Here is a 41223-nt window from a genome sequence, read left to right as displayed (position 1 = left end):
TGCCGTGCCGTGCCGTGCCGTGCCGTGCCGTGCCGTGCCGTGCCGTGCCGTGCCGTGCCGTCGGCTGAGCCAAGTCAGGGCAGCTCGTTCCGTTCACGCCAATGAGCCCGCGGTGCTCGCCGCCGCCGACGAGCACTGCGTCAGCCCAAACCGTCCAAGGCGTCAACCCAACCCGTCAAACCGGCCGCGGCGCACCTCCTTTCCAGCCTTCCGGCCATCGTCATCCACGAACCCCCACACCTGTCAGTCAAAGAAACTCGGCACGTCCAACGCCCCTCCCGATGCCTCGAACTCGTCGTGCACGGCTTTGCGCAGCGCCGCGTCGGCGAGATAGTCGGCGGCTGTCAGAGCCAGCCCCAGCGCGCCGTCGATGACCGCCTGATCACCCGCCGGCGACCCAGCAGCCTCAGCGAATTCCTTGGTGTGCAAGGCGACCGTCGGCCCGGACACCGCGATCATCGGGTGCAGCGCGGGCATCCGGAAAGACAAATTCCCGAGGTCCGTGCTCCCGGTCAGGAACTCCGGCACGATGCCCGGCGGCAGCGGTTTCCGCCCCGTGCCCTGTTGATTGACCGACCACCGTCCGGCCAGTGTCGTGTTGAACCGGATCGGCAGATACGCCGGCTGCGCGTCCCAGCGCAATTCCACTCCGCAGCCCGTCATTTCGGCCGCGCCGTGGGCGATCGCGGTCATCCGGCTGGCCAAGTCGCGCAGCGTGTCGGGATTTGCCGACCGGAGGTAGAACAGGAGAGCCGCCCGGGCCGGGATCACGTTCGGCCGCGCGCCGCCGTCGGTGAAGATGCCGTGCACCCGGTCGCTCGACGGCAGCTGTTGTCGCAGCGCCGACACTCCTTGATAGGCCGCCACCGCCGCGTCGAGCGCGTTGCGCCCCATGAACGGCTGGGCCGAAGCATGCGCGCCGACGCCGTGGAACACCATCTCGAGCTGCCGCCTGCCGAGGAACGGGTGCAGCATGATCACCGCGTCGACATCGTCGAAGACCTCGGCTCGCGCGAGCGTCTCCTTGCCGCCACCGCCTTCCTCGGCAGGGGTGCCCACCAGGGACACACGTCCGCCGAGTCGTTCGGCCACTGCTGCCGCACCGAGGAATCCGCCTGCTCCGGCAGTGCAAATAACGTTGTGCCCGCAGCCGTGTCCCAATCCGGGCAGTGCGTCGTACTCGGACAGAACCGCGATGTGCGGCCCCTTGTTGTCCGGAGTTCCGGTGCGCAACGCGGTGTCCAGCCCGCCGAGGCCTACGGTGACTTCGTGCCCATGGGCGCGCAGCAAGTCGGCGAGCGCGCCGACTGACCGGTGTTCGGCGAACCCTTCTTCCGGATGCGCGTGCAGATCCTGGCTGAGCGCGACGAGTTCGCTCGCGCGGGAACGCACTTCTTCTTCAACCGCAGCACGGGTTTCCGCGTCGGCCCCGGCGTAGTCGGAGCTGAGCGGTTCGGCGGCGGCCACGGCATCGGCGGTGGCTTCGACTAGGGAACGGAGGTGGCTGTCGTCCGGCGGGACAGGTGCGGCGTGGGTCATGCGGGGAATGCTAACTCCGAACCCCGACAGAAATGGATCACCGCACGTCGGACAGCCGACCGGAGACGAGTTGGGCGACGCCGAAGTACTGCTCGCGCACCTCGTCGAAGCCACGCGCGCGCAAGCCGGCCGCGATCTCCCCTCGGTCGAACATGCGTTGCCCGCTGACGATTCCTCCTGCGGTGTCGGCGATCCGGGCCAGCCGGCAGTCTCGGCGGGCGCTCGTGAGCAGGACGATCCGGCCGCCGGGACGCAGAATCCGGGTGAACGAATCGAGCGCGCGTTCCGGCTCGGCGAACATGTGCAGGGCGGCGAAACAGCAGACAGCGTCCACAGTGGACGAAAGCAACGGCGGTTCGACCGCGTCGGCGCGGAGGTAAGCCACGTTCGGCGAGTCAGTTTCTTCGACCGCGCGCGAAAGCATGCTGCGTGCGCCGTCCAGGCCGATCGCGAGTCCGTCCGGTCCCACCGCGTCCCCGAACGCGCGCGTGAACCGGCCGGTTCCGCATGCGACGTCGAGCACGACTTGGCCCGGCTGTAGCCCGAGACGTTCAGAGGCCAGCGCGACCTCGTCGGCCATGCTCGGGCCGCTGGGGCCTTTGAGGACGCGGCCGAGCACGGGCCGCCAGTAGTGTTCGTATACCTGCGGCAGCAGCGTGGTGCGCATGAGCCGCTGGGTGAGCCCGGTGGGCGGGCCGGCCTGGGCCGCGTCGCCGAGGGTGTCGAAGAAACCGTCGGCTGTCGTGGCCGGTTCGCTGAGCAGATCGGTGAGCCGTTGCTGGGTGCTGTGGTGCGGCACGGAGGTCCTCTCGGTGGGATACCGGCAGTATGCGGCATCAGCTGCTCACTCGTTCGAGTGAAGATCTGCCCGATCAAGCGTTCGAGGCCCGGCATTGTCGGTGGCTGTTCCTAACGTCGTCCGCACGGTCTCCGACTCGCGGAGACCAGCGAGGAGGACTGACTGATGACCGCACCGATCCTGCGTCCGATCGACCTGCCCACCGGTGAAATCGCCGTGCATGGGGCCTTCGACCTGAGCGCCGCCTCGCGGTGGCTCGCCGGGGCGGGCCCGGCGGGGTCCTTCGCCGCCGAACCGGGCGTGCTGCGGATGGCGTTCCCGGTGGAGGGGGCCTGGACCCATGCCGGGGCCGCGATCCGGCAGAGATCCCCGGGCACGGTCGAAGTCGGGGTGGCGGCGCCGGTGGAGGTCGCCGCGCGGGTGGTCGCGCAGGTGAGCCGGATGCTTTCGCTTGATGTCGACGAATCGGGGTTCGCCGAGGCCGCAAGCCGGGACTCGGTGGTCCGGCGGCTGCACGCCCGTCACAGCGGAGCGCGCCCAGTGCTGTTTTCGTCGCCGTACGAAGCGGCTTGCTGGGCCGTGCTCACGCAAGGAATGCGGGTCCCGCAGGCGAGACGATTTCGCGAGCAGTTGACTGTGCGCCATGGCCGTCAGGTCGGCGAAGACGGGCTGTTTTCCTTTCCCTCGCCGCAGATTCTGGCCGAGCTGGGCGACGAACCGTCGGTGGGGCCATTCCGGCTCGCGCGCCTCCGAGCTGTCGCCCGGGCAGCTGTAGACGGTCGCCTGGACACCGAGGAGTTGCTGGCGCTGCCGATCCCCGAAGCGATGAGCCGCCTGTGTGCGATCCCGGGCATCGGAGCGTTCTCCGCCGAGCAGATCTTGCTGCACGGCGCGGGACATCCCGATCTCTTCCCCCGCCTGGACACCCAGCTCCACCAGATTCTGTGCGCGGAGTACGCGTTGCCTCCCGACACGCCGCCGGACGAGCTTGAGCCGTTGGCTGAGGATTGGCGTCCGTATCGGTCATGGGTTGCCCATCTATTCCGGTTTGATCGGCTGAAGGTGTCCGTGGAGGTCGCGGACTGAGCGGTACTTGAAGTCGCGGATCGGCAGGAGGGAGATGCCATGGAGTGAGGCCGCGGCCCATACCGAATCGCGGTCGACGGATGTTGCCTGGGCACTCACAGCAGCCAAATAGGGCCTGTGGTGAGGTGTCCGCGTGACTACGCCTGTACTCGCCGTCTCGACTGTGCTCAGTGCTCGACCGGGCACCGGAGAAGTCTCCGGTGCGGCCATGGCCGCGAGCACTGGGACAGTCAGCGCGGCGCTGGAACAGGCGAACACGCCGAGCGTCATCACGTTGGTCACCGGCGCGATCGCTTTGCTGGTCGTGCTGGCCGGCGGGACGCCGTGGCGGTTCGCCCGCAACGTCATCACGATCGTGCACGAGGCAGGCCATGCGCTGGCCGCGGTGACAGTCGGACGGCGGCTGCGGTCGATCCGGCTGCACTCGGACACCTCTGGGGTCACCGTGTCGCGCGGCAAGCCTGAGGGGCCCGGCATGGCGTTCACCGCTTTGGCCGGATACATCGCCCCGTCGGTCCTGGGACTGCTGTTCGCGAGCCTGGTCGGAGCCGACCTGATCACCGCGGTGCTCGTGCTGGTCGCGTTGCTGCTGCTGGGCGTGCTGATCATGGTGCGCAATGCCTACGGCGTGTTCACGGTGGTGGCAAGCGCTGTCGTGCTCGGGCTGGTGGCCTTGGTCGCGCCGAAGGTGGTGCAGGCGCCCTTCGTGTACCTGCTGACCTGGTTCCTGCTGTTCGGCGGGGTTCGGCCGGTGGTGGAGCTTCAGCTCAAGCGGCGGCGTGGCCAGGCGCGGGACTCCGACGCCGATCAGCTGAGCCGGCTGACCGCTGTGCCCGCGGTGTTGTGGGTGCTGGTGTTCGGCGTGCTCACGGCGAGTTGCGTGATCGCGGGCGGGTTGTGGCTGCTGCAACCGTTGGCGTTGTGATGCGGTCGCTGCGGTTGTCGGTTGCGGTGAGGTGACGCGGACTGGCGGCTCGGTGGCGTCGTGCGACGGCGCGCGGTCGCTGGGATGCGGCGGAAGCCCGTGGCGGTGCGGCGGCGACGTTCATGCACGCTCCGCGTGCGAGCGGACGGCGGCCGCGGCGGATTGGTCGAGCGCTGGCTGGGCGGCCGCGGCGGATTGGTCGAGCGCTGGCTGGGCGGCTCACGGATCGGTTGAGCGCTGGCTGGGCGGCTCACGGATCGGTTGAGCGTTGGCAGGGCGGCCCATGGATCGGTTGAGCATTGGCTGGGTTGCCGACGGATTGGTTGAGCGGCAAGCAGTTGAGTGGCAAGCAGTTGAGTGGCAAGCGGTAGGGTGGAACGGCCGGTTATGGGCGCACGCTGTCGTCGGCAATGCCGTGGCAAGCTGTCGCCGCGCTTGGCAGGGCGTGCGCGACACTGCACGTCCGAGTGCTTGGTGGCGTTCGCGCCTGACCCAGCTCTCCTGGGTGGTTGCGATCTCCAACCGCTGCGGGTGATCAGTCACGACGCCGCGGTGAGGGGTGCGGGAGCTGTTCGGCGTTGGTCACGCGTCGGATGTCATTTGCATGCCTTCGTCTGGTGCGCGCCGAACTTGGCCTGGGCACTGGTGAACTTCTCACCGTATTTCGAGGACAGTTGCTGGATCAGGCCGGTGCACGAGAACGAGGTGTAGTCCAGGTATGACTGCGCCGCCTTGGCTGCCTGTTCGTTCCAGTCGACGTCCAGGCTGTCCACCGCCTGGGTGGCGACGTTCTTCGGGTAGCTGTCGCCGTACTTGGAGGACAGCTGATCGATCAGGCCGTTTCGTGAGAAAGCGGTGTAGTTGAGATAGGACAGCGCGGAGTCGCGGGCCTGCTCGACCTGGGGCGGGTACTGCGGTGCCTCGCTCGCTGGGCTGGACTCGACCGGAGGAGGGGATTGCGGAGTCTCGGCGGGCGAACTCGTCAGGGCCTGGGGAGTCTCGCTGGTGGGGCTGGATTCGACCAGTTGCCCGTTGATGCATGACTGTCCGGCTTTGAGTGGAGGGCAGGACTCTTGCGGCGGGTAGCTGGGCGTCGAAGCTGAGGTGGGAGTCAAACCACTGGCGCCGAGACCGCTGGCGTTACCACCGGAGCAGGCGGTGAGGGTGACGGTCGCTGCGGCCGCTGCGGCGAAGATGGCGAGGCCCTTGATCATGCGGTGCTCCTTGGCCTGAGGTGGTTTGTAGTCGTGTGTGCTGCTCCGTTCGTTACGGCGGTGATGTCCACTTAGCTCAGGCGTCTGACTGTCGAACAGCACGTGTTCCGGCGGTCTGATCAGAAGGGCGCGCACTCGTTGCTTTCGAGCGACGTTGGGGTCTGGAAGCCTGTCGGATGCCAGCACGCGTCGCGCTTGGCCAGGAGCTGTGCGCGGGTGCTCCGGCCTTGGCGATCGCGACCTCGTCGCCCAACGGTCGCGGACGCTTTTCGTGCTGCCCGGGCTCAGGGGCGCGAGCAGTGCCACGCCTACGACCACGGCGGCAATCCCGGCTCCACGTCGGCAGAAGGTTGCTCGTTCGCTGGGCACGTCGCTGCCTTTGGTAGGTTTCCGGAACTCATGGGAAGCCTCTCGTGGTCGGTCGGTGCGTCCCGGCGTCTGGCCCGCGATGAGGGTCCCGATGCAGGTCAGAGGCGGGTGTCCGGCAGACTGGACGTCTGCTGAGCCGCCGGAGGGAGACAGGCGATGGACGAGGTCGCGAAGGCCGTCGAGGAGTGTGCGCGGGCGGCGAAGGCGGCTGCGCCGTCGTTGGCTGCCGCCGGGGACGAGGCGGTGGACGCGGCTCTCGTCGGGATGGCGGAGCGGCTCGTCGCGCACCGGGACGAGGTGCTTGAGGCCAACCGGGCCGATGTTGCCAAGGCTACGGCCGACGGGATGAGCGCTGGTCTGCTCGACCGGCTCACCATCACGCCCGAGCGGCTCGACGGGATGGCCGATCAGCTGCGTCTGCTGGCCGGCGCGCCGCACCAGGAGCGGGCCGTCGACGTGTCCACGCTGGACGGTGGGCTGCGGCTGGTCGAACGGCGGCGTCCGGTTGGCGTCATCGGCGCGAACTACGAGGCGCGGCCGAACGTGACGGTCGACGTGGCGTCGCAGCTGGTCAAGTCGCGCAACGGCGGCGTGCTGCGGACCGGGTCGGCGGCGCTTGGCTCGGCGCAGCGGTTGCGGGACGTCGTGATCGCGCCCGCGCTCGAGGCCGCTGGGATCAACCCGGACGTCGTGCAGTTGGTGCCGCGCGTGGAGCGGGAAGCCGCGTCAGCGCTGGTTCGGCTGCCTGGGCTTGTACCGCTGGTCATCCTGCGCGGCAGTGGCGACAGCACGCGCGCGCTGGCGACCGAGGCCGCGGTGCACGGGGTGCGCACGTTGGCGCACGCTGACGGCGGCGGTGTGCTGTACGTCGACGCCGCGGCGGATGCGGGCAAGGTTCGTGACCTCGTGTTCTCGAGCCTCGACCGGCTCGGCGTCTGCAACCGGCTGAACCTGCTGCTGATCCACGAGGACGTGCACGACACGGTGTGGCCGCAGATCGAGTCGGCGCTGGCCGAGCGCGGCGTCACGCCTTCGCTCGCGCCGCACGAGCATCCGATCGGCTACGAGTGGGCGCTGGACTCCGAGCGGGAGGCGACCGTCACCGTGGAGAAGGTCGGCGGGCTCGTCGACGCGGTCGAGATCGCGAACGAGCGCACGTCCGGGCTCGCCGCGGGGATCGCGACCGAGGACCCGGCGGCCGCGGAGCGGTTCTTCGACGGCTACACCGGCACGGGCGTGTTCTGGAACGCGCCGACCCGGCTGCTGGACGGCTTCAAGCTGCTCGCGGTGCCCGAAACCGGCATCAACCTCGACCGGGTGCCGGGGCCGCGCGGGCCGGTGACCTACACCGACCTGTACGTCCGCCAGTACGCCGTAGTGCCTGCCTGACCTGGCCGGAGCACGATGAGCGGATGGGCACGATGACCGGGCGGCCGCACGTCCTGCTGTCCGCGGCGCAATCGCTGGACGGCTACCTCGACGACGCCGGCGCCACCCGTCTGCTCCTGTCCAACGAGGACGACTTCGCGGAGGTCGACCGGCTCCGCGCCGAGGCCGACGCGATCCTCGTCGGCGCGGGCACGGTGCGGGCCGACAACCCGCGGCTCCTCGTGCGCTCCGCCGAACTCCGCCGTGAGCGGGTCTCGGCGGGGCGTCCGGAGCAACCGGTCAAGGTGACGGTCACCAGCAGCGGCAAGCTGGATCCGGCGGCGCGGTTCTTCACCGTCGGCGACACCGAGAAGCTCGTCTACGCGCCGCGAGGCAGTGCGGACAGCTTGAGTGCGGTCGCGACCGTCGTGGAGGTCGGCAGTCCGCCGCGGCTCGAGCACATCCTGGACGACCTCGGCGCGCGCGGGATCCGGACGCTGCTCGTCGAGGGCGGCGGGGCGGTGCACACCCAATTCCTCGACGCTGGGCTCGCCGACGAACTCCGGCTCGCGATCGCGCCGATCATGGTCGGCGACCCGCGAGCGCCGCGGTTTCTCGGGCCGGGCGCGTTTCCGCGACCGCTGGAACTGACGGAAGTGCGGCGGCTCGGAGAAGTCGCGGTGCTGCGGTACCGCGCCGCGGTCGAACCGTCGTCGCTCGATCTGCTGCGGTTGCGGCAGGCCATCGAGCTCGCCGACGAATGCCCGCCGAGTTCGACGTTTCGGGTCGGCGCGGTCGTCGGGCTGCCGGACGGGACGGTGCTCGCCACCGGGCATTCCGGCGAAGGCGATCCGCGCAATCATGCGGAAGAAGCCGCGCTGGCGAAGCTCGATCCGCACGACCCGCGACTCGCCGACGCGACCATGTACAGCTCGCTCGAACCGTGCAGCGATCGTGCGTCCCACCCCAAAAGCTGCACGCAGCTGATCCTCGAAACCGCCATTCCGCGAGTGGTGATGGCCTGGCGGGAACCGTCGTTGTTCGTCGAGGCCGAAGGGGTCGAGCGGCTTGTCGCGGCCGGACGACGGGTGATCGAGGTCCCGGCGCTGGCTTCGGAAGTCCGGCGGGCGAACACGCATCTGCCCGGCGTTCGTCCCTGAGCACCGGACGATCGGGCGCTGCGGCACGGAATCCGCGTCGCAGCACCCGATCGGGAAAACTAGCCGGTCAGCAGCCGCCGTTGTCGGTCCAGACGCCCCATTGGCCGGTCGTGCCGGGTTCCTCGCCCTGGGTCCACCATTTGGCGGTCCATTTGTGGCTGTTGTGCGAAACCACGGTGCCGCCGGTGTAAACCTGCGTTTTCTGCCATTCCGGTGCCGAGCAGGTTCCCGGAGGATTGCTGGTCGGACTGGTCGGGCTCGTCGGCGGAGTGGTCTGCGGCGGGGTCGCGCCGGCGAACCGGGTGGTGAACTTCGTGAAGTCCCAGTCGTTTTGCTGGACGTTCGAGCACACGCTGTTGTCGGTCGTCGTCGTGCATTGCCGGTCGCGGTTCACCGCCCAGAACGTGAACCGGCCGAGGTGGTGGCTCGTCGCGTAGTCGTACACGGTCTGGAAATCGGAAACGTTGAAGTATTCCGAACTGTCGGATTTCCCGTTCATTCCCGAGAAACCCTCGTGCGCGTACGCGGTGGCGCTGTCCCAGCCCAGGTGGCTTTGGAGCAAGCCGTGGAACGCCTCGAGCGCCGACACCTGCGACGCACCTCCGCCGCTGAAACCGCCGTCGAACGGCATGATCGAGAAGTTGTTGGGAGAGAAGCCGATCGACTTCGCCTGGTCCAGCAGCTGGGTGCCGAACCAGCCGGTGCCCGCGGCGGTTCCCGGCATGGTCACCGAGACGAAGAGACCGGGGTTGTCCGCCTGCAATTTCTTCGCGGCGCCGAGTTCGTTCGCGATGGCCGCGGTGTCTTCGTACTCGGGTTCTTCGAGGTCGAAGTCGATGGCTTTCAGGTTGTATTTCGCGACGACCTGCTGGTAGGCCGCGGCGGTCGCGTCGACGGTGCCGCAGGTCTGGCCCAGTTTCGTGCCGCCGTAGCCGCCGACCGAAACCGACACGTCGCCGCCGTTGCCGCGGATGCGGTTGATCGCGTCGCCGACGGTCGTGTCCGAGGAAACCGGCGAGGTGCCGTCCCAGGTGGGGCTGCATCCGCCGCCCTTCGGCGCGAGGATGAAGGCCAGCTGGAACGCTTTCTGCCCGGTCGCGTTCATGACGGTCACCGGGTCCGGCGGGTTGTTGCTCTGCGGCATGAGGTACGGCGCGGCGGCGTACCAGTTGTTGTCGAGGCCGGTCGACGCCCCGGTCTGCGCGTGGGCGGTCGCGGCCACGACGGCGGCCGCCCCGGCCACGGTAGCGGCGGCGACGAGTGTGGCGGCCAGTCTGCTTCGCTGCATCTGTCCTCCGGCGAGCATTCGGAAAATGAATGCGGTAAGCATTGGACTAGACCATTATGAAGTCAAGGTGCGGTCGGCTGCTCTTGTCCGGCGGGGGGCTGGTTCGGGAGGTATGCCGGAATCCGCTGCGGCGGGTTAGCCCTTGTGGCGCAACGGTTCCGCGCAAAAGGACGCGGACCGCCGGGGCGAGTGGTCCGCTGGGGAGAGGGGGAGACGGTGACGGTGCGGTTGGACTGGGCAGGCGCGAGCCGGGGGCGCCGGTCGGGGGTCGCGGTGGCTGACCGGCGGGGGCGGTGCGGCGAGTGGTGGCGTGAGCTGTGGTGGTGGCGTGGCTGGGCGGGGCGGGCTTGGCGGTAGGGCGAGGGTCAGGGGGCGGTTCGGCGAGTGGTGGCGCGAGCTGTGGTGGTGGAGTGGCTGGGCGGGGCGGGCTTGGCGGTAGAGCGAGGGTCAGGGGGCGGTTCGGCGAGTGGTGGCGCGAGCAGTGGCGGGGCGGGCTTGGCGATAGGGCGAGGGTCGGCGGGACTGTTCGGCGGACCTTCGCGGGGGTGGGCGGCTGGGGCCGCAGTTGGCCTAGCGGGTGCGGCCGAAAGGGCGTGTGCTGGCGACGGAAGAGGCGTGGGTCGGGGCGTCGAACGGCTGGCCAGTGGCATGGCGAAAGTGTTGAGCGACGGCTGGGGCGGGGAAAATGCCGTGGAGCTCATAGGAGAGCGCTGGTGGGCCCGCGTCGCGGCTGGAGAAGCGTTGGCGCCGGGTTGCGGATCGGCCCGCAACCCGGCACAGCGAAGGCTCAGTCGTTCTCCAGATCGCCTTCCAGCGTCAGGTAAACCTCGCGCATCTGGGCCATCAACTCCGGATCCGGCTCTTCCCACAGACCCCGATCCGCGGCTTCCGTAAGGCGTTCGATGATTCCCCGCAACGCCCATGGGTTCGCGTCGCGCAGGAACTGCTGGTTTTCCTCGTCCAGAACGTACGACTGGGACAGCTTCTCGTACATCCAGTCGCCCACCACGCCCGCGGTGGCGTCGAAGCCGAAGAGGTAATCGACGGTTGCCGCGAGTTCGAAGGCGCCCTTGTACCCGTGGCGGCGCATCGCGGACAGCCAGCGCGGGTTGACGACCCGGGCGCGGAAGACGCGGGCCGTTTCTTCGCCCAAAGTACGGGTGCGGACGGCGTCTGGGGTGGTGGAGTCGCCGACGTAGGACGCGGGTGCGGAGCCGGTCAGGGCGCGGACGGTGGCGATCATTCCGCCGTGGTACTGGAAATAGTCGTCCGAGTCGGCGATGTCGTGTTCGCGGGTGTCCGTATTCTTCGCGGCTACCACAATGCGTTTGTACGACGATTCCATGTCCTCGCGGGCGGGGCGGCCGTCCAGATCCCGGCCGTACGCGAAACCGCCCCAGACCGCATAGACTTCCGCTAAATCCTTGTCGTCGCGCCAGTTTCCGGAGTCCATCAACGGGAGCAGGCCGGCTCCGTAGGCGCCTGGTTTGGAGCCGAAGATGCGGGTCGTGGCGCGGCGGTCGTCGCCGTGGGCGGCCAGGTCTGCGTTGACGTGGGCGCGGACGTAGTTGTCGGCTTCGGGTTCGTCCAGGGAGGCGGCCAGGCGGACGGCGTCGTCCAGCAGGGTGATGACGTGCGGGAAGGCGTCGCGGAAGAAGCCGCTGATGCGGACTGTCACGTCGATCCGGGGGCGGCCCAGTTCGGACAGCGGGATGGGCTCGATGCCGGTCACCCGACGGGAAGCCTCGTCCCAGACCGGCTGGATGCCCAGCAGCGCCAGGACTTCCGCGGCGTCGTCGCCGGAGGTGCGCATCGCGGAGGTGCCCCACACCGAGAGGCCGACGGACCGCGGCCAGTCGCCGGTGTCTTCGCGGTAGCGGCGGAGCAGGGAGTCCGCCAGGGCCTGGCCGGTTTCCCACGCCAGGCGGCTGGGGATGGCCTTCGGGTCGACGGTGTAGAAGTTGCGGCCGGTCGGCAGGACGTTGACCAAGCCGCGCAACGGGGAACCGCTCGGGCCGGCGGGGATGTAGCCGCCGTCGAGGGCGTGCAGGACGGCGTCCACTTCGGACGAGGTGCCTGCCAGGCGGGGGACGATCTCGGTGGCGGCGAAGGTCAGGACGCGGGCGACTTCGTCATCAGAAGTGCCCAGGACTTCGCTCACCACTGAAGAAACCGAAGAAGGGGACCATGCGCGGGTCTCCATCAAAGAAACCAGCGCGTGCGCGGTCGCCTCGATAGCGTCTACTTCGGACAGCGGGGCGTCCGAGTTTTCCTTCAACCCCAATGCGGAACGCAGGCCGGGGACGGCGCCTTGCTTGCCGCCCCACATTTGCTGGGCTCGGAGCATCGCCAGCACCAGGTTGACCCGCGCCTCGCCGACCGGGGCCTCGCCCAGGATGTGCAGGCCGTCGCGGATCTGGGCGTCCTTGACCTCGCACAGCCAGCCGTCGATGTGCAGCAGGAAGTCGTCGAACTCGGCGTCGTGCGGGCGTTCCTCGACGCCGAGGTCGTGGTCGAGTTTCGCGGCCTGGATGAGGGTCCAGATCTGGGCGCGGATCGCCGGGAGCTTCGCCGGGTCCATCGCGGCGATGTTGGCGTGCTCGTCCAGCAACTGCTCGAGCCGGGCCAGGTCGCCGTAGGACTCGGCACGGGCCATCGGCGGGACCAGGTGGTCCACGATCGTCGCGTGCGCGCGGCGTTTCGCTTGCGCGCCTTCGCCGGGGTCGTTGATCAGGAACGGGTACACCAACGGCAGATTGCCCAGTACGGCGTCGGGGGCGCAGGCGGCGGAAAGGCCCGCGGTCTTGCCGGGCAGCCATTCCAGCGAACCGTGTTTGCCGAGGTGGACGACGGCGTGCGCGCCGAATTCCTCTTCCAGCCAGCGGTAGGCGGCGAGGTAATGGTGGCTCGGCGGCAGGTCCGGGTTGTGGTAGATCGCGACCGGGTTCTCGCCGAATCCGCGCGGCGGCTGGATCATCAGGATGACGTTGCCGGACTGCAGCGACGCCAGGACGATGTCGCCCTCGGGGTTTGCCGACGTGTCGACATACAGCGAACCCGGTGCGGGGCCCCAGTGTTCTTCCATCGCCTCTTGCAACTCGACCGGCAAGGCAGCGAACCAGGCGCGGTAGCGGGCGGCGGGGACGCGGATCGGGTTGCCGGAGAGCTGTTCTTCGGTGAGCCATTCGGGGTCCTGGCCGCCCGCGGCGATCAGGGCGTGGATCAACGCGTCGCCGTCCGGCTGGTCGGTGCCGGTCGGGTCGACGCCGGGGAAAGCCTCGGGGCCGAGGTCGTAGCCGCGTTCGCGCATGAGGCGCAGGAGTTTGATCGCCGACGCGGGGGTGTCGAGGCCGACGGCGTTGCCGACGCGCGAATGCTTCGTCGGGTACGCGGACAGCATCAGGGCGATCCGCCGGGAAGCGGGCGGGGTGTGGCGGAGCCGGGCGTGCGCGAGGGCGATGCGCGCGACGCGGGAGGCGCGTTCGGCGTCGGCGATGTAGCGGGGGAGGCCGTCGTCGTCGAATTCCTTGAAGGAGAACGGGACGGTGATGATCCGGCCGTCGAATTCGGGTACCGCCATCTGGTTGCCCGCGTCGAGCGGGGACAGGCCGTCGTCGCTGGCGGACCAGGTTTCGCGGTCGCTGGTCAGGCACAACGCCTGCAGCACCGGCACGTCCAGCGCGGCCATTTCCGCGACGTCCCAGGATTCGTCGTCCCCGCCGGCCCCGGCTTCCGACGGACGGGTGCCGCCCGCTGCCAGCACAGTCACCAGCAGGGCGTCGACCTTGCCCAGCTCAGCCATCATCTCCGGCGCGCGCGTGCGCAGGGACGCGGTGTGGATCGGCAACGCGCGGCCGCCCGCGGATTCGACCGCGTCGGCCAGCGCGTGCACGAAACCGGTGTTCCCGGACAGGTGGTGCGCTCGGTAGTAGAGGATCCCGATGACCGGGCCGTCGTTCGAGGAAGCGGGCCGGGAAAGCACGCCCCACGACGGCAGTTCGGCGGGCGGTTCGAAGCCTTCGCCGGTGAGCAGCAGCGTGTCGGACAGGAAGCGGTGCAGCTGCGTGAGGTTCTCCGGACCGCCCTGCGCGAGGTACAGATGCGCTTGGGCGGCGATCCCGGCGGGCGTGGTGGAGAGCTTCATCAGCTCCGCGTCCGGCGTCTGCTCGCCGCCGAGCACGACCACGTGCGCACCCGACGCGCGCAGCGTGTCCAAGCCTTCTTGCCAGGTCCGCGGCGTGCCCAGGATCCGGACGACGACGATCGACACGCCGTCCAGCAGCCCGGGCAGATCGTGCAGCGGAAGCCGGGACGGGTTGCCGAGGCGGTAGTCCGCGCCGCTGGCCCGGGCGCTGAGCAGGTCGGTGTCCGAAGTGGACAGCAGCAGGATCACGGCGTTCCTCACTCGGGGTGTCCGCGCCCCGGGTCGTCGGGCACGCCGGCGGGAGTTCCTGGCTGACGGCGGCCGCGGGGCCGCCGGTCACAGTGGCGGGACCGCCCCGGATTTCCACCGGGTTCCTCCGCGTGCCGACGCGTGTGCGCTCTTACTCTCGCCGGGCGCACCGGCGCCGTCAAGGTGAGCAGACCCTCACGCGGGCTTGCTTTCGTCCCCGATCCGCGGGAAGGGCGCGGTGGAGAAGAGCACCTCCACCGCGACCTCGAAGAACTCCGCGATCCGCAACGCCAGGTACAGGCTCGGGCTGTACTCGCCGCGCTCCAGGTACCCGATGGTCTGGTAGTGCACGCCGAGCGCGTCCGCGAGCTGCCGCCGCGAGATGCCGCGTTCGGCGCGCAGCACCGCGATGCGGTTGTAGACGTTCTCGCTCACCGCGCCTCACACACGCTGAAGTGCCCTTTCCCGTCGCGCCGCCACCGACGACCCCGATTCGCGCCGGGCCATCCGCTTCAGCAGGATCGGGGCCAGCGCCAATCCGATCACGGCCCACGCGAGCAGCACCCCCAGGGTCGCCCACGGCCGCCACGACTGCCCGATTTCGACGACGACCGCCTGGTCGGGCAGCAGCGCCGACCGCATGCCGAGGCCGAGCCAGTACATCGGGAACACCTGCCCGACGCCCTGCAGCCAGACCGGCAGCGCGGTGATCGGGTAGAAGATCCCGGAGATCGCGCCGAGCCCGAGCACCGGCAGCATGACCAGGGCCAGCATCCGCGAATCCTGGATCAGCGAACCGATCGCCGCGCCGATCGGCACGGTCGCGACCAGCCCGGCGACGAGCACCCACAGCAGGCTCAGGATCGAGACGAACCCGTCCGGGGCCAGCCCGTCGAACAGGAACAGCGACGGCACCAGCATCACGAGGACGCTCGCGGCCTGCACCATCGAGAACGTCGTGACCTTGCCGACGAGGTAGCCGAGCATCCCGTTCGGCGTCGCCTTGGCGCGCAGCAGCGTGCCGTCCTCGCGGTCGATGACGAGCGAGCCCGCGACGCTGGTCATGCCGTTGAACACGATGCCCGCGCCGATCACGCCCGGCACCGTCGCGGCGCCCAGCGAGAACGAGGTGCCCGGCAGCTGCGCGCCGCGCATGAACAGCAGCGTGCCGAAGATCATCCCGAGCCAGACGAGCTGGCCGATCAGGTCGTCCCGGTTGGTCCACTGCTGGCGGAATTCGATGAACCCGCGGCGGAGCCCCACCCGCGCCGCGGTCCGCTGCGCCGACGCCGTCATAGCGCACCCGCCGGGGCCAGTCCGGATTCCGCGCGCTGCACGAGCGTCAGGTACGTGTCCTCCAGCGACGCGCGCCGGACCTCCAGGTCGGCGACCGCTTCGCCGTGTTGCTTGAACAGCTCGTACACGTACTTCGTCGCCTCCGTGGTCGAGTGCACGAACCGCTGTCCGTCGAGCGTCCAGCGCACCTCGGCCTCGCCGGCGATCTGCCTGCTCAGCTGGTCCGGCGACCCGTCGGCGACGATGCGGCCGCCGCTCAGGATCAGGATCCGGTCGGCGAGCTTCTCGGCCTCGTCGAGGTCGTGCGTGGTGAGCAGGATCGTCGTGTCGTCGTCGGCGAGCCGGTGCACGAGCTCGTGGAAATCGCGGCGCGCCATGGGGTCGAACCCGGCGGTCGGCTCGTCCAGGAACAGCAGTTCGGGGCGGCCGACGATGCCGATCGCCACGTCCAGCCTGCGCCGCTGCCCGCCGGACAGCATCCGGATCTTCTTGCCCGCGTGCTCGGAAAGCCCGACCGCCTCGATCAGTTCGTCGGTGTCCCACGGCCGCCGGATCCGGTCGGTGGAGTACGGCGAGTAGAACGACCCGAGCAGGTCGAGCAGCTCGCGCACGCGCCATTTCCCGTGGTCGCGCCAGGACTGCAGGACGACCCCCAGCCGCGCCCTCCAGTCCTCGCCGCCGCGCGCCGGGTCGGTGCCCAGCACGGACACCTCGCCTGCGGACCGCATGCGGAACCCCTCGAGGATTTCGATCGTCGTGGTCTTGCCCGCCCCGTTCGGGCCGAGCAGGCACAGCACCTCGCCGCGGTGCGCGGTGAACGACGTGCCGTGCAGCACGTCGTTCGCGCCGTACCGCATGCGTAGGCCTTCGACGCGGAGCACGGTGTCCGCTAGATCTCTCATTGGATGACCCCCATCCTGCCTGTGCGATGAAATGTAGCAGATGTACTACATCTGATCGCAAGCCTGTTAAAACAGCCGCGGGTTACAGTGAGCGCCATGCCCAGCCCTGCCCGCGTGCGCGCCGACGCCTGCCCTGGAGTCTTCGCGACGCACGACGCGGCGGACGGGCCGCTCGCCAGGGTCCGGCTTCCCGGCGGCGTGGTGACCGCGGATCGGTTGCGCGCGTTGGCAACCTGTGCGGAAGACCTCGGCGACGGCGACGTCCACCTGACCTCGCGAGCCAACGTCCAGTTGCGCGGCGTGCACCGGCCGGGCTTGGCCGGACGGCTGACCGACGCCGGGCTGCTGCCGTCGCCCAGTCACGAGCGCGTGCGGAACGTGCTGGCCTCGCCGTTGAGCGGGGTACGCGGCGGGCTAGCGGACGTCCGGGGTCTTTCCGCGACGCTGGATCGTGCGCTGTGCGCGCGGCCCGAACTCGCCGAGCTGCCCGGGCGGTTCCTGTTCGGCTTTGACGACGGTCGCGGCGACGTCGTGGGCACTGACGTGTGTTGGCGTGCGGTGAGTTCGTCGACCGGGGTGGTGCTCCTGGCGGGGGCTGATTCCGGCTGGCTGGTGCCGCGGGACGAGGCGGTGTCCGCGCTGCTCACGGTGGCGGAAACGTTTGCGCGCACGCGCGGTTCGGCATGGCGGATCGGGGAACTGGCCGATCCTTCGGCACTGCTGCCGGACGGTCCGCGGGAAGCGCCCCAGGCACGTCCGACGCGGATCGACCCGACGGTCGGGAGGATCCGGCGCGACGACGGCGGCGAAGCGGTGGGCGTCGCGCCGAGGTTCGGGCAGTTGACCGCCGCTCAGTTGCGCACGCTCGCGGACTTCGGCGACGCCGTGGTCACGCCGTGGCGTTCGGTGCTGCTGCCCGGCGGCGCGGACGTCGAACGCCTGCACGCGGCCGGGCTCTCGACGGATCCGGCGACGGCGGAGCTTAGCGCCTGCGTCGGGGCGCCGGGGTGTGCGAAGTCTCTCGCCGACGTCCGCGCGGACGCGGCGACACTGGTCGCGGACGGGGAGCGGGTGCACGTCTCGGGCTGTGCACGGCGGTGCGGACGACCGTCCGGCGCCCACCGCGACGTTGTCGCCGAACCCGGCGGCTACCGTGTCGACGGGCGCTGGACCCCGGCGTCCGAGTTGGCGGATGCGTTGGCGAGAAAGGGACCTTCGTGATCGACTACCTGCGGGACGGGGCCGAGATCTACCGGCACTCGTTCGCCACGATCCGCGAAGAGGCGGACCTGGCGATCCTGCCCGACGACGTCGCGGGCGTCGCGGTCCGGATGATCCACTCCTGCGGCATGGTCGACCTGGTCGACGACCTGCGGTACTCGCTCGACGTGGTCGAGGCGGGCCGCGCCGCGCTGGAGGCGGGCGCGCCGATCCTGTGCGACGCGAAGATGATCGCCAGCGGCATCACGCGCAAACGGCTTCCCGCGGCGAACGACGTCGTGTGCACTTTGGACGACCCCAGCGTGCCCGGGCTGGCCGAACGGCTCGGCACCACGCGGTCGGCCGCCGCGCTGGAACTGTGGCGGGACCGGCTTCCCGGTTCGGTGGTGGCGATCGGCAACGCGCCGACCGCGTTGTTCCGGTTGCTGGAACTGCTGGACGAGGGCGTCGGCGCACCGGCCGCGATCATCGGGGTCCCGGTGGGGTTCGTCGGCGCGGCGGAGTCCAAAGTGGAACTGGCGAAGCGCGCGCCCGCGCCGTACCTGGTCGTGCACGGCCGTCGCGGCGGCAGTGCGATGGCGGTCGGTGCTGTGAACGCGATTGCGAGCGCGGTCGAATGACGGGGCGGCTGTACGGCGTCGGGCTGGGACCCGGCGACCCGGAACTGATGACGGTCAAAGCGGCGCGGCTGATCGGCGAGGCGGACGTGATCGCCTACCACAGCGCGCGGCACGGGCGCAGCATCGCGCGGTCGGTGGCTGAGCCGTATCTGCGCGAGGGGCAGCTGGAGGAGCGGCTCGTCTATCCGGTCACCACTGAGACCACCGATCATCCCGGCGGTTACGAGGGCGCGATCGCCGATTTCTACGAGCTGAGCGCGAAAAAACTCGCCGAGCACCTCGATGCGGGACGCGACGTGGTGCTGTTGTGCGAAGGCGACCCGTTCTTCTACGGCTCCTACATGTACATGCACGAGCGGCTCGCCGGACGGTTCGAAGCCGAGGTGGTGCCCGGCGTGACGTCAGTGAGCGCGGCGGCGTCGGTGCTCGGCCGTCCGTTGGTGCAGCGCGACGAAGTTCTCACGGTGCTGCCGGGAACGTTGCCAGCGCCCGAATTGGCGCGTCGGCTGGCGGACACCGAAGCGGCGGCGGTGCTGAAACTGGGCCGTACTTTCGGTTCTGTGCGGGAAGCGCTCGCGGAGTCGGGCAAGCTCGACGACGCCTGGTACATCGAGCGGGCGACCTGGGGACAGCAGCGGGTGGAGCCGTTCGCGGACGTCGATCCGGAGTCGGTGCCGTACTTTTCCTTGGCGCTCTTGCCGAGTCCGGCCTACAAGTCGCGAGTGGAGGGTGAGCCCGCGGCTGCTTCTTCGGCTCCGGTTCCGGTGGAAGGCGGCGAGGTCGTAGTCGTCGGGCTCGGTCCGGCCGGGCCGGAGTGGCTGACGCCGGAAGCGTCGGCGGAACTGGCGGCGGCGGACCACATCGTCGGCTACGGACCGTATGTCGCGCGGGTTCCGCAACGGGCGGGACAGCAGCGGCACGCGTCGGGGAACCGGGTCGAGGCGGACCGGGCGGTCGAGGCACTGCAACTGGCTTCGACCGGTGCGCGGGTGGCCGTGGTGTCGTCCGGGGACCCGGGCGTGTTCGCGATGGCTTCGGCGGTGCTGGAACAGGTTTCGGCCGGAAACGGCGCCGGCGCGCGGGTGCGGATCGTGCCCGGGGTGACGGCGGCACAGGCGGCCGCGTCGAGGGTCGGTGCGCCGCTGGGGCACGACTATTGCGTGCTGTCCCTTTCGGACCGGTTGAAGCCGTGGGAGATCATCGAACGCCGTCTCGACGCGGCTGGTGCGGCGGATTTGGTGCTGGCGCTGTACAACCCGGCTTCGCGGACCCGGGTGACGCAGCTGGCTAACGCGCGGGAAGTCCTGCTGCGGCACCGGGATCCGGAGACGCCGGTGGTGGTGGCCCGGGATGTCGGCGGGCCGGAGGAGGACATTCGCGTGACCACGTTGGGCGGGCTCGATCCGTCTACTGTGGACATGCGGTGCCTGCTGATCGTGGGCTCGTCGCGCACGGTGGTGGAGGAAGGCCCGGACGGGCAGTCTATCGTGTGGACGCCGCGGAGTTATTCCTGACCTTCGCGCAGCAGCCGCTCCGCCTCCGCGAGGTGGTGGGTGAGTTCTTTCCGTTGCGCGGCACTGAGTTTCGGTGCGTGCGCGGCGAGGGCTGAGGCGATCGAACCGTCCGCGCGGGTGCGGAACATCTCGCGCGCGGACGGTTCGATCTCCAGCCGCGACTTGCGCCGGTCGGTTTCGTCGGGCCGCACGCGCAGGACGCCCGCGTCCGCCATCCGGTGCGTGATCCGGGAAACGAGGCTCTGCGCCAGCCCGGTCCGGCGCGTCACGTCGCTGATCGTCGCGCCGGGGTTGCGGGAGACGTCCTCGACCACCGCCAGTTCTCCCGCGTTGACCTGGTCCGTGCCGGTGTTCCCGGTGCTGGTCAGGGCGATCTCGCGCAGGGTGCGGGCGAGGAGATGCAGGTCGGCGGCGCGCATGGCCCTATTCAATCACTAGTGATACATTCGAAGAAGTATCACTAGTGATGGAGTTGGCGATGGTCGACGACGTGCTGATCGCGCTCGCGGTCGGGATCCTGATCGTGCGGCAGTTCCAGTGGCGGTCCGCCGAACCGCGGCGGATGCTGGTGATGCCGCTGGCGGTGATCGCGGCAGGGCTGGTTTGCCTCGGTTTCGAGCTGGACGGCGGGTTGCAGCCGGCGGACTGGCTGCTGGCCGGCGAACTCGTGCTGGTCGCGGGCACCGGGACCGCGATGGGGTATGTGACGCGTTTCCGGCGGGCCGGCGGGCTGCAATACCGGCTCACCGGCCCGGGAATCGCGTTGTGGGCGGTGTTTCTCGCGATCCGCATCGGCTCGTTCGCGCTGGCCAGCGTCCTCGGTGCGCAGCTGCTCGACGCGACTGGGCTCATTCTCGTCTCGTTCGGCGTCAACCGGCTCGCGGCGAGTCTCGTGGTGCGTCACCGGATTGTCCACTGTGGAGGTAAAACCCCGGCGTATGCCCGAGGGAACGCCGGAACACGTCGATGAACGCGCTGGTGGTGGCGAATCCGCACAACTGCGCCACGGCGGTGACTGACCGCCCCTCCACCAGCAGCCGCAGGGCGTGGTAGAGCCGTAATTGGGTGCGCCACTGCGGAAATGTCATGCCGGTGTCCGCGCGGAACAGCCGGGTCAGCGTCCGGCCGCTGGCGCCGACCGTGCGGCCCAGTGCTTCCAGGCTGCGTGAGTCGGACGGATCCTCCTCCAGCAACTGGCACACGGCGGCCAGCCGCGGATCGCGCGCGGCGGGCACCTGCACCGGACGTTCCGGCGCGAGGGTGAGCTGGTCGAACAGCACCGCCCGCATCCGCTGGCCTGCCGGCGTCGAGCGGTCCTCGCCGAGTTCGGTGTACGCGATCAGCAGTTCGCGCAGCAGCGGGGTGACCGCGAGGACGGTCGGCTCGGTCACCGGCAACGGGCTCAGTTCCTGCGGAAAGCCGAACAGATGCAGCCGCGTGACGCCGTATGCGCGGTGGGAATGCACGGTGCCCGCCGGAATCCACAGCGCTCGGTGTGCGGGCGCGATCCAGCGCGACCGGTCCGTGTGCACGGCCAGCACGCCGCTGCTGGCGTAGACGATCTGGTGCTCGTCGTGCCAGTGCTCGGCGATGCCCGCAGTGGCCGCCAGGTCGCGGGTGTTCGTCGGCGCGGTCGGCAGGTGGCTGGAAATCGACACAACTCGGCACAATAACGGAATCGCGAAGGCAGGTCCGGGCCCGACGATGATCGAGTGACGACGACACTCCCCGCTCCGACGCGTCCCGCGCGCTGGCCAATGCCGCTGATGGTGCTCGGCCACGCGGTCGACGACCTCTACCAAGGCGCGGTCCCCGCGCTCGTCCCGTTTCTCGTCGCCGAGCGGCATTACGGCTACCTCGCCGCGGCCGGGATCACGGTGGCCGCGACGTTGCTGTCCTCCGTGGTCCAGCCGCTGTTCGGCGTGCTGACCGACCGGCGGCCGATGCCGTGGCTCGTGCCGGTCGGGATGACGGTCGCCGGTGCCGGGATCGGGCTGTCCGGGCTCGCCGATTCCTACGCGCTGACCTGGCTGGCGATCGCGCTGTCCGGTCTCGGCGTAGCCGCCTACCACCCGGAGTCGGCGCGGATCGCGCGCCGGATCGCCGGGCGCGGGCACGTCGGGATGAGCTGGTTTTCCTTGGGCGGCAACGTCGGTTTCGCGCTCGGGCCGATCGTCGTTACCCCGGTGCTGCAGGCGGGCGGGCTGGGCGCGACGCCGTATCTGGTGCTGCCCGCGCTCGTCGCCGCGGTAGTGATCGCCGCGCTGTTCCGGCGGATGAGCGACGTCCATTCCGCGGCGGGGCACAAGGCACACGCCGGGCGCGACGATTGGCGGCAGTTCGGCTGGCTGACCGTGGTGGTCGTCGGACGTTCCATCGCTGCCTTCTCGCTCAACACCTTCCTCGCCATCTGGGTCGCCCAGCGGACCGGCAGCGTGCTCGCCGGGGAAGTGGCGTTGGTGGTGCTGTTCGGCGTCGGCGCGCTGGGCACGCTGCTCGGCGGGGTGCTGGCCGGACGGTGGGGGCGGATCCGGACGGTTTACCTCGCGTATGTCGTGTCAGTGCCCGCGGTCGCCGGGATCGCGCTCGTGCCGGGGTACGGCGTGTTCCCGCTGATCGCGTTGGCCGCGCTGGCGTTGTATGTGCCGTTCTCGCTGCATGTCACGCTCGGCCAGGACTATCTGCCGAACCGGCTCGGGACCGCCAGCGGGGTGACGCTGGGGCTGGCGGTGAGCGTCGGCGGGGTGGCCGCTCCTGCCGTGGGGGCTCTCGCCAACGCGGTCGGGTTGCAGTGGGCGTTGCTGGCGCTGGCGGTGCTGCCCGCGGTGTCGGTGTTCGCGGCGCGGCGGCTGCGGGAGCCGCGGTGAGCGGTCAACCGTGGCGGTGACGCGAGGCCGCGCCGTGTCAGAGATGGCGGTGGAAGCGTCGGCAGCGGTAGACGCGGGAGAACGTGTCCCGCAACTGCTGCTCGCTGGCCGCGTCGGCGTGCAGGAAGGCCCCGGCGACGGTGAATCCCGGGCCCGGGCGAACGGCGCGAGCGGTTTCCTCGCCTCGGGTGTGGACGTGGACGTAGTGCTCGGTCTCGGTGAAGCCGCGGGCGGCGTACCAGCGCAGCGCGGGCGGATCGTCGCGGGTCCAGGCGTCCACCTCGGTGGCGCCCAGGTCACGCAGCCGAGGCAGGACGGTCTCCAGCAGGCCGGTCGCGATGCCCTGGGACTGGTGGTCGGGATGTACGGCGATCGTCTCGATGGTCGCGAGCCGGTCCCGCACTGCCGCGTCGAGCACTCCGGTCACCAGCCCGCCGGTGACCGCCACGAGTTCGACGGCGACGGCGTCGTAGCCGGGCTTGGCCGTCTGCACGTCGTCGTAGTAGGAGGTGTGCAGGAAACTGAGCACCCGGCACCGCAGCCAGGACTCCTCGTCAGCGGGCTCGTAGTCCCGCACGTGCCAGGTGCGCATCTGCGGAAGCATCGCAGCTCGGCTAGCGGGTCGGGTCCTTGCCGTTCGGCTGCGAAGGCCCGGGTCCAGGCGACCACCAGCCCCACACGGTCTTCTCGCCGTGCCGCACCGTCGGCGCCACCCCGGTCGTGTACGGCTCGATCTGCAGCAGCTGTCCCCACGACTGGTAGGGCTGCCCGTTCAGATAGCTCGGCACCTCGGGCTCGTCCGCGATCTCCTCGAGCCAGCCGTTCGGGCCGCCGTTGGTGCTGGACGCCCATTTCGCCTCGTCGGCGAGCTGGCCGGCGGTGATGCGGTAGTCCGGCATCGCGGAGATGCCGTCGTGCGAGGTGACCGGGTTCGCACACGGGTACACGAACGACGCGGGCCAGTCGATGTAGACCGATTTGCCCGCGAGCTTGTCGGTGAGCGTGGTGAAGGTCGGCACGCGCGGCGCGGACGCGGCGATCCAGCCGTCCTCGGTGAGGTCGTTGTCCACCATGACGATCCGCACCGACGTGGTCTCCGGCGGCAGGTCGCGCAGGTTGATCCGGGTGTCGTTCCAGCCGCCGGTGCCCGCGCCGGGCGGGAGCGCGAACTGGCCGCGCAGCACGCGCACGCCCTCGGGAGTGTTCACGCCGTACTCCAGGCTCACCGACGTGGGACGGCGCGGCTGGCTCGCGGTGGCGACCACGATCTGGCCGTTCTCGGTGCGGTCGGTGAGCGCGTACCAGTCGCTGCGCAGCCGTCCGGCGCGGGTCTGGGTGTCGAGGTAGCTGCTCCACATCGGCACCTGGTCCTGCTTGAACCCGTGCGGCGGCTCGGCCAGCGGGTCCTTGTCGTCGACCGGGCTGGTGTGGAAACCAGTCTGGATCCGGCCGTTGTCCTGGTCCGGGCTCGGCAGCGGGTTCGGCGGGTTCTGCGTCACCGGTTTCTCCGGCACCGTCCGCTGTTCGGGCTGCGGGTGCAGGATGCTCTTCGCCGCGTCGCGCTCGACCATCACGTGGTCGGACAGGTTGCAGCTCTTGCCGAACAGGTGCCCGATGTTGGCCGCGCCGAGGCTGTAGCTGTCGCGCTGGAAGTAGATCGCCGCGCCCATCGTGTAGATCTCGCCCGCCGCGACCAGGCCGCACACCACGACCAGCGACAGCGAACCGAGCCGCAGCGACCGGCTCCGGCCCTCCTGCTGGGTCAGCGCCGGGCCCGGCCGGTGCGCGCGGATGTTCTCCACGAACGCGTAGATTCCGGCGATCGCGGCGGCCGCGAGCAGGATCGTCGACAGCGGGATGCCGCCGATCGACGGCGCGACGTTCGTCCACGGCACGCCGATCCGCGAGACGAACCAGTACGTGTTCGGCCCGGTCGCGGCGAGCGCGCCGACCACCAGCAGCACGGCGAGGAACGCGGCGCGGTTGCGGTTGGAGCGCAGCACGGTGGAACTGGTCGCGAGCGCGGTGAGCGCCGCCATCGACGCGCCGACCGCGGCGAACGCGCCGAAGTGGTGCGTCCATTTCGTCGGGGTCAGCGCGAGCAGCAGGAAGAACAGTGCGGTGGTGCCGATCAGCCGCCGGCTCGGCCCAAGCGCCGCGCCGGGGATCCGGCCGCGGCGCAGCAGCACCACCAGGCAGGTGACCGTGCAGAGCAGCACGAGCAGCACCGGGAAGCGGCGCGGCGCGGAGCCGTCCGGCAGGTTCTCGAAGAGCAACTGGTACCGCGCGAGTTCCTGGAACCACGACAGGTTCGGGCCGACCGCGGTGCGGATGCGGGTGGCCTCCTGGACCGTCGCGAACGTCTGGTCGGCGAACATCACCACGAGCACCAGGAAGCCGGACGCGAGAATCGGCGCGAGCATCGGCAGCCAGCCGCTCGCCGACCGCTGCCGGACCAGCTTGAACAGCGGTTTCCCGGCGACCAGGAACGGGGCCACCGCGATCAGCCCGGTCGGCGTCGCGGCGAGGGTGAACGCAGCTGCCGTCAGCCCGAGGCACAGCGGCAGCAGACGGCGGGTGACCAGCGCGCGTTCGACCGCGCAGATCGCCAGCAGCGACCCGAGCGCGGCGACCGGTTCCGGCCGGACGCCGTTGTTGTAGGGCATCCACCAGACCAGGAACACCGCGGCGGCGGCCCAGCCCGCGGCGCGGCTGCGGCGGACCTGCGTGCCCAGCCGCGGCATCACCTCGCGGCTGATCAGCAGCCAGCTGATCACGCCCAGCAGGTACGAGGGCAGCCGGATCCACGGCGGCACCGTGCTGACGTGCGTCATCAGCTCGTACAGGTGGTAGAACCAGCCGAACGGGGCCTCCGCGACGCCGAACCAGCGGTGGTAGTTCGTGAGGTACCCGGTGGCCTCGGTGACCCGGGCCATGGTGAGGATGTAGCCGTCGTCCGAGGTCACCGGCCCGATGAAGACCCACGCGCCGAGGACGCCGAACACCGTCGCGTCGCGGCCGGTCAGCCGCCACCAGCCGACCGGGGCCCAGCGCGGCGCGCGGCGGGCGAACCCGGAGTCCATCCGCCACACCGCGATCAGGCAGCCGAGGAACGACAGCGCGGCGAGGATGCCGACGACGATCTTCAGCGTGGTCGGCGAGGTCTGGTAGCGGGTGTCCGGGACGACCGACACGTGCAGCCCGGCGATCGGGTCGCGCGCGGAGGTGATCGAGGAGTAGATGCCGAGCACGCGCGGCCGGACGTCGCCGGTGGTGTGGAAGATCGGGGTCTTGCCGACCGACAGCGTCATCTGGGTCGCGTCCGAGTCGAGCGTGACCTTGCAGCCGTCCTGCGGCAGCGGCTGCTGCGCGATCTGCTGGCCCTGGCTGGACGCGAGCAGCACTCCATTGTCGACGCGCAGCTGCATGCCGACGCCGTTGGCCGCGTGCTTGCCGGTGCGCCCGTCCGGAACGGTCGAGAACAGCAGCGCGGGACCGTTCGTGCGCGCGTCGAGCGAGCGGATCGTCTCGCAGGGCAGTTCGGCCTTCAGGTCCTGTGCCCAGTACCCGGTCAAGGGCGCGTTGACGGAACGCGTGTCGGAGGCGACGGGCCAGACGACTTCCGCGGTGTCCTGCACGACCGGCAGGAAGGGATAGGCCAGGGCGCACAGCGCCGAAAGCAACCCCAGCACTACGGCAATCGGACGCATTAGAGGAAATCTATTGGGTCATGGTTGACGCGGTTGCGCGGACCCCTCGTCGCGCGGGGTGAACCGCTCGTGGTGTAACGCGCTGGCCAGGGGCGCGCGGCTGCGCCAGCCGTGCCGCTCCAGGTCGGGAACCTCGGCCAGATTCGTTACCGGTCCTATACAAAGCCAGGCCACCGGGCGGATCCCGGCGGGAATGCCGAGCAGGTCCGCGAGCGCGGGTTCGCGGTAAAAACTCACCCACCCGACGCCGAGTCCTTCCGCGGTCGCGGCGAGCCACAGGTTCTGGATCGCCAGGCAGACCGAGTACAGCCCGGCGTCGGCGATCGCGTGCCGCCCGAGCACCGCCGGGGCGCCGCGCTGCTCGTCGTAGGTGACGACGATGCCGAGGCTCGATTCGCGGATGCCCTCGACCTTGATCCTGGCGAACGTCTCCGCGCGCTCGCCGTCGAGGGACGCGGCGAACACGTCGCGTTCCTCGTGCACGTGGCGGGCGAATTCCTCGCGCGTGGCGGGGTCGCGGACGAGCACGAAGTCCCACGGCTGGCTCATCCCGACGCTCGGCGCGGCGTGCGCGGCCTCGAGCACCCGGGTGAGGACGGCGTCGTCGACCGGTTCGCCGGTGAACTCGGCGCGGACGTCGCGGCGCCGGTGCAGGACTTCGTAAAACATGGCGTTCATTGATTCAGCGTTCATCGGCTGAGCACCCATTCGACGGCGGCGGCTGCGTCTGTGGTTTCCGTGGCTTCCGGAGCGGACGGTCGGGGCGGCCGGCGCACGACGACCACCGGCAGGCCGAGTTCCCGCGCGGCGGTCAGCTTCGCGGCCGTCATCGCGCCGCCGCTGTCCTTGGTGACCAGCACGTCGATGTCGTGTTCGGTCATCAGCGCGCGTTCGCCGTCGAGGCGGTACGGGCCGCGGTCGAGCAGCACCTCGTGCCGGCGCGGCAGCGGCTGGCCGGGCGGGTCGACGCAGCGGATCAGGAACCACAGCGGGTCGAGGTCGGCGAACGCGGCCAGGCCCTGGCGGCCGCTGGTGAGGAACACGCGGGTGCCGAGGCCGGGCAGGAGCGCGGCGGCTTCTTCGAGGTCGGCGGCCCAGTGCCAGCGGTCGTCTTCGTTCGGCTGCCAGCCGGGGCGGGCGAGCCGCAGGAGCGGAATGCCGGCGGCTTGCGTGGCGTGGAAAGCGTTGGTGCCGATGCGTTCCGCGAACGGATGCGTCGCGTCGACCACTGCCCGGACACCGTTTTCGCGCAGCCAGACCGTAAGGCCGTCGACGCCGCCGAACCCGCCGATCCGCACCTCTCCGACCGGAAGCCGTGGCCGCGTGACGCGTCCGGCCAGCGAGGAGACCACCGGGACGCCGCGTTCGTGCAGCTGCGCGGCAAGGTCGCGGGCCTCCGCGGTGCCGCCCAGGATCAGGACGGTCATCGCCCGTACCCGACGGCCGCGCGCCACCGGTCGAGCGTGCGCATGTTGGCGAGCGTTTCGGCCCAGGTCAGCTCCGGGCCTTGCCGGTCCGCGACATGCGCGGCGACGTAGTCCGCTTCCCGGGCGTAAATCCCTTGGGTGGCTTCGATTTCGATGACCTCCGGCTCGCCGTCCGACGGAGTCAGCACGATCGTCGAAACGCCCGGCGCGCGCAGTTCGTGGATCCACGCGGGCTTCGGCACGTACAGGTGGCCGGCGGTGCCGTAGATCCGGATGTGGTCGTCCTGGGTGAGCAGGTAACCGCAGGACATCTGCGCGATGATGTCGCCGGGCAGCCGCAGCAGGCCCATCGCGAACTCGTCGACGCCGCTTTCGGTGAGCCGCGCCATGCCGGTGACCAGCGTCGGCTCGACCGCCGGAATTCCCGTCGCGGCCTGCGAAACCAGCCGGGCCAGCGAGGTGCAGTAGCAGCCGACGTCGAGGATTCCGCCGCCGCCGAGCGCGGGGTCGCCGAGGCGGGCGGCGTCGTTCGCGTCGGAGTCGAAGCTGAACGTGACGTCCACGGCGCGGACCTCGCCGATCGCGCCGGATTCGATCAGCTCGACCAGCCGTCGCGTCTGCGGGTGCATGCGGTACATGAACGCTTCCATGAGGAAAACGTCGTTGCGCCGCGCGGCATCGATGACCTTCTCCGCGTCGGGCGCGGTGAGCGTGAGCGGTTTCTCGCACAGCACGTGCTTGCCCGCTTCGGCGGCCCGGATCGCCCATTCCTCGTGCTGCGCGTGCGGAGTGGCGACGTAGACCGCGTCGACGTCCGGGTCGGCGAGGAGTTCCTCGTAGCTGCCGTACGCCTTCGGGATTTCGTACCTGGTAGCGAAATCCTGCGCCCGCTCGGCCGTGCGCGAAGCAACCGCGGTGAGCACGCCGTGGCGGCTTTGCTCGACGCCCGCGGCGAATTCGGCGGCGATGGTCCCGGTGGCCAGCAGGCCCCAGCGCAGTTCGGTCACAACGACTCCGGTTGGCTCGCCCGGTCCCGGGTGCTCGAATACAGGAAACTGTCCGGGAATCCGCCCGCGGCGAGGACCCGGCCGACGAAAATCGTGGCCGCGCGGGTCATTCCGGCGGCCCGCGCTTGACCGGCGATATCCTTGAGCGTGCCGCGGACCACCGTTTCGCCGGGCTGGCTGGCCAGCGCGACGACGGCGGCCGGACAGTCCTCGCCGTAGTGCCCGGCGAGTTCTTCGGTGACGCGCTCGACGTGGTTGATCGCCAGGTGCAGCGCGAGAGTCGTGCCGGTGCGGGCGAAATTCTCCAGCGTTTCGGCGTCCGGCATCGCGGTGGACCTCGCCTGCGCGCGCGTGATCACGAGGCTCTGCCCGATTCCCGGGACGGTCAGTTCGCGGCCGAGCACGGCGGCGGACGCGGCGAACGCCGGAACGCCGGGGACCATCTCGTACGGCACGCCTTCCGGTTCCAGCCGCCGGACCTGTTCCGCGACCGCGCTGTACAGCGACGGATCGCCCGAACACAACCGCGCGACGTCGTGTCCGGCTTGATGCGCTTCGATCAGTTTCGCGGTGATCTGATCCAGGCTCAGGTTCGCGGTGTCGATGCGCTCGGCGTCTGGCGCGCAGTAGGCGAGCAGGTCGGTCGGCGTCATGCTGCCCGGGTACAGGCACACCTGGCAGCGCGCGAGCAGGTCGCGGCCGCGCACGGTGATCAGGTCGGCCGCGCCCGGTCCGGCGCCGATGAAGTAAACGGTCATTTCCAGCTCCACTGCGTGACTGCCCGGGACGGCGTCCATCCGGTGAACCCGCCGAGCGGTTTCGCGTGCTCCACGGAGATCCGTTGCAGTTCCCCGCCGTGCCGGGCGTACGCGGCGGCCAGGATCTGCTCGGCTTCGAGGGTGACACCGTGCGCGACGATCCGGGCGTCGGTTTCGACACACTGGTCGAGGACGCCGGGCACGGTCAGGCCGCCGCCGACGAAGATCGCGTCCGGGCGGGGGAGTCCGGCGAGTGCCTCGGGCGCCGGACCGGTGACCACCTGTAATTCCGGCACGCCAAGGGTATTGGCGTTGCGCTGGACGCGTTCGGCGCGCGCGGGGTCGCGTTCGATCGCGATGGCGCGGTTCAGCGGGTGCGCGCGGGACCATTCGATGCCGATGCTGCCCGCGCCCGCGCCGACGTCCCACAGAAGTTCGCCCGGAGCTGGGGCGAGGCGGGCGAGGGCGGACGCGCGGAGGTCGCGTTTGGTGAGCTGGCCGTCGTGCTCGAAGGCGTCGTCGGGGAGGCCGACGAGCGGGAGGCCGGGACCCTTGCAGAGCACGGCGAACACGGTGAGCGGGCCGGGGTCGCAGGTCCAGCCGTCGGAGCCGCGCTCGTCGTCCGCGCCGAGGTTTTCCCAGGCGGTCAGGGCGGAATCGCCGTACCCGCGGGCTTTGAGCAACTCGCGCAGTTCTGCTGCGGAGGCGCCCAGGACCAGCAGTTTCCGGTTGGGTGCCAGGGCTCGCGCGACGCGGTGGACAGCGCGGCCGACGACTGTCACGACCTCGGTTTCCTCGAACGACCAGCCGAGCCGCGCGCGGGCCAGTGTCGCTGACGAAACCGCAGGGTGGACGTCGAGCGCGTAGCCGCGGTCACGGAGGGTGGTGGCAATGCCGGACAGATACGGATCGCCGCTGGCCAGCACGCACACCTGGCCGGTCTGCTTCGCGAGGATTTCGTCGAGCGCGGGGAGCAGCGGGCTCGGCCAGGGCTGGGTCCGGAGGTCCGCGGGCAGGGATTTCAGCTGCCGTTCCGAACCGAGCACGACATCCGCCTGCCGCACGGCGTCGCGGGCCGCGGGGGTGAGCCCGGCCCACCCGTCGGCCCCGATCCCGACCACCGTCAGGCGTGATTCTTCGCGCACGATTTCCCACCCTAAGCGAAGGCTTCGCTGTGCGATGATCGGCCGGACGCCGACCCACGAGGGAGTGCTCTTGAAGCCCTATCCGTTCACCGCTGTCGTCGGGATGCCGGACCTGCGTCTGGCGCTCGTCCTGTCCTCGATCTCGCCCGCGGTCGGCGGGGTGCTGGTGCGGGGCGAGAAGGGCACCGCGAAGTCGACCATGGTGCGCGCGCTCGCGGGGCTGCTGCCGGGCGTCGACGTGGTGGAGCACTGCCGGTTCTCGTGCGACCCGGCCAGCCCGGACCCGGCGTGCCCGGACGGGCCGCACGCGGCGGGCGCTCCCGCGCACCGGCGGCCGGCGCGGCTGGTGGAACTGCCGGTCGGCGCGGCGGAGGACCGGGTCGTCGGCTCGCTGAACCTGGAGAAGGCGCTGGCCGAGGGCGTCACCGACTACCAGCCCGGCCTGCTGGCCGCCGCGCATCGCGGGCTGCTGTACGTCGACGAGGTCAACCTGCTGCACGACCATCTGGTGGACACGCTGCTCGACGCGGCGGCGATGGGCCGGGCGACGGTCGAGCGCGAGGGCGTTTCGGTTTCGCACGCGGCGCGGTTCGTGCTGATCGGGACGATGAACCCGGAGGAGGGCGAGTTGCGGCCGCAGCTGCTCGACCGGTTCGGCCTGACCGTCGAGGTCGCGTCGAGCCGGGATCCGGAGCAGCGCGTCGAGGTCGTCCGGCGGCGGCTGGCCTACGAAGCGGACCCGGACGGTTTCGCCGACGGCTACGCCTCGGCGGACGCGGAGCTGGCGGCGAAGATCGAGGCGGCGCAACGGCTTCTGCCGTCGGTGAAGCTGCCGGACGAGGCGCTGCGGCAGATCGCCGAGGTGTGCGCGTCGTTCGAGGTCGACGGCATGCGCGCGGACATCGTGACGGCGCGGACGGCGGTCGCGCACGCGGCGTGGGCCGGGCGCGCCGAGGTCACGACCGAGGACATCCGGGTCGCGGCGCGGCTCGCGCTGCCGCACCGGCGGCGGCGGAATCCGTTTGACGCGCCGGGGATTTCCGAGGAGCAGCTGGAGCAGGCGCTGGAGGATGCGCAGCCGCCGCCCGAGGGGCCGGACGACGACGGTCCCGGCGAGCGCGGCCCCGGTCCGGATGACGGCGGCCCGCCGCCGGACGGAGGCCCGTCCGGTTCGGACGGTCCTCCGCCCGCGGACAGCGGCGAAACCCCGGCCCCGTCGGGCAATGGGTCTTCGCCGCAGAAGACGGTCAGTGCCGGGGATACCTTTCGGGCGCGGGTCTTCCGGGTGAAGGGCACCGGCGAGGGCGAGCGGGGTCGTCGGTCGCGCGCGATCACCGACACCGGCCGGACGATCGGCGTGCAGCCGCCCAGCGTGCGGGAGGGACGGCCGCACCTGGTCGCGACGATCCGTGCTGCCGCACCGCATCAGCAGGCGCGGGGCCGGTCCGGGGCGGGTCTCGAAGTGCGGTCCGCGGATCTGCGGTTCGCGCTGCGCGAAGGCCGCGAAGGCAATCTGGTGCTGTTCTGTGTGGACGCGTCGGGCTCGATGGGCGCGCGGGCGCGGATGCGGGAAGTGAAGACCGCGGTGCTGTCGCTGCTGTTGGACGCCTACCAACGGCGGGACAAGGTCGGTCTGGTCACGTTCCGTGGCACGGACGCCGAGCTGGCGCTCCCGCCGACGATCAGTGTCGAAGCCGCAGCGGCCCGGCTGGAAGGCTTGCCGACTGGCGGCCGCACGCCGCTGGCTGAGGGATTGCTGGAAGCCGCGCGGGTGCTGCGGGTCGAGGCGATCCGGGATCCGCGTCGTCGGCCGCTGCTGGTACTCGTCACCGACGGCCGCGCCACGAGCGGTTCCGACGCGGTCGCGCGGGCCAAGGCCGCCGCGGGTTTGCTGACTGACGTGACGACGATCGTGATGGACTGCGAGACCGGCCGGATGCGTCTCGGCCTGGCCGCGGAACTGGCCGGGCACTTGGGAGCCGAGCACGTGCCACTGTCCGATGTGGCCGCTGAATCGCTGGCCTCGGCCGTGCGCGAACGGACGGGGAGGGCTGCCTGATGCCGCAGGGAAAACCGGCTGTCGTGCCGAAGGACGGGCTCACCACGCGGCAGCGCCGCAACCGCCCGCTGCTCGCCGTGCACACCGGCGAGATGAAAGGGAAATCGACCGCGGCGTTCGGCATGGCTTTGCGCGCGTGGAACCAGGGCTGGTCGATCGGCGTGTTCCAGTTCGTGAAGTCGGCGAAATGGCGCGTCGGCGAGGAAGCCGCGTTCAAGGCGCTCGGGAAGCTGCACGACGACACCGGACAGGGCGGTCCGGTCGAGTGGCACAAAATGGGCGAGGGTTGGAGCTGGTCGCGCAAGCAAGGGTCCGAAGAGGACCATGCCGCCAACGCCCAGGAGGGCTGGGCGGAAATCAAGCGCCGGCTCGTCGCCGAAACGCACGATTTCTATGTCCTGGACGAATTCAGCTATCTGCTCAAATGGGGCTGGCTCGAGGTCGACGACGTCGTGTCCACTTTGGCCTCGCGGCCCGGCCACCAGCACGTCGTGATCACCGGCCGTTACGCGCCGCCGGAATTGATCGAGGCCGCGGACCTGGTCGCGGAAATGACGAAGGTGAAGCACCCGATGGACGCCGGGCAGAAGGGCCAGCGGGGGATCGAGTGGTAGCACGGGTCGTCATCGCCGCACCCGGTTCCGGGCACGGCAAAACCACCATCGCGGCCGGCCTGATGGCCGCGTTGCGCACCGCCGGGCACGTCGTGTCCGGGCACAAGGTCGGTCCGGACTTCATCGACCCCAGCTACCATTCGCTCGCCACCGGCCGCCCCGCACGAAACCTGGACCCGTTCCTGCAAGGCGAGGACACGCTGGTTCCGTTGCTGCGCCACGGTTCCGCGGGCGCGGACATCGCGGTCATCGAAGGCGTGATGGGCCTTTTCGACGGCGCTTTGGGCACCGAAGGCTACGCGTCGACCGCCCATGTCGCGCGGCTGCTCGACGCGCCGGTCGTGCTGGTGGTCGACGCTTCGGCGGCTTCGCGCAGCGTCGCGGCGACCGTGCTGGGGTTCGCGCAGTACGACACCCGCGTCCGGCTGGCTGGGGTGATCCTGAACAAACTGGGCTCGCAACGGCACGAGGACGAGATTGTCACCGCGCTGGAAGCGACTGGCGTCCCGTTGCTGGGTGCCTTGCGGCGCAACGAAAACGTGCACGCGCCGAGTCGGCATCTCGGGCTGGTTCCGGCCGCCGAACGAGCCGCGGAGTCGCAGCGGCTGCTGCCGGAACTGGCGGAATGGGTTGCCGCTGGGGTCGATCTCGAAGGCATCGTGCGGGCGGCCCGAAGCGCTCCCGCACTGAATGGTCCTTTGTGGAATGCCGGTCCCGAGTGGGAGGGGCCGCGTGCGACCCTCGCCGCCGCTGGCGGTCCGGCGTTCACCTTCCGCTACGCCGAGAACATCGAATTGCTGGCCGCTCGCGGAATCGACGTCGTGGACATCGACCCCTTGCGAGACAAGGCCTTGCCCGCCGGATGCGCCGGGTTGTACTTCGGCGGCGGATTCCCGGAAGTGCATGCTGCCGAGCTGTCGTCCAATGTGGAACTGCGGACGGCAGTCGGTGAGGCTATCGACGCCGGAATGCCGGTGAGCGCGGAATGCGCGGGCCTGCTGTATCTGTGTCGTTCTCTGGACGGATTGCCGATGGTCGGCGCGGTCGCCGCGGACGCGACCATGACGTCGCGGGGGAAACTCGGCTACCGCCGGGCGGTCTCGGTCGTGGACAACGTGCTCGCAGCGGCCGGGCAACGGGTCACCGGACACGAATTCCACCGCACTGAAATCACTCCCGCACACGGGGAAACCGCCGCGTGGGGCTGGGACCGCAACCTGGACGGGTTTGCTTCCGCTTCGCTGCACGCTTCTTACCTGCACGTTCACTGGGCCGGGCATCCCGAACTGGCGGACCGTTTCGCCTCGCGGGTGCGTGCTCATTCCCTGGCAGCAGTCCATGGCTGAGTACGACCTCCACCACCACGGCGATCGCGAAGTCGGCGAGGGACTTGTCGACCTTGCCGTGAACGTCCGGCTCCCGGCTCCGCCTACGTGGCTGCGTGCGGAACTCGCCGCCGCCCTGGATGACCTCGCCGCCTACCCGGACCCGACCCTCGCCGCGGAGGCCGTCGCTGCCCGCCATGGCCGGGATTTCGCCGATGTCCTGGTGACTGCCGGTGCCGCGGAAGCGTTCACGCTGCTGGCTTCGCTTCCCGCTGAGCACGCAGTGGTAGTCCACCCGCAATTCACCGAACCGGAAGCCGCTCTGCGCGCCGCCGGACACACCGTCGACCGAGTCATCTTGTCCGAAGTGGACGGTTACCGCTTAGATCCCGCCGCGGTCCCTGATTCGGCCGACCTGGTCTTCGTCGGCAACCCGACCAACCCGACCTCGGTCCTGCACCCCGCCGATTCGCTGCGGGCCTTGGCACGCCCCGGGCGGGTGCTCGTGGTGGACGAAGCTTTCCTCGACGCCGTCCCCGGAGAAGTCGAAAGCCTTGCCGGAGAACGAATCCCCGGCGTGGTGGTGGTGCGAAGCCTCACCAAGACCTGGGGCTTGGCGGGCCTGCGAGCCGGATACGTCCTCGCCGAACCGTCACTGATCGGCCGGTTGCGCGCGGTACAGCCACCCTGGTCAGTGTCCACTTTGGCCGCTGTGGCGACGGTTGCCTGCTGTCGTCCCGCCGCCCTGGAAGAAGCTGAAAAACTGGCCGCCGCTGCGGAAGCCGACCGCGACTATCTGGAATCCGGCTTGGCCGCACAGGGAATCCCCGTACTCGGGACCCCGCGCGGCCCGTTCGTGCTGATCCGAGTCTCCGGCGGCGCGGACGTCCGATTGAGACTGCGCGAAGCAGGCTACGCCGTCCGTCGCGGCGACACTTTCCCCGGCCTTGGCCCCGACCACCTTCGCCTCGCGGTCCGAGACCGCGCGACGACGGACGCTTTCCTTGCCGCCCTGGCTAATGCTTCTGGAGCGCGGTGAATTCCTCAAGCCAAGCGTAATTCGGCGCAACCGTGCCGTCGGGATTCTTCTGCACGGTCGCCCGTGCGAACACGCTGTTGAGCAGCCACGGCGGAGTATCCGGTCCGAAGTCCCCGCCCTTGAGCGCGGCGATGCCCTGATCGATGCCGTACGCGGCGACGGCGAGCTTTCCGGTCGCGCGGAACTTCGTCATCTGGTCGGTGAGGAAGTTCTTGTTGTTCTCGAACCACGGGCTGGTGCGGAGGAAATCGTCCCACCGCGCCTTGGGGAACGGCTGGTGCAGCGCGTTGCGGATGACCTGCCAGACCTTGGTGTCCTGCGGCACGTGGTACTTGCCCGCGTACTCGGCCGAGATCCGGTCGGTGAGATGTTTCTTCCACAGTTGCACCAGGGAGAACTCGGTGACGAGGAACTTCTTGCCGCCCAGCTTGGGCAGGGTGTAATCGAGAAACGCCTGAACCTCGTCCGGCGCGCCAACGTGCGGATGAAGGTCGGTGCCCGCGATCTCCGGCGTGTCGCGGACGTACTTCAGCCAGCGTTCCGTGCCCGCGCCAGTCCACTTGGGATCCTCGAGATTGTTGAGCGCGCCCATGTAGAGGACGGTCTTTCCCTTGCGCTGCTTGATCACGTGGGCGGCGACGGTCTCGTAGAATTCGTTGAGCGCGCCGTTGTTCCAGTCCGCCCGCGGGCATTCGATGAACGGCTCGTTGCCGATCACCAGGATGTCGACCTTGTCCATGACCGCGGGAAGCACTTTGTCGACCCGCGCGAGATCGGCCTGCATCTCCGGGGTCCCGGGCCGAGGAATCGGCTTGTGGGAGTCGGGAAAATACGGAAACTTGAGCGACAGAACGGTGCCGTACTGGCGATCGGCCGCTTGCAGCAAGGTCTTGATCGTCGGGTTTTCGGTGGCGCCGTGCTTGTCCAGGTCGGGCATCGCGGTGAACCCGCGCACCCACTTCGCGCCGGACCGCTGAAGCTCGTCCCAGCCCATGGTGTCCGGATCGGCGTTGAAATTCGCCCCGAGCGCTCCGTCCGGCTTGGGCACCGCGGTGTTCGGGACCGGGGCATCTGGCGTCGAACTGCAGGCAGCCGTGGCGAACACCGAAAAACCGGCGGACAACTGGAACAGCCGACGCCTGGTAAGGCGCGCGGATGCGGGCGAGCTGGATGCCACGAGGTCCCCTCGGTCATGCGTCGCGGACTCTTCCTTGGTAACACGAGTGGTGCTCGCGTCGCAGCCTGAGCGTCGATCTCACCGCGCCCGGCGGCGTCCCGGACGACGATGCGAGCGGCGCGTTTTCGTGGCGGACGTCGGCGAAATCCTTGTGTGAGTCACCTGTCCGGTTTGGACTACACCTGGTATGCGACCTAGGCGGTCGCCAGCAACGCCGCGGCCACCGCCACCTCGACGCACCCGCCGAGGACGTCGCCGGTCACTCCGCCGATGCGCTGGACGCACCGGGCCAGCAGCACCGCCGCGGCCGCGTACCCGAGTGCCACCGCGAGAACCCCTCGCCACCACGGCAAACCCGGCACCAGCGCGGCGCAGCCCGCCGCGAGTACGAACACCAGCACGGCCACCAGGACCGGAACCGATCCGGCGACCGTCGCGCCCAAGCCCTCCGGCCGGGCCGAGGGGACCCCTCGTGCGCAGCACAACGAGAGCACGAACCGTCCACAGAGGACGGATAGGACGGCGGCGGCGATGCCGTGTCCATGGGCGATCGCGCCGGTCAGCGCGCCGGTCTGGACGAGCAGGACGAAGAGCAACGTCGCGACACCAGTGGGCCCGGAGTCGCCGCGGCGCATGACGTCGAGGGCTTTCGCGCGGTCGTAGGAGGCACCGAGTCCGTCGGCGGTGTCGGCCAGTCCGTCGAGGTGCAGCCCGCGGCTGCCCAGGGCTACCGCCCCCAGCGCCAGTGCGGCTATGGCCAGTGCGGGGAGTCCGATCGCAGTCCCGCCCGCGACGATGAGCCCCGCCACCGCGGCGAGCGGGAGCGCGGCAAGCGGGCCGAGCGCCATCGCGACACCCGCGACCCGTCGATCGATCACGCGCGGCGCAGGCACCGGGACGGTGGTGAGGGTGCCGACGGCGAGGCGGATTCCGTCGCTGAGCCGGGTCACGAGGCGCGCCCCAATGCGGTCTTCTCGGTAGCGGGGGCGGCGTCGACAGGCGCGCTGGACCCGCCCACCCGCGGCACGACCGAGATGGCCGTGAGGGCCACCCTGAGGGAATCAGATTCCCTCAGGGAGGCCCTCACGGACGTTGGCCGGGGCAAGTCGCCACATGGACCCGGCGCAGTATGGCCAGAGCCGCGCGCTGCGGCTGCTGCGAAAACCCCAGCGGGACGCTGCCCGGCGAACTGAACACCGGGCAGCGTCCACTCGCCACGCACCCCGGTCACCCGAGGTCCGCCAGCAAACCCATCTCCGCGATCACCGCGCGCGCCGCGCGCAGGGTCGGCACGGCTTGCACCGCCCCGCTGCCCTCGCCGAGCCGCAAGCCCAGGTCGAGGATCGGCGTCAACCCCAGCGCCTTCAACGCAAACGCTTGCGCGGGCTCCGTCGAACGATGCCCGGCCAGCCACCACTGCTCAGCCCCGGACGCGATGTCCCGGGCCACCAAGGCCGCTGTCGCCGAGAAGATTCCGTCCAGCACCACCGGGATTCCCCGGACGGCCGCTTCCACCAGGAAACCGGCCGTCGCGGCGAGGCAGGCGCTGCCGAGGGCGGTCAGGCGGTCGAAGGGGTCGGTCACGGGGCGTCGTGACAGGGCAGTGGCGACGACAGCGGTCTTGCGTTCCAAGGCCTCCCCGGACACCCCGGTGCCGGTGCCCACCACCTCAGCTGCGGGAAGGCCCAGCGCAGAAGCCACGACCGCGGCGCAGACGGTCGTGTTGCCGATGCCCATGTCGCCGGGAATGAGAACGTCCGCAGTGGACTCCGAAGCAGCGATGGCACGACCCGCCTCAAACGCGGCAAGTGCCTCGCCGGGAGCCAACGCGTCCTCGACGTCGATGGCACCCGAACCGCGGCGGATCTTGTGGGCGGTGACTTCGGCGGGAACGTCCGAGGCGTCCCAGTCGACCGCGATGTCTGCTACCCGCACGGAAGCACCGACCTGTGCCGCGAGGACCGTTACCCCGCTTCGCCCGGCGAGGAAGACGCGCACCATCGCCGCGGTGACCTCGCGGGGGTACGCCGACTGCGCCGACACCCCGTGGTCGCCGGCGAAGACGACCACGCGGACGTCGTCCAGCGGGCGCGGCGGGACCGCCCCGTGCGCGGCGCTCAGCCAGGCCGCGAGTTCTTCCAGCCGACCGAGCGAGCCGACCGGTTTGACCAGGCCGTCCAGGCGCTCCAAGGCGGCGGCGCGGGCGGCGGCGTCCGGGACGGGGATGGCGAAACTCGGCACGGCTGGCTCCTCACGGAAGGTCGAGCGCCCGCCCGGCGACGATGAGCGACACCCGGTCGCTGTCGGCGGACACCCGGTTGTTGAGTGCGCCCAGCACATCACGGAACAGCCGTCCGGACACCGTTGCGGGCACCACACCGCTGCCGACCTCGTTGCTGACCGCGACGATCGGCACCCGGGCCTGGCTCCACGCGGCGAGGAAATCCTCGAGCCGGTCGTCCAGTCTGCGCTCCCAGCCCGTTTTGCCCGACCACGCGCCCACCTCGTCGAGGACCCGCGAGAGCCAGGTGCCGAGACAGTCGATCAGCAACGGGCTCGTCGCGTTGCGCAGCACGGTCGCCAGGTCGGTGGTCTCGACCGTCGTCCAGTGGCGCGGGCGGCGGGCCCGGTGCGCCTCGACCCGGGCGGCCCATTCCGGGTCCTCGGCCGACGGGGGCAGCCCGGGAGCGACGTACACGAGGTGGGGGTGGTGCGCGACGAGCCGCTCCGCGTGCCTCGACTTGCCCGAGCGGACCCCGCCGAGAACGAGCACCTTGCCGTCGTCGCGTCCGTACCGGCGGAGGGCCTGCGCCAGGGTTTCGAGAGACCCGGCGAGCCGGTGCGTCAGCTTGGTCATACCCGGCATTCTCTCCCTAGCGCTACGGTTCGCCACGTGCCACTCCGACAAGCTGTCACCGCGGCCGGGCTGATCGCCGGATACGCCGCCGACGCCTGCTTCGGCGACCCGCGCCGGGGACATCCGGTCGCGGCCTTCGGCACCGCCGCTGGCCAGCTGGAACGCTGGTGGTGGGCCGATTCCAAGCCGCGCGGGGCGGCGTACGCGGCGGTCTGCGCGGGATCGGCCGCCGGGCTCGGCATCCTCGCGGAACGAGCCGCCCGGAACCGGCCGGGTGTCCGATTTGTCCTGACCGTCGCGGCGACGTGGGCCGTCCTGGGCGGCCGCGGGCTCGCCGCGGAGGGGCGCGAAATGGCGCGATTACTCGAATCGGGTGAATTGCCCGCCGCCCGGCAGCGGCTCAGCCACCTCTGCGCGCGCGACGCCACCGGTCTCGGCCCGGCCGAGCTGACCCGCGCGGCCACCGAATCGATCGCCGAGAACACCTCCGACGCGGTCGTCGCGCCGCTCCTGTGGGGCGCGGTCGCGGGCGTGCCGGGGCTGCTCGGGTACCGCGCGGTGAACACCCTCGACGCGATGGTCGGCTACCGCTCGCCGCGGCACCGCAACTTCGGCTGGTTCGCCGCGCGCACCGACGACTGGGCCAATCTGGTGCCGGCGCGCGTCGGCGCGGTGCTGACCGCGGCGACCGCGCCGCTCGCCGGCGGCCACGCCCGGTCGGCCTGGCGGGCTTGGCGACGCGACGGGAACGCGCATCCGAGCCCGAACGCGGGACAGGTCGAGGCGGCTTTCGCCGGGGCGCTCGACATCCGGCTCGGCGGGACGAACACGTATCACGGCGAGGTCGAGCGCCGGAGCACACTGGGCGACGGACGTCCGCCGGGGGCGAGCGATCTGCGCCGGGCGGTGCGGTTGTCGCGGCTGGTCGGGGCGGCGGCGCTGGCGGTCGCGGCCGGGATCGCGGTGAGCAGGTCGCGGAGTGCGGGGCGGTTCACCGGACCGGCCGCTCCGGGCATTACGGTGGCGGGATGAGCGGGCTGCTGATCGCCGGGACCACCTCCGACGCCGGGAAAAGCCTGGTCACCGCCGGAATCTGCCGCTGGTTCGCGCGGCGCGGCGTGCGGGTCGCGCCGTTCAAGGCGCAGAACATGTCGAACAACTCGATGGTCTGCGCGGACGGCGCGGAGATCGGCCGCGCGCAGTGGCTGCAGGCGCGGGCCGCGCGGGTGGAGCCGGAAGCGGCGATGAACCCGGTGCTGCTCAAGCCGGGCAGCGACCGGCGCAGTCACGTCATCGCGCTCGGCAAGCCGTACGGCACCCTCGAAGCCGGGGAGTACGCCACTGGCCGGGCTGGGCTCGCGGAGATCGCCTTCGGGGCGTTTTCCGAGCTGCGGCAACGGTTCGACCTCGTCGTCTGCGAGGGCGCGGGCAGTCCGGCGGAGATCAACCTGCGTTCCGGCGACTACGTCAACATGGGCCTGGCGCGGCGGTTTTCGCTGCCGGTGCTGGTGGTCGGCGACATCGACCGCGGCGGGGTGCTGGCG

Annotated in this window: 36 protein-coding genes and 1 riboswitch (1 of these 37 cut by a window edge); of the genes, 15 read left to right on the top strand and 21 right to left on the bottom strand. The window is 70.4% G+C overall.

Going from position 1 to position 41223, the window contains the following annotated elements:
• Positions 1-243: 243 nt before the first annotated feature.
• Positions 244-1539 carry an amidohydrolase gene (locus WA670_RS38440; RefSeq protein ID WP_336161089.1) on the bottom strand — a complete coding sequence of 432 codons (1296 nt, stop codon included), beginning with the start codon at positions 1537-1539 and terminating at the stop codon, positions 244-246.
• A 37-nt stretch (positions 1540-1576) separates the two neighbouring features.
• Positions 1577-2338 carry a class I SAM-dependent methyltransferase gene (locus WA670_RS38435; RefSeq protein ID WP_037817629.1) on the bottom strand — a complete coding sequence of 254 codons (762 nt, stop codon included), beginning with the start codon at positions 2336-2338 and terminating at the stop codon, positions 1577-1579.
• A 165-nt stretch (positions 2339-2503) separates the two neighbouring features.
• On the opposite strand from WA670_RS38435, the gene WA670_RS38430 reads away from it, so the two are divergent.
• Both WA670_RS38430 and WA670_RS38425 read left to right on the top strand, forming a co-directional pair.
• On the top strand, positions 2504-3424 hold the full coding sequence (locus tag WA670_RS38430) for a DNA-3-methyladenine glycosylase family protein (protein WP_051729374.1): 921 nt from the start codon (positions 2504-2506) through the stop codon (positions 3422-3424).
• Positions 3425-3632: 208 nt separating this feature from the next.
• Positions 3633-4349: a M50 family metallopeptidase gene (locus WA670_RS38425; RefSeq protein ID WP_037817627.1), complete on the top strand. Its 717-nt coding sequence runs from the start codon at positions 3633-3635 to the stop codon at positions 4347-4349.
• A 596-nt stretch (positions 4350-4945) separates the two neighbouring features.
• Here the strand turns inward: WA670_RS38425 and WA670_RS38420 are convergent.
• On the bottom strand, positions 4946-5563 hold the full coding sequence (locus WA670_RS38420; protein WP_078870659.1) for an Ltp family lipoprotein: 618 nt from the start codon (positions 5561-5563) through the stop codon (positions 4946-4948).
• Positions 5564-6088: 525 nt separating this feature from the next.
• On the opposite strand from WA670_RS38420, the gene WA670_RS38415 reads away from it, so the two are divergent.
• Positions 6089-7321 (top strand): aldehyde dehydrogenase family protein, encoded by a 1233-nt coding sequence (locus WA670_RS38415; RefSeq protein WP_134730406.1) that lies wholly within the window; start codon positions 6089-6091, stop codon positions 7319-7321.
• Positions 7322-7353: 32 nt separating this feature from the next.
• Positions 7354-8460, top strand: coding sequence for a dihydrofolate reductase family protein (locus WA670_RS38410; protein WP_037817739.1), 1107 nt, complete (start codon positions 7354-7356; stop codon positions 8458-8460).
• 67 nt (positions 8461-8527) lie between these two features.
• Here WA670_RS38410 and WA670_RS38405 read toward each other — a convergent pair whose 3' ends face one another.
• The 5 genes from WA670_RS38405 to WA670_RS38385 form a co-directional block, all read right to left on the bottom strand.
• On the bottom strand, positions 8528-9748 hold the full coding sequence (locus tag WA670_RS38405) for a chitinase (RefSeq protein WP_134662588.1): 1221 nt from the start codon (positions 9746-9748) through the stop codon (positions 8528-8530).
• Between the two features lie 787 nt (positions 9749-10535).
• A complete protein-coding gene (cobN, locus tag WA670_RS38400) occupies positions 10536-14141 on the bottom strand; it encodes a cobaltochelatase subunit CobN (protein ID WP_336161090.1) in 3606 nt (1201 codons plus the stop codon).
• Between the two features lie 52 nt (positions 14142-14193).
• Positions 14194-14269: riboswitch (cobalamin riboswitch) on the bottom strand.
• Positions 14270-14336: 67 nt separating this feature from the next.
• The gene (locus tag WA670_RS38395) at positions 14337-14576 is read right to left on the bottom strand and encodes a helix-turn-helix transcriptional regulator (RefSeq protein WP_037354504.1); all 240 of its coding nucleotides are present in this window, start codon (positions 14574-14576) and stop codon (positions 14337-14339) included.
• 6 nt (positions 14577-14582) lie between these two features.
• Positions 14583-15437 carry an ABC transporter permease gene (locus tag WA670_RS38390; RefSeq protein WP_336161088.1) on the bottom strand — a complete coding sequence of 285 codons (855 nt, stop codon included), beginning with the start codon at positions 15435-15437 and terminating at the stop codon, positions 14583-14585.
• Positions 15434-16339: an ABC transporter ATP-binding protein gene (locus tag WA670_RS38385; protein ID WP_336161087.1), complete on the bottom strand. Its 906-nt coding sequence runs from the start codon at positions 16337-16339 to the stop codon at positions 15434-15436. The genes WA670_RS38390 and WA670_RS38385 overlap by 4 nt, the downstream gene beginning before the upstream one ends.
• A 96-nt stretch (positions 16340-16435) precedes the next feature.
• Here WA670_RS38385 and WA670_RS38380 point away from each other — a divergent pair, with 96 nt between their 5' ends.
• Genes WA670_RS38380 through WA670_RS38370 form a run of 3 tightly spaced genes read left to right on the top strand, consistent with a single transcriptional unit; the run spans position 16436 to position 19694 of the window.
• Complete coding sequence (locus WA670_RS38380; protein ID WP_238604888.1) at positions 16436-17560, top strand: nitrite/sulfite reductase; 1125 nt, start codon at positions 16436-16438, stop codon at positions 17558-17560.
• Positions 17557-18180, top strand: coding sequence for a precorrin-8X methylmutase (locus WA670_RS38375; protein WP_037354494.1), 624 nt, complete (start codon positions 17557-17559; stop codon positions 18178-18180). Before WA670_RS38380 ends, WA670_RS38375 begins: the two co-directional genes overlap by 4 nt.
• Complete coding sequence (locus tag WA670_RS38370) at positions 18177-19694, top strand: precorrin-2 C(20)-methyltransferase (protein WP_037817615.1); 1518 nt, start codon at positions 18177-18179, stop codon at positions 19692-19694. Before WA670_RS38375 ends, WA670_RS38370 begins: the two co-directional genes overlap by 4 nt.
• Here the strand turns inward: WA670_RS38370 and WA670_RS38365 are convergent.
• Complete coding sequence (locus WA670_RS38365) at positions 19685-20113, bottom strand: MarR family winged helix-turn-helix transcriptional regulator (RefSeq protein WP_051729372.1); 429 nt, start codon at positions 20111-20113, stop codon at positions 19685-19687. The two genes, WA670_RS38370 and WA670_RS38365, sit on opposite strands and share 10 nt — an antisense overlap.
• A gap of 47 nt (positions 20114-20160) precedes the next feature.
• Between WA670_RS38365 and WA670_RS38360 the strand changes: the two genes are divergently transcribed.
• On the top strand, positions 20161-20664 hold the full coding sequence (locus WA670_RS38360; RefSeq protein WP_336161086.1) for a hypothetical protein: 504 nt from the start codon (positions 20161-20163) through the stop codon (positions 20662-20664).
• On the opposite strand, the gene WA670_RS38355 is transcribed toward WA670_RS38360, so the two are convergent.
• Complete coding sequence (locus WA670_RS38355; RefSeq protein WP_336161085.1) at positions 20564-21352, bottom strand: AraC family transcriptional regulator; 789 nt, start codon at positions 21350-21352, stop codon at positions 20564-20566. The two genes, WA670_RS38360 and WA670_RS38355, sit on opposite strands and share 101 nt — an antisense overlap.
• Before the next feature lie 54 nt (positions 21353-21406).
• Here WA670_RS38355 and WA670_RS38350 point away from each other — a divergent pair, with 54 nt between their 5' ends.
• Positions 21407-22561 (top strand): MFS transporter, encoded by a 1155-nt coding sequence (locus tag WA670_RS38350; protein ID WP_336161084.1) that lies wholly within the window; start codon positions 21407-21409, stop codon positions 22559-22561.
• 37 nt (positions 22562-22598) lie between these two features.
• On the opposite strand, the gene WA670_RS38345 is transcribed toward WA670_RS38350, so the two are convergent.
• From WA670_RS38345 to cbiE, 7 genes are read right to left on the bottom strand one after another with little or no spacing between them, the layout of a single operon-like run.
• The gene (locus WA670_RS38345; protein ID WP_336161083.1) at positions 22599-23153 is read right to left on the bottom strand and encodes a GNAT family N-acetyltransferase; all 555 of its coding nucleotides are present in this window, start codon (positions 23151-23153) and stop codon (positions 22599-22601) included.
• Between the two features lie 22 nt (positions 23154-23175).
• A complete protein-coding gene (locus WA670_RS38340) occupies positions 23176-26271 on the bottom strand; it encodes an arabinosyltransferase domain-containing protein (protein WP_336161082.1) in 3096 nt (1031 codons plus the stop codon).
• Positions 26272-26289: 18 nt separating this feature from the next.
• Complete coding sequence (bluB, locus tag WA670_RS38335; protein ID WP_037817604.1) at positions 26290-26949, bottom strand: 5,6-dimethylbenzimidazole synthase; 660 nt, start codon at positions 26947-26949, stop codon at positions 26290-26292.
• A gap of 11 nt (positions 26950-26960) precedes the next feature.
• Positions 26961-27698: a cobalt-precorrin-6A reductase gene (locus WA670_RS38330; RefSeq protein ID WP_336161081.1), complete on the bottom strand. Its 738-nt coding sequence runs from the start codon at positions 27696-27698 to the stop codon at positions 26961-26963.
• The gene (locus WA670_RS38325) at positions 27695-28705 is read right to left on the bottom strand and encodes a Gfo/Idh/MocA family protein (RefSeq protein WP_336161080.1); all 1011 of its coding nucleotides are present in this window, start codon (positions 28703-28705) and stop codon (positions 27695-27697) included. The genes WA670_RS38330 and WA670_RS38325 overlap by 4 nt, the downstream gene beginning before the upstream one ends.
• Positions 28702-29463 carry a precorrin-4 C(11)-methyltransferase gene (gene cobM, locus WA670_RS38320; protein WP_336161079.1) on the bottom strand — a complete coding sequence of 254 codons (762 nt, stop codon included), beginning with the start codon at positions 29461-29463 and terminating at the stop codon, positions 28702-28704. The genes WA670_RS38325 and cobM overlap by 4 nt, the downstream gene beginning before the upstream one ends.
• The gene (gene cbiE, locus WA670_RS38315) at positions 29460-30608 is read right to left on the bottom strand and encodes a precorrin-6y C5,15-methyltransferase (decarboxylating) subunit CbiE (RefSeq protein ID WP_336161078.1); all 1149 of its coding nucleotides are present in this window, start codon (positions 30606-30608) and stop codon (positions 29460-29462) included. The genes cobM and cbiE overlap by 4 nt, the downstream gene beginning before the upstream one ends.
• Before the next feature lie 70 nt (positions 30609-30678).
• Between cbiE and WA670_RS38310 the strand changes: the two genes are divergently transcribed.
• From WA670_RS38310 to cobC, 4 genes are read left to right on the top strand one after another with little or no spacing between them, the layout of a single operon-like run.
• A complete protein-coding gene (locus WA670_RS38310) occupies positions 30679-32667 on the top strand; it encodes a putative cobaltochelatase (protein ID WP_336161077.1) in 1989 nt (662 codons plus the stop codon).
• Positions 32667-33281, top strand: a complete 615-nt coding sequence (gene cobO, locus WA670_RS38305) for a cob(I)yrinic acid a,c-diamide adenosyltransferase (protein ID WP_336161076.1) — start codon at positions 32667-32669, stop codon at positions 33279-33281. The genes WA670_RS38310 and cobO overlap by 1 nt, the downstream gene beginning before the upstream one ends.
• A complete protein-coding gene (locus tag WA670_RS38300) occupies positions 33275-34627 on the top strand; it encodes a cobyrinate a,c-diamide synthase (RefSeq protein WP_336161075.1) in 1353 nt (450 codons plus the stop codon). The genes cobO and WA670_RS38300 overlap by 7 nt, the downstream gene beginning before the upstream one ends.
• Positions 34620-35645: an Rv2231c family pyridoxal phosphate-dependent protein CobC gene (gene cobC, locus WA670_RS38295; RefSeq protein WP_336161074.1), complete on the top strand. Its 1026-nt coding sequence runs from the start codon at positions 34620-34622 to the stop codon at positions 35643-35645. The genes WA670_RS38300 and cobC overlap by 8 nt, the downstream gene beginning before the upstream one ends.
• On the opposite strand, the gene WA670_RS38290 is transcribed toward cobC, so the two are convergent.
• The 4 genes from WA670_RS38290 to WA670_RS38275 all read right to left on the bottom strand — a co-directional run bounded on the left by WA670_RS38290 (position 35623) and on the right by WA670_RS38275 (position 39679).
• Positions 35623-36768: a hypothetical protein gene (locus WA670_RS38290; protein WP_336161073.1), complete on the bottom strand. Its 1146-nt coding sequence runs from the start codon at positions 36766-36768 to the stop codon at positions 35623-35625. The two genes, cobC and WA670_RS38290, sit on opposite strands and share 23 nt — an antisense overlap.
• Positions 36769-37016: 248 nt before the next feature.
• Positions 37017-37772, bottom strand: coding sequence for an adenosylcobinamide-GDP ribazoletransferase (locus tag WA670_RS38285; RefSeq protein ID WP_051729368.1), 756 nt, complete (start codon positions 37770-37772; stop codon positions 37017-37019).
• Between the two features lie 277 nt (positions 37773-38049).
• Positions 38050-39063: a nicotinate-nucleotide--dimethylbenzimidazole phosphoribosyltransferase gene (gene cobT / locus WA670_RS38280; protein ID WP_167754214.1), complete on the bottom strand. Its 1014-nt coding sequence runs from the start codon at positions 39061-39063 to the stop codon at positions 38050-38052.
• A gap of 10 nt (positions 39064-39073) precedes the next feature.
• Positions 39074-39679, bottom strand: a complete 606-nt coding sequence (locus WA670_RS38275; protein WP_037817588.1) for a bifunctional adenosylcobinamide kinase/adenosylcobinamide-phosphate guanylyltransferase — start codon at positions 39677-39679, stop codon at positions 39074-39076.
• A gap of 36 nt (positions 39680-39715) precedes the next feature.
• Here WA670_RS38275 and WA670_RS38270 point away from each other — a divergent pair, with 36 nt between their 5' ends.
• Positions 39716-40711, top strand: a complete 996-nt coding sequence (locus WA670_RS38270; RefSeq protein ID WP_336161072.1) for a cobalamin biosynthesis protein — start codon at positions 39716-39718, stop codon at positions 40709-40711.
• Positions 40708-41223: the 5' portion of a cobyric acid synthase gene (locus WA670_RS38265; RefSeq protein WP_336161071.1), read on the top strand. 963 nt of this gene lie beyond the right edge of the window; 516 of the gene's 1479 nt are visible here — the first part of the coding sequence; its start codon is at positions 40708-40710; its stop codon lies beyond the right edge, outside the window. The genes WA670_RS38270 and WA670_RS38265 overlap by 4 nt, the downstream gene beginning before the upstream one ends.

It is taken from the genome of Amycolatopsis sp. VC5-11 (assembly GCF_037034185.1).
Taxonomy (GTDB): domain Bacteria; phylum Actinomycetota; class Actinomycetes; order Mycobacteriales; family Pseudonocardiaceae; genus Amycolatopsis; species Amycolatopsis nivea.
Note: the sequence above shows the minus strand (reverse complement) of the source record. Positions and strands in the feature narration are given on the sequence as shown.

Bases quoted from the DNA above. Each gene is read 5' to 3' on its own strand.
- WA670_RS38440 (WP_336161089.1), bottom strand. From the start codon at position 1,539: ATGACCCACGCCGCACCTGTCCCGCCGGACGACAGCCACCTCCGTTCC.
- WA670_RS38430 (WP_051729374.1), top strand. From the start codon at position 2,504: ATGACCGCACCGATCCTGCGTCCGATCGACCTGCCCACCGGTGAAATC.
- WA670_RS38425 (WP_037817627.1), top strand. From the start codon at position 3,633: ATGGCCGCGAGCACTGGGACAGTCAGCGCGGCGCTGGAACAGGCGAAC.
- WA670_RS38420 (WP_078870659.1), bottom strand. From the start codon at position 5,563: ATGATCAAGGGCCTCGCCATCTTCGCCGCAGCGGCCGCAGCGACCGTC.
- WA670_RS38415 (WP_134730406.1), top strand. From the start codon at position 6,089: ATGGACGAGGTCGCGAAGGCCGTCGAGGAGTGTGCGCGGGCGGCGAAG.
- WA670_RS38410 (WP_037817739.1), top strand. From the start codon at position 7,354: ATGACCGGGCGGCCGCACGTCCTGCTGTCCGCGGCGCAATCGCTGGAC.
- WA670_RS38405 (WP_134662588.1), bottom strand. From the start codon at position 9,748: ATGCAGCGAAGCAGACTGGCCGCCACACTCGTCGCCGCCGCTACCGTG.
- WA670_RS38390 (WP_336161088.1), bottom strand. From the start codon at position 15,437: ATGACGGCGTCGGCGCAGCGGACCGCGGCGCGGGTGGGGCTCCGCCGC.
- WA670_RS38385 (WP_336161087.1), bottom strand. From the start codon at position 16,339: ATGAGAGATCTAGCGGACACCGTGCTCCGCGTCGAAGGCCTACGCATG.
- WA670_RS38380 (WP_238604888.1), top strand. From the start codon at position 16,436: ATGCCCAGCCCTGCCCGCGTGCGCGCCGACGCCTGCCCTGGAGTCTTC.
- WA670_RS38370 (WP_037817615.1), top strand. From the start codon at position 18,177: ATGACGGGGCGGCTGTACGGCGTCGGGCTGGGACCCGGCGACCCGGAA.
- WA670_RS38365 (WP_051729372.1), bottom strand. From the start codon at position 20,113: ATGCGCGCCGCCGACCTGCATCTCCTCGCCCGCACCCTGCGCGAGATC.
- WA670_RS38360 (WP_336161086.1), top strand. From the start codon at position 20,161: ATGGAGTTGGCGATGGTCGACGACGTGCTGATCGCGCTCGCGGTCGGG.
- WA670_RS38345 (WP_336161083.1), bottom strand. From the start codon at position 23,153: ATGCGCACCTGGCACGTGCGGGACTACGAGCCCGCTGACGAGGAGTCC.
- WA670_RS38340 (WP_336161082.1), bottom strand. From the start codon at position 26,271: ATGCGTCCGATTGCCGTAGTGCTGGGGTTGCTTTCGGCGCTGTGCGCC.
- bluB (WP_037817604.1), bottom strand. From the start codon at position 26,949: ATGAACGCCATGTTTTACGAAGTCCTGCACCGGCGCCGCGACGTCCGC.
- WA670_RS38330 (WP_336161081.1), bottom strand. From the start codon at position 27,698: ATGACCGTCCTGATCCTGGGCGGCACCGCGGAGGCCCGCGACCTTGCC.
- cobM (WP_336161079.1), bottom strand. From the start codon at position 29,463: ATGACCGTTTACTTCATCGGCGCCGGACCGGGCGCGGCCGACCTGATC.
- cobO (WP_336161076.1), top strand. From the start codon at position 32,667: ATGCCGCAGGGAAAACCGGCTGTCGTGCCGAAGGACGGGCTCACCACG.
- cobC (WP_336161074.1), top strand. From the start codon at position 34,620: ATGGCTGAGTACGACCTCCACCACCACGGCGATCGCGAAGTCGGCGAG.
- WA670_RS38275 (WP_037817588.1), bottom strand. From the start codon at position 39,679: ATGACCAAGCTGACGCACCGGCTCGCCGGGTCTCTCGAAACCCTGGCG.